Source organism: Pseudanabaena sp. SR411, assembly GCF_002251945.1.
Classification (GTDB): domain Bacteria; phylum Cyanobacteriota; class Cyanobacteriia; order Pseudanabaenales; family Pseudanabaenaceae; genus Pseudanabaena.
This window is the reverse complement of record NZ_NDHW01000083.1, coordinates 1-50,015: the sequence shown is the minus strand read 5'-3', so window position 1 is coordinate 50,015 and position 50,015 is coordinate 1. Positions and strand designations below refer to the sequence as shown.

General features: G+C 41.9%; 50 protein-coding genes. 27 read left to right on the top strand and 23 right to left on the bottom strand.

The genetic code is table 11. The features are described from left to right. Positions 1 to 117: 117 nt before the first annotated feature. The 4 genes from B9G53_RS07660 to B9G53_RS07645 form a co-directional block, all read right to left on the bottom strand. Positions 118 to 1,392, bottom strand: coding sequence for an efflux RND transporter periplasmic adaptor subunit (locus B9G53_RS07660; RefSeq protein ID WP_254923589.1), 1,275 nt, complete (start codon positions 1,390 to 1,392; stop codon positions 118 to 120). 135 nt (positions 1,393 to 1,527) lie between these two features. Beyond that, positions 1,528 to 2,514 (bottom strand): chlorophyll synthase ChlG, encoded by a 987-nt coding sequence (chlG, locus tag B9G53_RS07655; protein WP_094530833.1) that lies wholly within the window; start codon positions 2,512 to 2,514, stop codon positions 1,528 to 1,530. A gap of 50 nt (positions 2,515 to 2,564) precedes the next feature. After that, complete coding sequence (locus tag B9G53_RS07650; RefSeq protein ID WP_094530831.1) at positions 2,565 to 3,194, bottom strand: retron system putative HNH endonuclease; 630 nt, start codon at positions 3,192 to 3,194, stop codon at positions 2,565 to 2,567. Beyond that, complete coding sequence (locus B9G53_RS07645) at positions 3,191 to 4,507, bottom strand: AAA family ATPase (protein ID WP_094530829.1); 1,317 nt, start codon at positions 4,505 to 4,507, stop codon at positions 3,191 to 3,193. The genes B9G53_RS07650 and B9G53_RS07645 overlap by 4 nt, the downstream gene beginning before the upstream one ends. Positions 4,508 to 4,706: 199 nt before the next feature. Here B9G53_RS07645 and B9G53_RS07640 point away from each other — a divergent pair, with 199 nt between their 5' ends. Together B9G53_RS07640 and B9G53_RS07635 are read left to right on the top strand one after the other, a co-directional pair. Next, positions 4,707 to 4,904, top strand: a complete 198-nt coding sequence (locus B9G53_RS07640; RefSeq protein WP_094530827.1) for a hypothetical protein — start codon at positions 4,707 to 4,709, stop codon at positions 4,902 to 4,904. Further along, complete coding sequence (locus B9G53_RS07635; RefSeq protein ID WP_094530825.1) at positions 4,901 to 5,167, top strand: hypothetical protein; 267 nt, start codon at positions 4,901 to 4,903, stop codon at positions 5,165 to 5,167. The genes B9G53_RS07640 and B9G53_RS07635 overlap by 4 nt, the downstream gene beginning before the upstream one ends. 92 nt (positions 5,168 to 5,259) lie before the next feature. Here the strand turns inward: B9G53_RS07635 and B9G53_RS27265 are convergent, their stop codons facing one another. Beyond that, entirely contained in the window at positions 5,260 to 5,760 is a 501-nt protein-coding gene (locus B9G53_RS27265; protein WP_094530823.1) for a hypothetical protein, read from the bottom strand. Positions 5,761 to 5,958: 198 nt separating this feature from the next. Further along, positions 5,959 to 6,216, bottom strand: a complete 258-nt coding sequence (locus B9G53_RS07625) for a hypothetical protein (RefSeq protein WP_094530821.1) — start codon at positions 6,214 to 6,216, stop codon at positions 5,959 to 5,961. Positions 6,217 to 6,616: 400 nt separating this feature from the next. Between B9G53_RS07625 and rsmG the strand changes: the two genes are divergently transcribed. Further along, positions 6,617 to 7,300, top strand: coding sequence for a 16S rRNA (guanine(527)-N(7))-methyltransferase RsmG (gene rsmG / locus B9G53_RS07620; RefSeq protein WP_094530841.1), 684 nt, complete (start codon positions 6,617 to 6,619; stop codon positions 7,298 to 7,300). Here the strand turns inward: rsmG and B9G53_RS07615 are convergent. The 3 genes from B9G53_RS07615 to B9G53_RS07605 form a co-directional block, all read right to left on the bottom strand. After that, positions 7,261 to 7,521: a DUF6761 family protein gene (locus tag B9G53_RS07615; RefSeq protein WP_094530819.1), complete on the bottom strand. Its 261-nt coding sequence runs from the start codon at positions 7,519 to 7,521 to the stop codon at positions 7,261 to 7,263. The two genes, rsmG and B9G53_RS07615, sit on opposite strands and share 40 nt — an antisense overlap. 204 nt (positions 7,522 to 7,725) lie before the next feature. Beyond that, positions 7,726 to 8,181, bottom strand: a complete 456-nt coding sequence (locus B9G53_RS07610; RefSeq protein ID WP_094530817.1) for a hypothetical protein — start codon at positions 8,179 to 8,181, stop codon at positions 7,726 to 7,728. Positions 8,182 to 8,220: 39 nt separating this feature from the next. After that, a complete protein-coding gene (locus tag B9G53_RS07605; RefSeq protein ID WP_094530815.1) occupies positions 8,221 to 8,436 on the bottom strand; it encodes a hypothetical protein in 216 nt (71 codons plus the stop codon). A gap of 480 nt (positions 8,437 to 8,916) precedes the next feature. Here B9G53_RS07605 and B9G53_RS07600 point away from each other — a divergent pair, with 480 nt between their 5' ends. Together B9G53_RS07600 and B9G53_RS07595 are read left to right on the top strand one after the other, a co-directional pair. Beyond that, on the top strand, positions 8,917 to 9,237 hold the full coding sequence (locus B9G53_RS07600) for a helix-turn-helix transcriptional regulator (protein ID WP_094530813.1): 321 nt from the start codon (positions 8,917 to 8,919) through the stop codon (positions 9,235 to 9,237). A gap of 10 nt (positions 9,238 to 9,247) precedes the next feature. Further along, complete coding sequence (locus B9G53_RS07595) at positions 9,248 to 10,948, top strand: SulP family inorganic anion transporter (RefSeq protein WP_094530811.1); 1,701 nt, start codon at positions 9,248 to 9,250, stop codon at positions 10,946 to 10,948. Positions 10,949 to 10,978: 30 nt separating this feature from the next. On the opposite strand, the gene B9G53_RS07590 is transcribed toward B9G53_RS07595, so the two are convergent. After that, a complete protein-coding gene (locus B9G53_RS07590; protein WP_094530809.1) occupies positions 10,979 to 11,491 on the bottom strand; it encodes an AAA family ATPase in 513 nt (170 codons plus the stop codon). 98 nt (positions 11,492 to 11,589) lie between these two features. On the opposite strand from B9G53_RS07590, the gene B9G53_RS07585 reads away from it, so the two are divergent. The 7 genes from B9G53_RS07585 to B9G53_RS07555 all read left to right on the top strand — a co-directional run bounded on the left by B9G53_RS07585 (position 11,590) and on the right by B9G53_RS07555 (position 17,315). Further along, on the top strand, positions 11,590 to 12,063 hold the full coding sequence (locus tag B9G53_RS07585) for a glutathione peroxidase (RefSeq protein WP_094530807.1): 474 nt from the start codon (positions 11,590 to 11,592) through the stop codon (positions 12,061 to 12,063). Positions 12,064 to 12,383: 320 nt separating this feature from the next. Then, entirely contained in the window at positions 12,384 to 13,883 is a 1,500-nt protein-coding gene (gene trpE, locus B9G53_RS07580; protein ID WP_094530805.1) for an anthranilate synthase component I, read from the top strand. 91 nt (positions 13,884 to 13,974) lie between these two features. Further along, positions 13,975 to 14,181, top strand: coding sequence for a type II toxin-antitoxin system HicB family antitoxin (locus B9G53_RS07575; protein ID WP_094530803.1), 207 nt, complete (start codon positions 13,975 to 13,977; stop codon positions 14,179 to 14,181). Next, positions 14,178 to 14,423 carry a type II toxin-antitoxin system HicA family toxin gene (locus B9G53_RS07570; RefSeq protein ID WP_094530801.1) on the top strand — a complete coding sequence of 82 codons (246 nt, stop codon included), beginning with the start codon at positions 14,178 to 14,180 and terminating at the stop codon, positions 14,421 to 14,423. Before B9G53_RS07575 ends, B9G53_RS07570 begins: the two co-directional genes overlap by 4 nt. Before the next feature lie 71 nt (positions 14,424 to 14,494). Next, complete coding sequence (gene bioD / locus B9G53_RS07565) at positions 14,495 to 15,187, top strand: dethiobiotin synthase (protein ID WP_094530799.1); 693 nt, start codon at positions 14,495 to 14,497, stop codon at positions 15,185 to 15,187. 49 nt (positions 15,188 to 15,236) lie between these two features. After that, positions 15,237 to 16,559, top strand: coding sequence for a PrsW family glutamic-type intramembrane protease (locus B9G53_RS07560; protein ID WP_094530797.1), 1,323 nt, complete (start codon positions 15,237 to 15,239; stop codon positions 16,557 to 16,559). Positions 16,560 to 16,706: 147 nt separating this feature from the next. Continuing rightward, positions 16,707 to 17,315 (top strand): Uma2 family endonuclease, encoded by a 609-nt coding sequence (locus B9G53_RS07555; RefSeq protein WP_217901531.1) that lies wholly within the window; start codon positions 16,707 to 16,709, stop codon positions 17,313 to 17,315. On the opposite strand, the gene B9G53_RS07550 is transcribed toward B9G53_RS07555, so the two are convergent. From B9G53_RS07550 to B9G53_RS28425, 5 genes are all read right to left on the bottom strand, one after another. Then, complete coding sequence (locus tag B9G53_RS07550) at positions 17,310 to 18,227, bottom strand: histone deacetylase (RefSeq protein ID WP_094530795.1); 918 nt, start codon at positions 18,225 to 18,227, stop codon at positions 17,310 to 17,312. The two genes, B9G53_RS07555 and B9G53_RS07550, sit on opposite strands and share 6 nt — an antisense overlap. A gap of 48 nt (positions 18,228 to 18,275) precedes the next feature. Next, positions 18,276 to 19,679, bottom strand: coding sequence for a 9,9'-di-cis-zeta-carotene desaturase (gene zds, locus B9G53_RS07545; protein WP_094530793.1), 1,404 nt, complete (start codon positions 19,677 to 19,679; stop codon positions 18,276 to 18,278). 107 nt (positions 19,680 to 19,786) lie between these two features. Next, the gene (locus B9G53_RS07540) at positions 19,787 to 20,212 is read right to left on the bottom strand and encodes a type II toxin-antitoxin system VapC family toxin (RefSeq protein ID WP_094530791.1); all 426 of its coding nucleotides are present in this window, start codon (positions 20,210 to 20,212) and stop codon (positions 19,787 to 19,789) included. Then, the gene (locus B9G53_RS07535; protein WP_094530789.1) at positions 20,212 to 20,475 is read right to left on the bottom strand and encodes a hypothetical protein; all 264 of its coding nucleotides are present in this window, start codon (positions 20,473 to 20,475) and stop codon (positions 20,212 to 20,214) included. The genes B9G53_RS07540 and B9G53_RS07535 overlap by 1 nt, the downstream gene beginning before the upstream one ends. 243 nt (positions 20,476 to 20,718) lie before the next feature. Further along, complete coding sequence (locus B9G53_RS28425; RefSeq protein ID WP_254923588.1) at positions 20,719 to 24,150, bottom strand: pentapeptide repeat-containing protein; 3,432 nt, start codon at positions 24,148 to 24,150, stop codon at positions 20,719 to 20,721. A gap of 607 nt (positions 24,151 to 24,757) precedes the next feature. Here B9G53_RS28425 and B9G53_RS07525 point away from each other — a divergent pair. Beyond that, complete coding sequence (locus B9G53_RS07525) at positions 24,758 to 25,732, top strand: alpha-ketoacid dehydrogenase subunit beta (protein WP_094530787.1); 975 nt, start codon at positions 24,758 to 24,760, stop codon at positions 25,730 to 25,732. A 61-nt stretch (positions 25,733 to 25,793) separates the two neighbouring features. On the opposite strand, the gene B9G53_RS07520 is transcribed toward B9G53_RS07525, so the two are convergent. From B9G53_RS07520 to B9G53_RS07510, 3 genes are all read right to left on the bottom strand, one after another. Further along, positions 25,794 to 27,086: a Y-family DNA polymerase gene (locus tag B9G53_RS07520; protein ID WP_094530785.1), complete on the bottom strand. Its 1,293-nt coding sequence runs from the start codon at positions 27,084 to 27,086 to the stop codon at positions 25,794 to 25,796. Beyond that, the gene (locus tag B9G53_RS07515) at positions 27,025 to 27,639 is read right to left on the bottom strand and encodes a LexA family transcriptional regulator (RefSeq protein WP_094530783.1); all 615 of its coding nucleotides are present in this window, start codon (positions 27,637 to 27,639) and stop codon (positions 27,025 to 27,027) included. Before B9G53_RS07515 ends, B9G53_RS07520 begins: the two co-directional genes overlap by 62 nt. A 189-nt stretch (positions 27,640 to 27,828) precedes the next feature. Beyond that, positions 27,829 to 28,074 (bottom strand): hypothetical protein, encoded by a 246-nt coding sequence (locus B9G53_RS07510; RefSeq protein WP_094530781.1) that lies wholly within the window; start codon positions 28,072 to 28,074, stop codon positions 27,829 to 27,831. 27 nt (positions 28,075 to 28,101) lie between these two features. On the opposite strand from B9G53_RS07510, the gene B9G53_RS07505 reads away from it, so the two are divergent. Further along, positions 28,102 to 28,683: an NUDIX hydrolase gene (locus B9G53_RS07505; protein WP_217901530.1), complete on the top strand. Its 582-nt coding sequence runs from the start codon at positions 28,102 to 28,104 to the stop codon at positions 28,681 to 28,683. Between the two features lie 269 nt (positions 28,684 to 28,952). Here the strand turns inward: B9G53_RS07505 and B9G53_RS07500 are convergent, their stop codons facing one another. Together B9G53_RS07500 and B9G53_RS07495 are read right to left on the bottom strand one after the other, a co-directional pair. Further along, positions 28,953 to 30,560: an iron uptake porin gene (locus B9G53_RS07500; RefSeq protein WP_094530778.1), complete on the bottom strand. Its 1,608-nt coding sequence runs from the start codon at positions 30,558 to 30,560 to the stop codon at positions 28,953 to 28,955. Positions 30,561 to 30,890: 330 nt separating this feature from the next. Then, entirely contained in the window at positions 30,891 to 31,112 is a 222-nt protein-coding gene (locus B9G53_RS07495; RefSeq protein WP_094530776.1) for a hypothetical protein, read from the bottom strand. Positions 31,113 to 31,148: 36 nt separating this feature from the next. Here B9G53_RS07495 and zwf point away from each other — a divergent pair, with 36 nt between their 5' ends. Both zwf and opcA read left to right on the top strand, forming a co-directional pair. After that, a complete protein-coding gene (gene zwf / locus B9G53_RS07490; RefSeq protein ID WP_094530774.1) occupies positions 31,149 to 32,678 on the top strand; it encodes a glucose-6-phosphate dehydrogenase in 1,530 nt (509 codons plus the stop codon). Positions 32,679 to 32,747: 69 nt separating this feature from the next. Continuing rightward, complete coding sequence (gene opcA, locus B9G53_RS07485) at positions 32,748 to 33,869, top strand: glucose-6-phosphate dehydrogenase assembly protein OpcA (RefSeq protein ID WP_094530772.1); 1,122 nt, start codon at positions 32,748 to 32,750, stop codon at positions 33,867 to 33,869. Between the two features lie 103 nt (positions 33,870 to 33,972). Here the strand turns inward: opcA and B9G53_RS07480 are convergent, their stop codons facing one another. Beyond that, positions 33,973 to 36,405, bottom strand: coding sequence for a CHASE2 domain-containing protein (locus B9G53_RS07480; RefSeq protein WP_094530770.1), 2,433 nt, complete (start codon positions 36,403 to 36,405; stop codon positions 33,973 to 33,975). Positions 36,406 to 36,426: 21 nt separating this feature from the next. Continuing rightward, on the bottom strand, positions 36,427 to 38,166 hold the full coding sequence (locus B9G53_RS07475; protein ID WP_254923587.1) for a ShlB/FhaC/HecB family hemolysin secretion/activation protein: 1,740 nt from the start codon (positions 38,164 to 38,166) through the stop codon (positions 36,427 to 36,429). 380 nt (positions 38,167 to 38,546) lie between these two features. Here B9G53_RS07475 and B9G53_RS07470 point away from each other — a divergent pair, with 380 nt between their 5' ends. From B9G53_RS07470 to B9G53_RS07415, 11 genes are all read left to right on the top strand, one after another. Then, the gene (locus B9G53_RS07470; RefSeq protein WP_094530765.1) at positions 38,547 to 42,398 is read left to right on the top strand and encodes a filamentous hemagglutinin N-terminal domain-containing protein; all 3,852 of its coding nucleotides are present in this window, start codon (positions 38,547 to 38,549) and stop codon (positions 42,396 to 42,398) included. A gap of 157 nt (positions 42,399 to 42,555) precedes the next feature. Further along, on the top strand, positions 42,556 to 43,203 hold the full coding sequence (locus tag B9G53_RS07465; RefSeq protein WP_094530763.1) for a Mo-dependent nitrogenase C-terminal domain-containing protein: 648 nt from the start codon (positions 42,556 to 42,558) through the stop codon (positions 43,201 to 43,203). Positions 43,204 to 43,388: 185 nt separating this feature from the next. Next, on the top strand, positions 43,389 to 44,006 hold the full coding sequence (locus B9G53_RS07460) for a DUF3611 family protein (RefSeq protein ID WP_094530761.1): 618 nt from the start codon (positions 43,389 to 43,391) through the stop codon (positions 44,004 to 44,006). Between the two features lie 113 nt (positions 44,007 to 44,119). Then, a complete protein-coding gene (locus B9G53_RS07455) occupies positions 44,120 to 44,881 on the top strand; it encodes a DUF1350 family protein (protein ID WP_094530759.1) in 762 nt (253 codons plus the stop codon). Between the two features lie 701 nt (positions 44,882 to 45,582). Next, positions 45,583 to 47,013, top strand: a complete 1,431-nt coding sequence (locus B9G53_RS07445) for a form I ribulose bisphosphate carboxylase large subunit (protein WP_094530755.1) — start codon at positions 45,583 to 45,585, stop codon at positions 47,011 to 47,013. 72 nt (positions 47,014 to 47,085) lie between these two features. Then, on the top strand, positions 47,086 to 47,589 hold the full coding sequence (locus B9G53_RS07440; RefSeq protein WP_094530753.1) for a chaperonin family protein RbcX: 504 nt from the start codon (positions 47,086 to 47,088) through the stop codon (positions 47,587 to 47,589). Positions 47,590 to 47,616: 27 nt separating this feature from the next. Next, positions 47,617 to 47,952 carry a ribulose bisphosphate carboxylase small subunit gene (locus tag B9G53_RS07435; RefSeq protein ID WP_094530751.1) on the top strand — a complete coding sequence of 112 codons (336 nt, stop codon included), beginning with the start codon at positions 47,617 to 47,619 and terminating at the stop codon, positions 47,950 to 47,952. Between the two features lie 46 nt (positions 47,953 to 47,998). Continuing rightward, a complete protein-coding gene (locus B9G53_RS07430) occupies positions 47,999 to 48,274 on the top strand; it encodes a hypothetical protein (RefSeq protein ID WP_094530749.1) in 276 nt (91 codons plus the stop codon). A 157-nt stretch (positions 48,275 to 48,431) separates the two neighbouring features. Beyond that, the gene (locus tag B9G53_RS07425) at positions 48,432 to 48,644 is read left to right on the top strand and encodes a type II toxin-antitoxin system HicB family antitoxin (RefSeq protein ID WP_094530747.1); all 213 of its coding nucleotides are present in this window, start codon (positions 48,432 to 48,434) and stop codon (positions 48,642 to 48,644) included. Between the two features lie 4 nt (positions 48,645 to 48,648). Beyond that, positions 48,649 to 48,822 carry a hypothetical protein gene (locus B9G53_RS07420; RefSeq protein WP_176453139.1) on the top strand — a complete coding sequence of 58 codons (174 nt, stop codon included), beginning with the start codon at positions 48,649 to 48,651 and terminating at the stop codon, positions 48,820 to 48,822. Between the two features lie 17 nt (positions 48,823 to 48,839). Beyond that, positions 48,840 to 49,367, top strand: coding sequence for a hypothetical protein (locus B9G53_RS07415; protein ID WP_094530743.1), 528 nt, complete (start codon positions 48,840 to 48,842; stop codon positions 49,365 to 49,367). 101 nt (positions 49,368 to 49,468) lie between these two features. Here B9G53_RS07415 and B9G53_RS07410 read toward each other — a convergent pair whose 3' ends face one another. Continuing rightward, positions 49,469 to 49,852 carry a hypothetical protein gene (locus B9G53_RS07410; protein ID WP_141211731.1) on the bottom strand — a complete coding sequence of 128 codons (384 nt, stop codon included), beginning with the start codon at positions 49,850 to 49,852 and terminating at the stop codon, positions 49,469 to 49,471. Positions 49,853 to 50,015: the final 163 nt, after the last annotated feature.

Here is a 50,015-nt window from a genome sequence, read left to right as displayed (position 1 = left end):
ATCAAAACCCAAAAGATGAGTGGCGGCGCGAAGCGCCGCCACTCATCTTTTGGGTTTTATGTCCTAAGCAAAACTTACATTGCTATATAAACAAAAAAGCCCATTGCGAGGCTTTTTTTATTTCTTGGGAGCATCAGGTAAGGGTGCGATCGGCGCTCCATTTTGTAGTTGGAGAATGCCTGACACCACAATCTTGTCGTTAGGCTTTAAGCCTTCTAAAACCTCTTGCTTATTACCAGTGATTTTTCCTAGTTTGATTGGTTTTTGGTTGGCGACCAATTGCGTTTTTCCGTTAGCGGAACTATTTTCTGCCACAAAGATAAAGTCTTGACCACCAAGACGGGAAATAGCTGAAGTTGGAACTAAAACACCAGAACGTGAAGCCCAAATTAATCGCGCTCTCACAAACTGATTAGCTTTTAGTTGATTAGTTCCATTATTAAAATTAGCCTTTACTAAAACTGATTGGGTTTGTGGATTGATACTTGGGGAAATAAAAGCAACATTCCCTTTGACCAGAGGCTTATCCTGAGCATCTAATAGTTCCACTGATTGCCCCATCTTCAAACGTGGTGCATTCTCAATGGGAACCGAAATCTGCACTTCTAACACCTGATTTTGTGTAACCGTTGTTAGTTGTGTGGTGCTATTCACATTATCACCAACCTTGATCGGGATATCGCCAACAATCCCCGCAAAGGGAGCAGTTACGGTATAAAAATCTAGCTGTACTTCTTCTTGTACAGCACCAGCACGAGTTTCTTCGATTCTAGTAGCGGCACTGTTAATGCTTGCTTGCTGAGCATTAATCTGAGCGTCAATCTGACCAAGTTCCGCTCTTGCATTTCTTAGGCTATTTGCAACTTCATCAAGTTTTTGTTTTGCTGTCGCGCCTTCTTGGGTCAATTTAGAAAAGCGATCGTATTCCTTTTGATTAAAATCGACACTGGATAAAATTGATTCTTTACGAGCGCGTAATTGAGCCAAAGTCGCTCTCGCACTTTCAAAATCTGCTTGAGATGTTGCCACGGCTGCTACCGATCGCTGCACCACGGCTTGCTGCCTAGCGGGATCAATCCGTAAAATTGGCGCACCTGCTTCCACGCGATCGCCTGCCTTGACATAAATTTCCTGTACATAGCCATCAACTCGCGGCTGTAACGTTACCGACTGGCGTGATTGCAAGTTTGCTACGTAATCAGAACTATCAGAAACTGTACCTGATTCTACGGGGGCGATCGGTACAGGAACAGCGCCAAATCCGCCACCTTGAGGAGCATTCGCCGAGCAAGAAACTAGCAAAGTACCGATCACAGCGACTAAGCCCTTGCTCAATGATTTATCTAATTGGTTGTTCGACAATTGCTGTCTTCGGACTTTATGGTTAATCATGAATATTGGCAAATTTTCTCTGATGTATCGGTTCTCTTTGCATACAGATGATAAGCAACATTCAGCATCACTAAATCACCCTGTAGGGGCTATTTTCCTGCAAGCATAAAGGGACGCGAAGCGTCCCTTTATGCTTTAGATACCAGCATGTCCCATCGCAATCCCTGCGACTAACATGCCAATTACCAGAAATGGTTGAGCGCTAGCCTGATATTTCACATCATTCTTGAGGGGATCACGCAGGAAGTACATATCTTGGAATGTAATTTGCGGAATCACTAATAGCACGATCAAACTTGCTAATAATTGTTCGCCAACGGTAACTAAATAAACAGCAATGCCAATTTGGAAGACATCGATCGCTGTTGCTGAGATCAACGCCGCCTTCTGCACCCCAAAGATAACGGGTAAAGATTTCAATCCCAATTCGCGATCGCCTTCCACGCTCTTAAAGTCGTTAACCACTGCAATCCCTAAACCAGCGAAGCTGTAAATCAAAGTGACAATTACGACTGTCCAGTTGAGATGTCCGTAGAGTGCATGACCAGCCCACCAAGGCAGTGCGATATAACTGGCTCCGAGAGCATAGTTACCCAACCAACCATTCTGTTTGAGTTTCAAAGGTGGTGCAGAGTAGATATAGGCAACCAATGAACCACCAAGGGCTAACTTGGTCATGATGAAGTCTGCATGACCTGCGGTGATATCGAGGATGGCTGCTACCGCAATACCGCCAAGAAACAAAATCCAAATCTGAGCAATGACTTGATTGAGGGGAATTGCTCCCGATGGAATTGGACGATAAGGTTCGTTAATTGCGTCAATTTCGCGATCGTAGTAATCATTAATCGTCTGGGTATAGCCTGTCAGTAGTGGCCCTGACATGAGCATACAAAGTAGCGATCGCATTACGTTTTCAATTGACCATGTAAACTCGCCAGAGGAAGCCGCACCGCAGAGTACGCCCCACATCAGAGGTATCCATGTAATCGGTTTCATCAATTGCAAGCGGATCTTCCAGATCGAGGCTCCTTTAATGTCCGCACCTTTCATTCCGAGCATTTGGCGGGTACGGGCTTCGCGAGACTCGCTCGCTGGTACGTCAGGGGTTGGGGACGACATATTTACAAAAATTTATAGACTTGCGGTTGATTATAGCTTTTAGGCGATCGCTATAACTTGGATTTCAGGTATGAAGCTATAAACTGACAATACGCATCGTAAAATCCATTCTCGTCTTTTGTATTCAACTTGTCTATTTCTCTTTGTACGGTGATTTTAGCCCAAGTTTTATTTGAAAATTTCTCGTCAAGTTTCCTAATTACTAGAAAAAGGGCATCACTACGATTTTTCTTCAGAAAGTCAAGATTTAGATTTAGAGTCTCATTCAAATCATGATTTATAGAGACATCATCAGAGTAAATTTTACCGTCAGGACGATATTTGATTAAATTTTCACAATTTTTGTCACCCTCTATCGGATTGATAGTAATTTCACTATCTCCCTTTCTGGTATCACAATGTTGATTTTGAGGACGCGCTCCTTGATTCCCCATGCAAGCACCTAGCAAATTTCTGTAGTCGAGTTGTCTAGATGTATATTTGGTTTGAGGTTGCCAATGTTCTATCTTCATCTCATCTGATTTGATGCGGCTCATACAGTAGCAACAAATATATCCTTGTTCTTTTAGTAATGATTTTCGTAGATCGTCTTTGTCAGGATAGTTGTCATAGTTAGCATTAGCCTGCGATCGATGTTCTACAAGAGATCTTGGCTCTGATTGTTTAATGATCTTTTTCATTTCATCTTAGATAGAAAACTAATCAGAGTATTTGCCTTAACAACCTCCGAGTCATTGTGACCTAGTAAATCAGACAATTCATGGAGTAGTACTTTTGCTTCTTCAATTTGCCCATCATCGATTTTATATAAGCATTCCGTTAGTTTATTTTTAATTTCTACTGGTCTTTCAGTAACTCCCATTAATTCTGACAAAATCGAGTTGCTATCACGCCCAAAGGTATAGGCATCGGCAGGATAAACTTGAAAATCCTCAACAACAAATACGTTTTCTTTTTTAACGTTGCTAAGAACTTGTGGTGAATGGGTTGTAACAATAAACTGACAGTTCGGGAAAGTACTTGTCAAACGTGGAATAATGTCGCGTTGCCATTGAGGATGTAAATGTAGTTCTATTTCATCAATTAGAATAATTCCCTCGCCTTCTAATGCATTTTTTGTGGGATCTGGATTAGCGATCGCTAGTCTTCTCGCAATATCTGCAACCATCACTAATAAATTTTTTTCACCATCAGAAAGCTGATTAAGCACTAACTCATGATCTTGTTTTCTAAGGACAATCTGCATACGCGATCGCTTAACCTTGAGATCTGTATAATCAGGTAATATTGATGTAACTGCTTCCCTAACTAAATTTAATTGATAGTCTTGATAATTAAGATTCCCATCTAGTCTTATCTCCTGTTCTAAATCTTCGTTATTTTTAAACCATACGAAAAAAGTTGCAAAATCGATATTATACTGATTAATAGCATCTGTATAACAATGAATTTGTGATAATTTAGCTACATTGGGAGACAAAGGATCGTTGCCAGAAAGCCTGTAGCTTGTAACAGATCTTTTAGTGGAATAACAAACAAAAATTGGAATGCTTTTATTAGGATTGTTATTTATTTGACTACTAATGAATATTTTAAAACTTTCGACATCACTTAAAGTGCTACGTTGAAAGTCTTTTTGAGGTTCTTCACTACTTGAAGGATATGCGAAACAGTATAGTAGTTTAATATCTCTAGAAAATGCTTGGCTAAATTCTGAATAGAAAATTGTTAATTCATTTGTGGTTTCTTGAAAACCGTTAGAAATGTCATTTTCTCCAAAGCCATTCATACCCCAAGGACTGAAGTTCTTTGCGTTTCTAATACTACGCATTAATGGACTAATTAACTCAAACAACAAGTTATCTACACAATCAATAATGCTTGATTTACCTGAGCCATTCACACCAATAAAAACAGCAAGATTTGATGGAAAATCTATGGTGACATCTTTGAATCCCCTGAAGTTTTGCATCCGCAACTTTTCTATATGCATAGCTGCCTTACACCAATAAACTTGATTTTCTATTCATTGTAGCGATATCTGAGAAAAAATAGACTAAAGCACCTGAGAGCAATCTTGAACATGATTAATGCCTTAAAGCGCTATTAGAAAGATGTTAGTTTAGGTAAAGTTAAGATATCACTGAGATTCTAGCTTTGGTATAGTATTTACAGCTTATTGGTAAAAAACTATGAGTATTCAAGAACTTGAAACAGCAATAAAAAAGCTGTCCGTTAAGGAATTAGCCAACTTAACAACATGGCTGATAGATTACCATGAGCAAATATGGGATCAGCAAATAGAAGACGATCTTGAATCTGGAAAGCTGGATCAATTATTAGATGAGATTGATAGCGAGTACGAAGCAGGGCTAGCCAAAAGTTTGTGAATCACCTTACCCTGCCTAGATTTTGGCAAGCGTATAACAAACTTCCAAAAGATATCCAAACACTCGCTGACAAAAATTATGAATTATTAAAAAACAATCCTTTACATCCATCACTTCACTTTAAGAAGGTTGGCAAGCGTAAAAAATTATGGTCTGTGAGGATCACTGATAATTATCGAGCGCTTGGACTCGAAAAGCCAGAAGGTATTGTCTGGTTTTGGATTGGCACACATAGCGATTATGATGCAATTTTAGATCAGTAGGTTTTGAGTGATGTTTAGAAGGCGATCGCCTAAAACTGATTCGCATGATTATGAATAGTCGTAAGCATTGTTGAGAATATGACCGTTCTTCACTACCATGACAAAAATGCAGCCTCAACACCTTGTTCTCGCTTAACTTTGGCATCACGTTCTACCCAAGAGATTATTTGGGCTACAGTCAAATCTTCAATGTGAGTACTGTAATCTTTAGCGATCGCCCCCAAGGCAAGCATTGCCGAAATTACCATGCGCGTGAGAAATTTTTCATGGCTAGATAGCTTTGCAGGTGTCACTTCATCTTGTCGCGTATCTTCAAAATCTAGATCAGGATGAGGCGAAGTCCATTTCAAAAAGGCAGCATCTTCACCTTTCTCTTGACGAGTTTGTGAATCCATTTCAATCCAATGCACAATTTGGCTAGCCACCAGATCTTCTGCATGAATATGTAGATCTTCAGCAATTTTAGTAATAATCCGCATCGAAGAAACTGTGATGCGAGTCATAAATTTTTCCATTGTCGAAAGCATTGCACCATCGATCGCATGGGCTTCGGCAAGCGTTAAAAACTGAATTGGGTCTTGGGGAATTGTCATAACCTATAATTTTAGGGGCAAAGCTTGGATTTGCCCCTAAAATTATAGCAACGCAAGAGATAGCTAAGACAAATCAAAACCCAAAAGATGAGTGGCGGCGCTTTGCGCCGCCACTCATCTTTTGGGTTTTATGTCCTAAGCAAAACTTGCATTGCTATAGAAACCGATAATTTGTACAGCCCCTTTCTCAGTAGTCACCTAAGCAATGGCAACTAAGGTAATCCCAATCATTGCCAAGACGAGCAAGGTAATCCCAATCAGTGGCAAGCGTCCTTTTAGGAGTTCAGCATATTCTGTAGTGCCACCTTGCTCTTCGCCTTTTCCCTCAACTTGCTTCTTGTCTTTCTTATCGATCTTGTCATCAAAATACATCTTGGGTTCGATCGCCCAATTATTTAAGATCCCACGATCATCTTTGGTAAAGGCTGTGCGTACCTTAGAGGTCTGTTCCGTCATTAAATTTTTACCTTGTTATAATGTTTTTTAATTTTTTGTTTAGGTTAAATGCTGCAATTAGCTAACTTTCCTAAAGCTTGAAATTGATATCCCTAGCTCTCTAGAGCATATTCAAAGTGTTTATCTGAAAAATAAAATTTTTGAAATTGCTTAGTATTGCTACATGAATCTTAATGTTTTTTGATCTTATCCCTTAATGTCAAATTTCGGCAAATATTAATCATAAGTACTTAAAAAGAGTTGTGTCGCACCGCGACACAACTCTTTTTGTGATTAATGTCTTAACCCATCAATTCTTGACTGGGAAAAGTGTAGCCAATTTTTGTTTTTTATGAATAGCTAGAGCGATCGCTAGTAAAGTAGAGATCGCGCAAAGCGCAGTATTTACTTCATGTTTTTTATGCCCCACTTTTCCCATCTATGTGAGCATTGGCAATCTACGCTCAACTGGTCACCAAACCCTGACCAAATATCCCAATTTGAAAAGCTGTACGAATTAGTCTTAGAGGGCAATAGCAAACAAAATCTGACTCGAATTACGGCTGCCGATGATTTTTGGGAAAAGCACTTATGGGATTCGTTGCGTGGGGTATTAGCTTTTTGGGATCGGGAAGATATTAAGGTAATTGATATTGGTACAGGGGCTGGTTTTCCGGGATTGCCGATCGCGATCGCTAAACCGACATGGCAAGTCACCTTAGTAGATAGCAAACAAAAAAAGGTTGCCTTTGTCGAAGAGACGATCCAAACTTTAGGACTATCTAATGCGATCGCCCAATGGGGTCGTGGCGAAGACATTAATAAATTAGGTCAGTACAAAAAGAAGTACGACTTGGCAGTAGTAAGAGCCGTGGGCAAGCCAGATATTTGTGCAGATTACGCATTGCCTTTTCTCAAAAAAAGCGGCACAGCCGTCCTATATCGTGGTCAGTGGCTCCCCGAAGAAAGTGAACAGCTAGATATATTTTGTGAGCAGCAAGAGCTACAAGTCGTCAAGCAAGATCGCTTTCAGACTCCGCTTACCGCAGGGATTCGACACAGCGTTTACCTTTCCCCGCGTTCAACTTCCAACTCCAACTCATAGGGAGATGCAAAGTTAGAAGAATCATATAAAAATCTGATTACTTCTTCTTCGAGACGGTGGATGTGATGGACTTCTACAGCATTAGTAGCCCGTAGAGCCGATAAGTAACCGTCTAAAAAGAGTCTCATCTCGTCGGTCGAACGGTAACCACGTTCTGACATTTCGACAAGAGAGTCGGTAATCTTTTGATAATGACGAATGGCGATCGCGTCTTGAAGCATAGGTCAAGCTGGGAATAACTACCGTCTTAGGTGGATTTTGCTTAGGTAATAAAATGGTTCCCCCTTAGATCTAACGAGCGATCGCTAGTTAAGAAAATTCAACTTTTATGTACTTTCAGCACCATGATTCTACCACTTTGCAGACAAGAGAGGGTGCAATGCAGTTTGTCTAATCAACAAAAAGGGCGCATTGCGCCCTTTTTGTTATTGCTCATAAATTGGCAAAACATCTTGCCAATTTGGATAAATTCCTGCTTGCCATTGATCGTAGGCGATCGCTAGCAAACTTTCGCCTTGAGATAATGGTGGATCGTATTGCTGCGCTTTAGTGACAATTGACTCACAGTCAATCCCGTATATAGGAATCTGTAACTGCTCACCAATCGTCCTCGCCACCACCACACCGATCCTTGTGCCAGTAAAGCTCCCAATACCCGTGGCGATCGCTAAAAAAGCCAAGTCAGTCCATGCAAGATCACCCATAAACACATTTAAACAGTCATGTAACTGTACAGATAGCTCTCTGCCTAGTTCCCATGACTGCTGCTTGTGGATGATATAAATTTGAGAATTGCGATCAGAGTTTGGGTTAATTTCCGCGATCGCAAGCTCTAACTTTGTAGTTGTTGTATGTAAGGCAAGGGCAAAACTTGTGGTCATGATCTGTAGAATACTGGAAGGCGATCGCCAGAATTCAGATTAGAATTTATTGCCACCAGAGCCAGTATCAGCAGCGCCAGTATCGGCTGCACCTGTATCAGCAGCTCCATTGGATTCAGAATCTTCTGGATCGTTATAGCTGCCCATTGGTCTTCTACGTCCAAAGCGACCCATAGGGGTGCGCTTACGAAACTTACGCGCATACGCTTGGTTGCGAAGAGCTTTTTCTTTTTTCTGATTGCGGCGCTTAGCCATTTTAACCTACTGTACCCCTTAGAGATTGAGTCTATTTAAGCTAACACAAAACGAGAAATAGACAAAGCCCAATTATTTTTTCCCAGCAATTCTCATTATAAAAATCGGTTTTTTGAAAGCCCGCCAACGGCAGGCTTTCAAAAAACCGATTTTGGTGTTTCCAACGCCTTCGGCGCTGGAAACACCAAAATCGGTTTCATAATGAGAATTGCTGATTTTTTCCTAGCAATTCTCATTGTAAAAATCGTTTTTTGCAAGCAAACCTTAGGTTTGCTTGCAAAAAAATGATTTTGGAGCTGGAAACACCAAAATTTGGTTGCACAATTAAAGCTATTGCGATTTAAAATCTATATGCAATACTTTAAAGGTAGATAGGTTAGTATATACATACCTTTAAGTATATAAATCCGATATATTTACGTTTGACCTTGTATCTTTGTCTCGTAAAGTTGAGGGATATAAGTGAATAGGGGTGTTCATATGACATTTCAACCAAGTTATTTTAAAGCTGATTTATTTAAGGTTTTATCCAATCCCGTAAGGATTCAGATATTAGATTCTTTACGGATTGGTGAACAAAGCGTTAATTCGATCGCGCAGGGGATTGAAGCAGAACCTTCGGCGGTTTCGCAACAGTTGGCAGTAATGCGTCGTTATAACTTAGTGCGATCGCGGAAACAAGGAAACTTTGCTTACTATTCCGTTGGCGATCCCACGATTTTTAAGGTATTGGATGCGGCGCTAGAGCTTTTTAACAATCACGTCATTGAAATGCGGGAATCTCTACAAAAATTGGAGTAATTAGAATCTCATGGCACAAGCAGGAAGCTTAGCTAGCAACAATCAAAGTCCAAAAAATCATCCATTCAAGGGATTATTTAGTAATTTTCGTGGTGACTTGACGGGAGGACTTACCGCCGCAGTCGTTGCGTTACCCTTAGCGCTTGCCTTTGCAGTCGCAAGTGGTGTCGAACCGAAGGCAGGGCTTTATACAGCGATCGTGGCGGGAGTCGTCGCTGCTGTATTTGGTGGCTCACCTGTGCAGATTACGGGCCCCACGGGAGCGATGGCTGTTGTTTTAGTGGGAATTGTCGCTAAATATGGCATCGAGAAAGTTTGGATTGCTGGCGTAATGGCGGGAATCATCCAAATTGCACTTGGTGTAGCCAAGTTAGGGCGTTTAGTGAAATTCATTCCCTATCCTGTTACCGCAGGATTCACCAATGGTATTGCCGTAATTATTTTTTGCGGACAGTTAAATAATTTCTTCGGTTTACACCTGCCAAATCAAGAGCATTTCCTTCAAGCACTTTGGCAAACTGCCACCAATTTAGAAGGCTATAACTGGCTAGCGATCGCCTTAGCGCTACTGACGATTACTACAAAATTACTATGGAATCAAATCAACCATTCAATCCCAGGATCTCTAGTTGGTTTAGTGGTTGCCACGATCGCCGCAGTCATCGCCAAATCGCAATGGCATCTGGAAGTCCCCACCATCGGGTTAATTCCCCAATCTTTACCAATCCCCCAAGGCATTCCCCATTGGAACGATTTCAAATTAATTAGAGAGCTGATTAATCCTGCGATCGCCCTTGCCGCATTAGGCAGCATCGAATCTTTACTAGCAGCCGTGGTTGCCGATGGTATGAGTGTTAGCGATCGCCACAATAGCGATCGGGAGCTAATTGGACAGGGTTTAGCCAATATGATCGTGCCATTTTTTGGTGGGATTCCTGCGACTGGGGCGATCGCTCGTACAGCGGTAAATGTGCGGGCGGGTGGTAAAACTCGCCTATCGGGAGTAATTCACGGAGTCGCTCTTGCGCTTATCGTCCTAGCCTTTGCGCCCCTTGCTTCACAAGTACCGCTCGCCGCCCTTGCTGGCATCCTGATGATCACTAGTATTCGGATGATGGAATGGGAAGCGATCGGACTACTGATCCATACTACCTATGCTGATTTTGGGGTAATGATGCTGACATGGCTAGTTACGGTCTGTTTTGACCTAGTTTTAGCAGTAGAAGTTGGTCTAATTGCCGCAGGTATTCTCTTTATCAAGCGGATGAGTGAACTTAGCCTAGTCAAAATGCCTGAAGATAATGTCTTTCTTACTGGCGTACCCCTAGACTTTGGCAAACAAATCGCTATCTATCGGATTGATGGGCCGATGTTCTTTGGTGCGGCTGAAAGGTTTGTTACCTTCCTGCGTGATGCGCCTGAAGTCAAGTTTTTAGTTTTGAGAATGCGCTATGTACCGAGTATGGACTCGACTGGCTTGGTTGCCCTAGAAGAGATTTATCACGATCTGCAACGCCATAATTGTCAATTGATTTTGAGTGGTTTGCGTTCTGAAGTCGAGCAACTTTTAGATCGCAGTGGCTTACTTAAGGAAATTGGACATGACAATTGTTTTGAGTCAACTAATGATGCTCTGCGTAAGATTATGCCCAATGACACCAAGGCTCAAGAAACTGCTTCGTTAAGTAAAACACTGGTTACCAACCCATAAAAGCAAGGCGTGGCTTAGCAACGCCTTGCTTCAGTCAATCCATTCGTTGTCTAATTTCTGATCTCGAAACAAGATGCGATCAAAGCCTTCGCTGAGAGTCGGTGGGTTATAGGAAAGGGTGCGATACATCTCTATGACAACATCTTCAGGGACTGCGCGATCGCGTACCTCATTACGGGATAGGCAAATCCAGAGTGGCACATCTAGCCAAATGCCCGTAATTGGCTTAAAGCCATGAGCCTTGGCAAGGTCAATAACATCTTTGCGATACTCGCGTTTATAATTTGTGGCATCATATATTACAGATTGTTGCGATTTCGCTGCATTGGCAAATGACTGTTGTACCTGCTCCCATATCTCAGCCCAATCCCCCTGCGTAGCTGCTGATCCATAGAGTGAAGCTCGAATGCGATCGGGGCTGATTAACTGAGTTGCCCCATAGGTTAGGCTGCTACTATTCTGACTAGAAGCATACAGCATCTTCTCAGCAAGGCTAGATTTGCCACTAGCGGGTACACCAATTAGGATAATTACACTTGCCATGCGATCGCTGCAAATTGCTAAATAGTTATGAAATCAGTCTTTACTAACTATAGCAACCTTAAAAACAACTCCCAGATAAACCCTAATCAACCTGAAATATGTCCACACTTTACGATTTCCAGATCACCAACATTGACGGTCAACCAGTCGATCTCGCTCAGTACAAAGGCAAAGTCGCCTTAGTTGTCAACGTAGCTTCTAAATGTGGCTACACCAAGCAATACAAAGGGCTAGAATCTCTTTATCGTGAATACAAAGACAAGGGATTTGAAATTCTTGGCTTTCCTAGTAACGACTTTGGCGCACAGGAGCCAGGGACTGAAGCAGAAATTAAGAGCTTCTGCTCTCTCACTTACGATGTCACCTTTGACATGTTTAGCAAGGTAAAAGTAAGCGGTAATGACATGTCGGATGCTTACAAATATCTCACCGAAACTACAGGTAGCCAAGTGAAATGGAACTTCAATAAGTTTCTAGTTGATAAAGAAGGTAAAGTCGTGAAGTACTACCCTTCTAGTGTCGCCCCCGAAGATGCAGAGTTGCGTAAAGATATTGAGGCACTCTTGGGCTAGATTTTACAGCGCTTTGCGCTCAACTCCACCAAAACACGCTTTAAAAAGGGTTGCTTTGCAACCCTTTTTAAAGCGTGTTTGAGAATTCTCCTACCTAGCAAAATTTCTGCTTTTATCCCCCTCTAACTTCTCCTTGCAAAGGCTACCTTGTACACACAAGTCTATTGAGCTAAGTTTTGATTGATCAAGCCTCCTTGTATCTGGATCGTTCATGACTGGAGAGACCCAAACTTCTAACTTGCATGAATTTTATAGTATTTCTGAAAATCGCGATAAGATCTTAGTCTAGTTGCAGCAAATTTCTTAGAAATCCCGATCGCATGATTTTCCCTGAGTATTCTGACTTTATTGAGCTTGCTAGCAAAGGTAACTTTGTACCTGTATATATGGAACTGGTTGCCGATCTCGATACGCCTGTTTCAGCTTGGTATCGTGTCTGTCAAGGTCAACCCTATAGCTTTTTGTTAGAGTCAGTGGAAGGTGGCGAAAGGCTTGGGCGTTATAGTTTATTGGGTTGCGATCCTCTATGGGTACTAGAAGCAAGGGGCGATCGCACCACGCAGACATTTCGTGATGGCACAGTAAAGGAATTTATAGGTAATCCCTTTCAGCATTTGAATAATTGCCTTGCGCCGATTCATCCTGTGCATTTGCCACAGTTACCGCCGAGTTTAGGTGGGCTATTTGGTTATTGGGGTTATGAATTAATTAATTGGATCGAGCCAAAAGTGCCTGTATTTCCTTGCCAAGAAGGTGATACGCCTGATGGTGTATGGATGCAGGTGGATAGCTTGCTGGTGTTCGATCAGGTCAAACGCAAAATTTGGGCGATCACCTATGCAGATTTGAGTGATGGCAATGAACCTGAAGCTGCCTATAAATCAGCTTGCGATCGCTTAACGGTGCTGGTGGATAAACTGCGATCGCCTCTGGATCGGCACAAAACGGCAATTACTTGGACAAATCCCCGCCTGCAACCTCCTGTGAGTTACACCAGTAATGTTACTCGCGAAAAATTCTGTCAAGCTGTGGAAAAAGGTAAGGAGCATATTAAGGCTGGTGATATTTTCCAAGTTGTGCTTTCGCAGAGGTTGACGACAGAGTTTAAGGGTGAGCCATTTAGTTTGTATCGCTCTTTGCGGGTGGTCAATCCTTCTCCTTACATGGCATTTTTTAACTTTAAGGATTGGCAGCTAATTGGCTCTAGCCCTGAAATCATGGTCAAAGCGGAAGTTATCGATGGAGTCTCGCGCACAGTCCTCCGCCCGATCGCAGGCACACGTCCTAGAGGTGCAACACCTACGGAGGATGCCGAACTAGCCAAGGATTTACTCGCCGATCCAAAGGAAGTTGCCGAACATGTAATGCTGGTTGATTTGGGGCGCAATGATCTCGGTCGTGTTTGCAAAAGTGGCACGGTGAAAGTCGATGAATTGATGTCGATTGAGCTTTATTCCCATGTGATGCATATCGTCAGCAATGTCGTTGGCGAAATTCGTCCTGAAAAGACAGCTTGGGACTTACTTCAGGCTTGCTTCCCTGCGGGAACAGTGAGCGGTGCGCCAAAGATTCGAGCAATGGATATCATTCATAACTTGGAAGGCGATCGCCGAGGCACTTATGCTGGAGCCTATGGCTACTATGACTTTGAAGGTCAGCTAAACACCGCCATCACGATTCGGACGATGGTAACGAAGGATGGAACCGCTAGCGTTCAAGCTGGTGCTGGTGTGGTAGCTGATTCCGACCCTGAGAAGGAATATCAAGAAACCTTGAATAAAGCAAAGGGAATGTTGGAGTCATTGCGCTGCTTGGGCTAGGTAGTAGGGCATTCCCATCCTGCTTTGTCTAGATAGCTTCCGCAAGAGGTTTAGACTACGATAGGTAATCAAGCAAGGTAGAGGTAATTTAATGAATGAGATCATGTTTATCATCGAAGATGCAGATGAAGGTGGCTATACTGCCCGTTCTTTAGGTGCATCTATTTTTACGGAAGCTGATTCTTTAGATGAGCTATATGAAATGATTCGTGATGCTGTTCGATGTCATTTTGATGAAGCTGTTTTACCGAGAATAATTCGCTTGCACTTTATTCGTGAAGAAGTTATTGCCGTATGAGAATGCCGCGCGATATTTCAGGATCAGAGTTGACAAAATTGTTGAATAAGTTTGGCTATGTGAGCATTCGTCAAACTGGTAGCCATATACGTTTAACTACTCAGCAAAATGGTGAACATAGTATTACTATTCCCTATCATAATCCTTTAAGAGTTGGAACGCTTTCGGCAATTTTAGCCGATGTAGCTAACCATCTGGGTTTCACAAAAGATGAACTGATGCGGAAATTATTTGAAGAGTAACAGAAGATCGACTTACCGAATTTTCCAGAATTACAAATAGAACTTAGCAAAATTTTACCAAGTATTCCATAATGATAAAACCTATATTGATTGTTGGGAGTGATACGGGTGTGGGGAAGACCGTTTTAACGGCGGCTTTGGCGGCTTATTGGTTGACCTATCGCGATCGCACTACACCGAGTAAATCCCTAGGTATTTATAAGCCTTTGCAGTCAGGAGAAGGCGATCGTGAGTTTTATGATCAGACTTTCTCGCTTTCGCAAACCCTTGATGAAATTACGCCTTTGTATTTTGAAACGCCGATCGCTCCTGCGATCGCTGCTCATAAAGAAGGGAAACCAATTGATTTAGGACTGATTTGGCAGCAGTTTCTCAAGCTGCAACAACAGAAGGTATGTTTGCTCGTTGAATCAATGGGGGGCTTAGGTTCACCGATTACCGATGAGTATATCGTGGCGGATTTGGCGCGAGATTGGGCTTTGGATGTAATTTTAGTTGTACCTGTGCGATTAGGCGCAATTTCTCAAGCGATCGCCAATGTGGCTTTGGCGAATATCCAAAAGGTAAAGTTAAGAGGAATTGTGCTGAGTTGTTCGCAAGTTTATTCTCTGGAAGAGATTGAAGAACTTGCACCGCCGCAGATGATTTCGCGACTTGCTTCGGTTCCTATTTTGGGGATTCTGCCATATGTCAAGGATTTGAGTGATATTTCACAATTGGCGCGGGCGGCTTCAGAGTTAGACATAGAAAGAATTCTGATTTAGTAAGGGCGATCGCATAGTGAGGCACATTACTAGTGATATAAATGATTCTATGTATGATCGCCTTACTGCTATAGCATTCCTCAAGCAAATTTCTGCCGATCGCCATAATCTTGATCGCAGTGAAATTGTGGCGACTTTAGGCGATCGCTCGATTACCTTGGGGCGCGATCCTAGTTGTGAAGTGGCGATCGATATCAACATCTATGGCTCGGTATCGCGTCGCCATGCCGAGATACGTCCCATTTTTGCGGGGCAGAATAATCGTCAAGATGCTAGGCAGCAGTTGGAAGGCTGGGAAATTTGCGATCTTGATAGTGCCAATGGCACATTTATTAATGACCGTCGGCTGTATAGCTGCTATCCACTCAAGCATGGCGATCGCATTCAGCTAACTAAAGGTGGCCCCCAGTTTGTATTTGAGCTAGATCCTAGTACTGAGACAACTTTAAGCACAGATCTTAGGAAGCGTCCGCGATCGCAGATTACCAGCATTACACTGACGAAGCTCTTACCAATTTTCTCTACGGGAAATGATCTGTGGAAAAAAGCCTATCTCTTACCAGGGATTGCAACCGTGGGATTTGTGGTAATGATGTTTGCTTTTTTGGGGCAACCGCAATTATTTAACCTCACAATTTCCGTATATATCAGCCTTGCCGCCTATTATTTTGTCTATCAACTTTGTGGCAAGAATAAGCCTTGGTGGATCATTTTAGGCGCAGCGATATTTACAGCATTGATTCTTAGAAGCCCGATTTTAAATATTTTTCTGTGGTTCTTTTATAAGGTTTTACCAGGGACTGCACCAACGGGGCAAGTTAGCTTTATCAGTGTTTTGATTGCGATGTTTTTTGGGGCGGGTTTAATGGAGGAGTTGCTCAAGGCTTTGCCAGTGTTTGCGCTCTGGTTTATGGGGTTACGACTGGGGAAGAAATGGCGATCGCGTGTAGGTATTAGTGAGCCATTAGATGGAATTCTAATTGGTGCTGCTTCGGCAGTTGGATTTACGTTAACGGAAACTTTAGGTTTGTATGTACCAAGTATTATTCAGAGTGTGACAAATCAAGCCGTTAGTCCTGAAATAGCGGAACTGACAGGGTTGCAATTATTGATTCCCCGTGTGCTTGGCTCTGTGGCGGGACATATGGCGTATAGCGGTTATTTCGGCTATTTCATTGGATTAAGCATTCTCAAACCTTCCCTGCGTTGGCAAATTCTCACAATTGGATATCTCAGTTCGGCGTTGCTTCATGCCCTTTGGAATACGAGTGCCTTAGTAAGTTTTTGGCTATTAGCAATAGTCGGCGGTATTTCCTATGCGTTTCTAGTAGCAGCAATTCTCAAAGCCCATAGTTTTTCTTCAAAGGTATAGAAATCTGGCAGTAAAGATTTAGCGATTTAATATTTTTGTGGCGAGGCGAAGCCTCGCCACAAAAATATTGGTTCTTTATTAGCGAAATTATGGGTGTGCTATAGTTTCTCTATATCTGCGATTAGTTACCACTATCTCTATAAACCCGTGATTGCTCAATTATCATCACAATCCTCAGAACTAAATCAGATATCTAAAGAGACGGAATCTCAGTACTTTGTTTTTCCGAATCGATATTCATGGAAAGAATTCAAGACACTTTCTGCTTTAATCGGTGATTCGCGTAATATCCATCTCAATTATCTTGACGGCACTATCGAGATTATGACTACATCTGCTGCCCATGAAATCATCGTGCATTTACTCTCGATGTTATTGGGAATTTACTTTGCAGAAAAGGATATCGATTTTATCCCTACGGGTAGTGCTACTCTAGAATCAGAAGCTAAAGGTGCAAGTGTTGAGCCAGATTTATCTTTTTGTTTTGGCAATAAATTAGGCGATCGCGATTTAGCGATTGAGGTGATTTTTACGAGTGGAAATGTAGCGAAATTAGAGCGTTATCGGCGCTTTAATACAAAAGAGGTTTGGTTCTGGGAAGACGGCAAGTTTTCGCTGTATCGGTTACGTGAAAGTGGCTATGAGGCGATCGCCCAAAGTGAATGTTTGCCTAATCTCGATTTAGAATTACTTGCTCGCTGCTTACTAATGGCGGAACCAAAATCTGCGCTCAAAGCATTTCGGCAAAAACTATAGATGATATTGGCGATAGATTTCACTAGCGGCGCGATGTAATAGGGAATGTCGATAAACTAGGGATTGCATATCTTCGCAATAACCACCACCAATCACACAGGCGACAGGAAAACCTTGAGGAATACAGGTACTCAAAACCTGCATATCGCGCCGATATAGCCCTGCATCAGTAAGAGCAAGTTTGCCTAAGCGATCGCCTATATGCGGATCAACACCTGCATCATAAAGAACTAAGTCGGGCTGAAATTCGGTTAATAAATCTGGTAAATGATTAGCAAGAGCGCGTAAGTATTCGTCGTCTTCCATTCCCTCCCGTAAGGGAACATCGCGATCGCTAATTTGTTTAACCGACGGGAAGTTAATCTGACAATGCATCGAGAAGGTAAACACATCTGGCTCATCCTGAAAAATGAGAGCCGTGCCATCGCCTTGATGCACATCCAAATCCACGATTAATATCTTCTTAACTAAACCTTCTTGGCGTAAAACTTGGGAGGCGATCGCCAGATCGTTAAATATACAAAAGCCTGAACCATAGCTAGGAAAAGCATGATGGGTTCCCCCTGCGGTATTGCAAGCTAATCCATGAGCTAAGGCTAGCCGAGCAGTTAATAATGTGCCACCAACAGCGATTCTCGTGCGATAGGCAAGTTCGGGACTCCAAGGTAATCCGATGCGGCGCTGGGCTTTAGGGTCGAGATTTCCTTGCCAATAGGCATTCACATATTCACGATCGTGAACTAAAGCGATCGCATCCAAATCTGGTAACTCTGGCTGGAAAAACTGCTCAGGTCGCGCCACTCCATCCGCCAGTAACATCTCGTACAGCAAGCGAAACTTTTCCATCGGGAAGCGATTGGTATTAGCGATCGGCGCGACGTAATTGGGATGATAGATAAGAGGTAAATCCATGATTCCTAACAAAAGAAGAAAGAACCGTGCAATGCACGGTTCTTTCTTCTATACTTTCGCTAACTGCTTGCTCTTAATCACTTCCGCCGCGCACATCTTGCCCGAAAGTGTCGCACCTTCCATGCTGTCGATGTAGTCCTGCATCGTGTAGCTTCCCGCGAGGAAGAAATTCTTTACAGGTGTAGCTTGAGTTGGACGGAAGGGATCTTTACCAGGGGCTTCACGATAGAGAGACTGTGCCAGTTTGACCACACTTGACCAAGTGACATTCAGCTTATTGGAAGAAGGGAAAATCTGATGTACTTGAGCAATCATCTTCTCAACGATCGCTTCATTGCTGAGCTTAATATAATCATCCGCAGGGGTAATTACTAACTGCAATAGGGAACCTTCGCCTTCTTTGTAATAATCAGTCGGACTAGTAATTGCCAAATCTGCAAAGGTGGAGAAATCTACTTTAATGGCATACAGCAAATTATCAATATCTGTCACCCAACCATCAAAGCGCAGTTGCACGGTAATTACAGGCACAGCGTCGAGCTTATAGATATTGTCAAACTGTGACCATGCTCTCCATTTCTCAGGGATGATTCTCTTTACTCCTGGAACATCAGTGGCACAAATATACACATCAGCATTGACGATTTCTTCGCCGTCTTCTTTACCAATGATCAAACCTGTAACGCGAGTATCTTCACCTTCGCCTTCAAAGAGAACTTCGCGGACACCACGCCGCAAATGGATTTTGCCACCTTTAGATTCAATTAGCTTCACAATAGGCTTATGCAGAAACTCATCGGGCGCACCTTCGAGCATTCTCAAAATTGAAGCTTCAGTTCTCGATGCAAAGAATTGGAAAATGGTGAGCATACAGCGTGCGGAAATATTTTCGCAGTCGATAAAGCCCAAACCATAGGCGATCGCATCCCACATCAAATCAAGACTCGCCTGTGATCCACCCATGCCCAAAAACCAATCTTTAAAACTAATGTTGTCGAGGGCGCGGATTTCTTTCATTGCGCCAACATGATCGACTAAGCCGCGAATTAGTGGACTGCGCCCGATCGCGATCGCATTTTGGATTTTGTCCTTAAGGGGTAATTGTCCTGTGGTTACAAATGCTTTCAGACCATGAAAGGGTGCGCCGCCAAAGTTCCGAAAATCAAGGGCTGCTTGCTTGCCACCGGGATTCACAAAAATATGGGTATGTTCTTTGAGCCGAAGATGCTCAAAAGCACCTGTTTTTTTCATCAAGGCAAATAGGTTGTAATAGCAGCCAAAAAATACGTGCAAGCCCATCTCGATATCGTTGCCATCTTTGTCTAGCCAACTGCTGACTTTGCCGCCCACAAAGGGTCGGGATTCAAAAAGTTCTACCTCATAGCCTTGTTCGCTAAGCTCTACAGCAGTACTCATACCTGCTAAGCCTGCACCAATAATCACTGCTTTCATGTTTATGCTCGACCCTGACTGTCGTTACCTTGTTGTTAAGTTTTGCTTAACATATTGTAATCTTGTTTGGATCATTGGGGGATAGCGATCGCCTATCGCCAATGCAACTATGATAAAAATATGCGTTCAAATGGTTGTTTGCGATAACGGCGGTATATGTCGAAGTCACTGTCTAATGTGGCGATCGCGGAAATATTTAGTCTTTCAGAGATAACGACTAGCGATAAGTCTGCAAAGTCTGCTGGTAGGTCTGCATATTGTTCATTAAGTTCTCTAATGCTGCTAAAATCTTCAGATACGAGTGGAATACATCGATAAAGTTTTTGGGCGAGGTCTTTGAGAAATTCGTTTTGGGTGCGATAGTCTCTACTCAGTAAATACATTACTTCTGTTATGCAAGCTGTAGTGGTAATTAGTTCACTTGAGCATTCTTCAAAGAATTTACAAACTGCTCCGTGGTAGTTATCTCTGGCACTGTAGTAAGCGAATAAAATACTGCTATCGGTAAGAATAATGGGCGGATATTCTTGCATTAGTTAGATTTTTGATGACGATTTTGAATATGTTCTAGGATGGCTTGTTTGCGATTTTCGCGTAATGATGCATTAGGGGCGGCATCTTGTAATAGGTTGGTAGGATGTCCACCTCTTCTTTGGGCTAGAGTTTGACGTGGCTTGAGGGTTTGCCAATGTTGGTAAATTAGCTTTTTGAGCAGTTCTTCAGATGTGCTATTTTCTTGAGCAATAATTTCTGCTAAGTAGCTTTCTGTTTCTTGATCTAAGTTGATTGATAGCATTTTTTTAATTATGAATTACGAGAGACAGGTTAGATCTTTATTGCAAAACAAGGAGGATTTGCTGCTCATCGAGATGACTGATTGCTTCTAGGAGTTGGCTCTGATTGTTGGGAGACATGGTGGTTGAGCTATATATTTTTCTAGTGTAGCAAAGCTATCAATTACGAGGCATGAATTGCGAACTTGGAATTAAAGGATTTCAACTCTGAATCTTCGATATGCAAAGTATTGTTCCTACAGTGTTTATGATGTTGTCCCCTCACTAGCTCTCAATGCTTCTAGTTCTTCGGGTGTAAATGGGTTAATTCCAGATTTTAAAGCTTCAAGCCAACGTTGTCGCTTTTCTAGTATTTCTTCCTCAAGTTGACCACTGTTGATCGCTGCTTCAAAGTCTTCAATTGCATCAGCGAAGTTACCTGTTAGCGCTCTCGCTAGACCACGAGTATCTTGAGACATCGTAGATTTTTCTAACTCAACAGCTTTCTCGCAGGCAAATAGAACATCAATGGCACGATTATGTAGGCTGCCAAACCAGCCTAATTGATTCCAGTAGAATGCAGAAATCTCCAAGTTAGGATCGATTGTTTGTGCTTCGATATAAGCGGTAATTGCTCCATCCACATCACCAAAGACAACCAAATCAGAACCATTGCATAGCAACACTGCTGCTCTAAATTGCGAGTTGCTAACTAAAGCATCAGGTACATTAATTGTTTTATGTAAGCCTATAGCATTTGACCAAATTGTACTTTCATTTGATGAAATATCACTGAGGTCTGCGTCACTGAGGTTTGCGCGACTGAAGTTTGCGCCAATGAAGTCTGCGCCAATGAGGTTTGCGCCAATGAGGTTTGCGCCAATGAGGTTTGCGCCAATGAGGTTTGCGCCACTGAGGTCTGCGCCACTGAGRTATGCGCCACTGAGATATACGCCACTGAGGTTTGCGCCAATGAGGTCTGCGCCACTGAGGTCTGTGCCATGGATGTCTGCGCCATGGAGGTTTGCGCCATGGAGGTCTGCGCTACTGAGGTTTGCGCCACTGAGGTTTGCGCCACTGAGGTTTGCGCCACTGAGGTTTGCGCCACTGAGGTTTGCGCCACTGAGGTTTGCGCCACTGAGGTTTGCGCCACTGAGGTTTGCGCCATTGAGGTATGCGCCACTGAGGTATGCGCCATGGAGGTATGCGCCATGGAGGTATGCGTTGGTTAAAAATTTGCCGACTATGCTGTTAAAACCGCGATCTCTAATACTTTGCCCATAACCAATAATACGGAGCAATCGACTTGAGTCATCAGTCGCGCCATATTTTGAACTGTATTTGCAAGGATGGAATAAAACTTTGTCTTTTAGTTCTGAGATTGCTTGAGCATAACGATGGAAAGTAAACATCAAAATCAAAACATTCAAGCCCGTATAAATATCAACCTTACGTTGCCCGATCGCAACACCTTGCTTCTGCATTAGGCGTGCTTTTCTGAGTGGCATAGGCTCACTATCTGACTCAACCGCCTCAATAAACTCCCCATCACTCCAAGCCCAATAAAACCCATATAAACGCTCAAACAACCTCACAAAATCATCATCTTTACCAGCAAATTCTCTCTCAATCAAAGCCGTCAAATATTCCACAATCTCAGAAGTGAGCGCTCCAAAACCAAATAAGTCGTAAATCTGCCGCTCTAAATCTTTCTTATCCACTTTCCAAACTTGAAGATGAGGATTACTTGGATCTGGCTTTTGCTGTGACCATTCCATTAAACTATCAACAAATCTCTTTGCACAAAGAAACTCACCAAAACTCTTGTGCAGAAATTCCATGGAATTATCTTTAGTATCTGATGATTTCAAATAGAAAGTTGCTAATGCTACAGGTAAATTACCTTCCTTATTTTCTGTGTCAGCTTTCAGTTTAGTAAGCAGATCGGGCGATAACCTGTCTTTTATAGTGTCTAAGGTCGTAAATATTCCTCCAGACTGTACAACGCACAACCCAGCCTCTTTCAATATATTGCGAAGTTCTTCCTTCTCTAAGCTTGTCAATTCTCGATTGAGATTTTTTCTGCCTTTAGAGCGTTGCTTATCTAGAACCCAATCCAACGTCTGCTCATAAATCAAAATTTTGGTACTATTTCCTGCATTTTGAAAGTCTTCAATCTTAAGTTTTCCGCCCGTGTGCATTGCTGCCAAAAAGTACATTAATATCGGCTCTTTCGCCAATGTTTTAACTTGTTTAGGACAATTTAGATCACTTAGAAAATCCTTAAATTCTTGAGCTTTATCTGCACCTTTAAGTTTTGCCCACTTCTGCAACCATTTCTCCTGTAATTCTGCACTCATATCGAGGATTTTCACCCGTTCCAAATTGTCGGGCATATCCTTCTCAATCCCAAACAATGCAAGTGGTCTACCTGTAATAATTACTCTATGTCCACGCTCACTATTACCCTGACATTTAGTTTGAAACTCAGATACCCGATCCAGAAAATCTTTGAGCTTGAGATCTCTAATACGCTCTAGAAGAAGCTCATCAAATCCATCCAATACAAACAAAAAGCGAGTATTAGGATTGTTGAGCCATTCCTCCCCAATTGTAAATGTTCTCTTTACTGCATAACTTAGAAATGTATCAAAGTGATCTACGGAATCCGTAATATCCCGCAATCTAATTAAAATCGGAGTCCAAATCGGATATAGCTCCCGCCTAACGCGATCGGCAAACATCCGACAAAATACACTCTTTCCCCGCCCCGGTTCCCCTTGGATAAATAGCACCTGTCCCGATTTGTCCTCATCACTGAGTAAATCTAACGCCCATTTTTCGATGAACTGAGGTTTCCCACTGCTGCCATCTTTTGCGATTGCCTCAATCTGTAACTCTACATAGATATCTTCAAATCCAAAATTCTCCTCAAAAACTTTCTCTTTAGGCTTCTCAGCAATCACCTCTTCTAAATAGCGATCAATGCTCAGATAGTTTTTACTATCGCTTTGCCAATCCCCACCATAAACTGATCTTAGACTTTCAACCTTGTCTTTTAACTTAGTCAAAACAAGCTTTGCCTCTCGATGCGTTAAACGCGATACTCTCTCAACAACAATCTTAGCAGCAGCCTCTCCCATGCCAGACTCAATCAATCGCTCAACTAGAATCGGGTTAATTGCCTTTGCCAACTTCGACTCATGGAAACAATCCAGTACATCGCTAGCCTCATTGTTATTGAGTAAAAGACTCTTACCCAATTCAGCAATTTTCTTTTGAAGGCGATCTGAAGCCTTTGCATCTTTTAATTTCTCCAGCAATTGCTGGTTTTCAGCCCTGTTCAAAAAGTTCTTAAAGCTCTCTAAATATGCCTCTTGTCCCACAAGTTCAACACACTCAGCAAAAGATAGCTCAATCTTTGTTCTTTCCAAAGAAAATTGCAGCAATTTACTGGCAATCCCTACTACGGGCAAAGCTGAGCCAACCACTTGCACAATGGGCAAATTTAAAACATCCAATACCGAAGAAATCTGACCAATGAGGGGGGCTAACTCAGAAAGTTTACGGTTCTCGTTTATTGATTGAGCTAACTCTATAAAAGTTTTGCACGTATCAACTGTTCCTTGCGTAAATTCAGCGATCGGAATATCGGTGGTGAGAATCTCACATAATCTTTGCCAAGCACCCTTTGACATATTGCACCAACCCTAGAAAAGCTCTTGCTATTTTAGCCCAAGTTTCATCATCATTTCAGGATTTGGAGGATTGAATAGAGTTGATTTTGCGGTGCTATGCTCAGATCCAAGTTTAATCTTCAAACTGCTGCCAAACCTATGACCTAATTAATTATTGAAGACATAGATCCTATAGTGCTTGAAAAGCTAAAGCAGCAAGCAATCCTGCGTGGGCGATCGCAACAATCAATCCTGAATTGCCATTGATTATTGATGTTATTTTAAATTTTAGCTCTTAGCCAGTGTTCCCTCAAAGATCGCTATTTCTTCTTCTATCAAACCATCAAACCGATAGACAATCGCACCAATCAGCTTGTCACAGTTTGTTAGTTTCTCTTGGAGTTGAATTTTCCTTCACGTACCCGTTCTAAAAAATTACGCCTCTATGGATATTTAACAAACCTATTCCCAACAAAAAACCATCCTCTCTATTTTATATTTACAAACCTGATATTTTAGCTTGAGATAGCATTGCCCTGATAACCATTGTTTTTGTGAGATATTTACGCTTTGTAAAGTTATAATTGAGCGTTAGCCCCGATAACTATGTAGAAATTAATAGATAAATATGGCAGAGGTTACTTTTTTTAACGCCCTCAGAGCAGCGATCGATGAGGAAATGGAGCGCGATCCAGCCGTTTATGTTTTAGGCGAAGACGTGGGGCATTATGGCGGCTCCTACAAAGTAACCAAAGACCTTTACAAGAAATATGGTGACTTGCGCCTACTTGACACCCCGATCGCCGAAAACAGCTTCACAGGGATGGCGATCGGCTCAGCGATGACAGGTTTGCGCCCGATCATCGAAGGCATGAACATGGGCTTCTTGCTACTTGCCTTTAACCAAATCTCGAATAATGCAGGGATGTTGCGCTATACCTCTGGCGGTAACTTTAAAATCCCGATCGTCATTCGTGGACCTGGTGGCGTGGGACGCAACCTTGGAGCCGAGCATTCACAGCGTCTCGAAACCTACTTTCAAGCTGTTCCCGGCATTAAAATGGTGGCTTGTTCCACGCCTTACAATGCTAAGGGCTTGCTGAAGTCAGCAATTCGTAACGATAACCCGATCCTTTTCTTTGAGCATGTGTTGCTGTACAACCTCAAAGAAGATATTCCTGACGAAGAATATTTGTTACCCCTTGACAAAGCCGAAATCGTGCGTGAAGGTAGCGATGTTACCATTCTCACCTACTCAAGAATGCGCTATCACGTTCTCAAGGCTGTTGAGACTCTAGTTGACAAAGGTTACGATCCTGAGGTGATTGACTTAATCTCACTAAAGCCTTTGGACATGGAAACCATTGTTACCTCTTTGTGTAAAACTCATCGGATTGTGATTGTTGAAGAAGGAATGCGCTGTGCCAGTATTGGTTCAGAGATTATTGCTTCGATCAATGACAGCTATTTTGATGAGCTTGACGCGCCGATTGTACGTTTAGCTGCCCTTGATGTACCAACTCCCTATAACGGTGGCTTGGAAAATCTGACAATTCCTCAACCTGAAGATGTGATTGCCGCAGTTGAAAAATTACTAGCTTAATTCATTGCGCTTTGCGCTCTGACTAAATAAAAGAAAGGAGGCGCGTAGCGCCTCCTTTCTTTTAGGATACTTCAAGTAAATCTTGCCAACAAGTTGTGTATCTTGGCGATCGCTGTTCAGATTTAGATTTCCAAACTTGAATTACTCCAGTAGTCGCAAATCGCAAAGTATCTCTGCCATATATTTCATTGATCGTATCCATCACGCTCATCAGATTACGCGATCGCTGCTTTTGCTCATCATTACTAACATCAAAAAGATTTCCTTGAATTTGTTGCTCAGACATAAGCCCTGTCATGATCACACCAGCTTTTTTGAAATGTTGTCCTTGACGATAAATACTTTCAGTTAACTGTGACGCAACACGGGATAGTTCCAGCGTGTAGTTAGTTGATAAATCTAATTCTGCGGTAGCGCTATTAGAGTAGAAATTATCGCGAAAAGGGCTGGTTCTCGCAAAAACGGTGATCACATTGGCAGCTTGTTTTTGTCGTCGCAGTTTTTCAGCGGCTCGATGCGTAAAAGAGGCGATCGCTTCCTTTAGTTCAGACAGCTTATTGATCGACTGCGGAAACGAGCGAGAGACGCAGGTTCCTTTTTTGGGATTGTCTACCAATTCCATTGATAGACAAGATTCTCCCCTTAATTCTCTTTGTAGTTTTACGCCGACAATACCCATCTTGCTCCGAATCAAGCCTTCATGGGCTTCCTTCAAATCTAAAGCTGTAGTTATTCTTCTTTCTTTCAACCAATTCGCGTATTTGGAGCCAATACCCCAAAGATCTCCAACATCCACTTGAGATAAGATCTCATCTATAGATGGATAGACACTGAGATCAAAAACTCCTGAACTAGATTGCTTTGCTATGAGATTAGCTAGCTTTGCCAAGGTTTTGGTCGGGGCAATTCCTACGGACACTGGAATTCCTACCCATTGCAGTACTTTTTGACGGATTTCACTGCCATAGGTTGTTAAGTCACGATATCGAAATCCCGACAAATCGATAAATGCTTCATCAATTGAGTAGATTTCCACATCAGGGGCAAAATAAGCCAGTGTGGACATGACTCTGCCTGACAGATCTCCGTAGAGACTGTAATTTGAGGAATAAACTTGAATGTTGTAGCGCTTAATCAGTTCATAAATTCGGAATACAGGCACACCCATTTTAATGCCAAGATCCTTGACTTCCTGCGATCGCGCCACTACACAGCCATCATTATTGGAGAGAACTACTACGGGTTTACCAATGAGTACGGGATTAAATAAACGTTCGCAGGAAACGTAAAAGTTATTGCAATCGACTAGGGCGAATCTTTTTTCGACTTTTTGGTCTAACACAGTGGATGGCATTGGTGACAACTCCCCAAATATGTAGGTCGGAATGTTCGTTAATGAAAATGGTTTGATAGCTATCGTTTTCAGGAACTAGGGCAATTTCTCCTCTTAAGTAATGCAGACGTTTGACGGTGATTTCTCCTAGCACGACAGCGATGACAATATCATTGTGGGCGGCTTCAATCGAGCGATCGACAATCAACAAATCACCATCATGGATATTTGCTCCTGTCATGGAGTTCCCTGAAGCTCTCACAAAGAAAGTCGCCGCAGGATGAGTCACTAAATAACTATTGAGATCGAGTTTATGTTCCACATAGTCTTCCGCAGGAGAAGGGAATCCCGCAGGAACAGAACAATTCTGTAATGGCAATTCTAGTTTAGTACTCATATCAGGAAGATGAATATCTCTAACACTTTCAGCAAGTCCACTAACCTGTTCTTTTGTCCATGATTCAATATTTACGACGTTCTTATTGGTTAGCAACTGAATATTGAGAGTAGATGGATCATGTCTACTGCTTTTTAGTTGCCTAAATTTACCTTGATGCGGCTCGTCACTTTCCATAGGCTTATTTTTTTGATTTAAGTACGATATTCAAAACTTTAACACGATCGCTTATGTATAGCAAGATCAAATTAGGACACAAACCCAGAAGAGGAGTTGCGGCGCTTTGCGCCGCAACTCCTCTTCTGGGTTTAATACAAATGGCGACAGCTATACAAAAAATGCAGTCTCTGCTTTTTTTGATCTTGGCTAAGCAGCTTGAAAAATCATTTGATTAGGTACAGAGACCCAGACCCGAAACTTTTCTGCGTCAGGGGTAATCAATACGGCTAAACCCAAATCTAAGTCTTGTCTACAAGCAGCGATCGCCTCATTTAAGCTGTTGTAAGCCCTATCAGCAACAAAAGTTTTGCCTAAAAAAATAATCCCGCGTTCTCTGCCAGCAAGGGTTGTAACTTCAATTGAACGAGTTTCATTTAGTGAGTTGAGAATCATGGCTTTTGGACGGTTAGCTTGAGATCTGTGAAGGAATTTCTCTATAGCTATGAGTATCGCTTTCTATACGTTTTGGGACTGCGATCGCTAATTATTGTTTCGGTGATGTTATGTGTGGTAATTTGCGATCGATATCACAAAATCCAGAAATTTAGGCTTATGGATAGGATGCAATGTATTAGACCAGTTTCCATTTGCTTATTTCGCAATGGAGACAAAATTCTAGTTTCTACAAGCTTTGATTCAACAAAGCAGGACTATTTTTGCCGTCCATTGGGTGGAGGGATAGAGTTTGGGGAAAGCAGTCAAGAAGCGATGCTGCGCGAAGTTAGAGAAGAGCTTGGACTGGAGATAGAAAATTTAAAATTGCTTGAAGTCATTGAGAATATATTTATCTACGAAGGCAATCAAGGACATGAAGTTGTATTTGTCTATGATGCTGAATTTGTAGATAAATCTTGTTATGACAAGGAAGTACTAACTTATTATGAAAGTTCAATAACTACGGAATTCACTGCAAAATGGCTGTCTTTAGCAGATATGCAGCAGCAAAATATAAGACTAGTTCCAGAAGGTTTAACGAGGTTATTATTTGCCTCGCTCAAATGAACAACAAGAGATTTTTTGAAAGTGTGGCAAAGCAACACTTTCAAAAAATCTCTTGGTTTGGGTTTGGATGCAAAACGTTATAAAGCAGTAGAGAGATTGCAAAGTAATCTCTCTACTGCTTTTTCGAGAAAATGACTATTCAAATCCCTGCTGTAGTGGAATATCGCAATTAGTCGAAATGCTTTTGAAATTAGGTAACTGATTTTTCTTGTTCCCCTCTCCTTTACAAGGAGGGGGGCTAGGGGTGAGGTTTTAAACCCATCAGTAAATTAGAACGAGAATACAGTTCTCAATGTACCGACAGTGATGGTGCTATTGCCACTGTTGTTGTTGGGATTGAAAATGAACTGCAAATCAGGAGTGATGCTGATATTGTCAGAGATAGGGAAGCGATAGAACAACTCCACATTGGTTTGAGTAGCATTACCTACTTGGTTCTCAATGAAAGGTTGCCCAACCGCGATCGCAGCCATTGCACCTTCCTTAAACAAATCAGGAAAAGCAAAACCCGCAGACCAAGTTTGGGGATTTAGAGAATCATTGGCTGTAGTTGTGTAGGCGGGAAGTGCTGCGGAAATGGCAGTACCGCGATTACTGATATTGCCGAATCCATAGCGTCCAAAAATGGCGATCGCCTTATTAAAAGCCCACTCAAGATTTACGCCACCTGTGTTGTAGTCCAGATTATTTACCGAGGCACGAGTATATTGCAAACGGATCGCAAAGGGACTTGCATCGTCAGCATTTTTCGGCGCAAATTCTAGCTCAACCGTACCTTGGTAAGGATCACCAAATAAGCCACGATTGATCGTGCCGTCAGAGGTCGGGCTGCTAGCATTCTGGGCGACATATCCTGCTCTCAAGGTAAAAGCACTACCACCAAAGTTCCATGCGATCGCTGCGCCAGCCCCATCATTCACAGGCAAGATCAAGGGGTTATTGATAAACATGCCACTAGAAAAATCGGCGGACTCATCATTTGCAAAACTATTTGCATCCAGATGATCGTTCAGCGACATGTTTGTGCCAATCGAAGCTTGGATATCTTTGCCAATCGGGAAGTCGTAACGCAGACGATTGAGTGTGGCATTTGTGCCAACACCACTGTAGTCAAATCTAGAACTGTTCCCAAATCCTGTGAACCCTAATAAGCTGTTAGGAGCCTCTAGAGAATTGTTCAGCCCAGTGCCGCCATTGCCAAGCTCGATCCGCGTGAGTAATAAATCTTCGCCAGTAAAACTCGTATTAAAGTTCAGGCGCACGCGGCTGATCACAGTTGTATTCACTTTGCCAGCATTGGTCGTCAGCGCTCCAGTTGAGTCAAGCAGAAAATCAGTTCCTGAGTTTCCCGCAGAGACAGCCGCGATCGCTTGCCCCGTGAGCTTAGTTGTCGTCGAGAATTGCTGCGCTTCCAGCTTGGCAGTTTTTGCATCAAGGGCATCGACACGACCACGCAATGTTGCAAGTTCGGCGGCAAATTCTTCTTGCAATTTTTGTAATGTGGCGAGATCCTCTTTGCTAACTTTATCGGCTAGCCCTGCGGAAATAATTTCGTTAATTTTGTCGAGACAGGCATTTAAACCTGCGGCAAATTCATAGCGACTGGTGGCTTGCCTGCCGCGAAAGGTGCTATCGGGGTAACCTGCGATACATCCATAGCGCTCAACTAGAGACTGTAAAGCCGTAAAAGCCCAATCGGTGGGACGCACATCACTGAGTTGTGAAACTGACGTGACATTTTGTGTAAGGACATCTTTTGTTGGTGGTAACGACTGAGCCGATACGCTGGATATGGTGCTAGGCAGCATCCCGATCGCCGAAAAGGCGATCGCGCCAACTAGAGACTTTTGTACTTGTTCAAACCAAACTTGCGACATAGCGTAACTCCTCACTTGCATATATCAACCTTAATAGTAATTAATATCATTAAACTGGAGATATTTTAAAGGTTTTATGAACTTAATCCGCTTTATAAATTTAGAGTTTTCGATAAAATAGATGACTGTAATATCAATAATTTTTATCAAATCGTTCTAAATTATTTTTTGCGATATTAATTACATCTTTAATCGATTATTTTAAGAACGATAATCATTATCATACATAATATGAGCGTTAAAACAGTAGCTCTGTAATAATTCGTTTATTGCTTTTTTACAGTGCTTTGCACCCACCCCCCCAAACCAAGGTATTGCTTGAAAGTATTACTAAGCAATACTTTCAAGCAATACCTTGGGGTTCGTTTGATCGATAATTGCTGCAATATTTGAGGTTTTACCGCATCTCAAAATAAATTTCCAAACCTGTAAAGTTGCGCCCCTGAGGAGCGCAACTTTACGGGTTTGGATGTGTAATTGATTATGTCCATAAAAATTAAGACTAGTGATCCTAAAGGAAAACAGACGATATTGCTTGAAAACTGAATGCATTAGCTAGAATCTAGCTAGCGTTCAACAACCGAGCCTGTGGTACAAATACTCGAAAATCCCTTACGGGTTGGTTTACAGCAAGAAAGAACACCTGAGCCATCGATTCTGGTAATCTTTGGTGCTTCGGGTGACTTGACGATCCGCAAGCTAGTTCCTGCAATCTATCACCTCAAACAACAGCGTCGCCTACCGCCCGAACTCACGATCGTGGGTGTCGCTCGCCGACCTTGGAGCCATGACTATTTCCGTGAGCAAATGCGTGAGGGCGTAGAAAAGTTCTCCGTAGGTATTGGAGCCGAAGCAATTTGGGACGATTTTGCTGAAGGCTTATATTATCAATCACTTGACATGAGCAACCTCGATGATTACCGCAAACTTGATGAATTTTTGGGACAAATAGACAAAGAAAGAGGTACTCGTGGTAATCGGGTCTTTTATTTAGCTGTATCCCCAAATTACTTTACCGATGCGATCGAAAAGTTGGGGCAGGCTGGCATGATTAAAAATGCCCAAAAAACGCGAGTGGTAATTGAGAAACCCTTCGGACGTGATTTGGCATCATGTCAAGACCTAAATCGGGTTGTGCAGAAATCCTGTGATGAAAAACAGATCTATCGTATTGACCATTATTTAGGCAAAGAAACCGTTCAAAATCTTTTAGTGCTGCGATTTGCTAATGCTATTTTTGAGCCATTATGGAATCGCCAATTTATCGACCACATCCAAATTACGGTTGCCGAAACCGTTGGCGTTGAAGATCGCGCAGGTTATTATGAAAACTCTGGGGCGCTCAGGGATATGTTGCAAAACCATTTAATGCAACTATTTTGCCTAACTGCAATGGAACCACCCAACTCAATGGATGCAGATTCTCTCCGCAATGAGAAGGTGAAGGTGATTCAGGCTACTCGACTTGCAGACACTCGTAAGTTAGAGCGATCAGCCGTGCGGGCTCAATACAGCGAAGGCTGGATGAAGGGGAAACAGGTACAAGGCTATCGCAGTGAGCCAAATGTTAATCCTGAGTCTTTAGTGCCAAGCTATGTGGCGATGAAGTTTGAAGTCAATAATTGGCGTTGGCAAGGCGTTCCTTTCTATTTGCGAACTGGCAAACGGATGCCTAAAAAAGTTAGCGAAATTGCAATTCAGTTTCGTGATGTCCCTTATTTACTATTTCAGTCGGCAGCTAAACAGGTTTCACCAAATGTGCTGACGTTAAGGATTCAACCCAATGAGGGCATTGCCCTAAAGTTCGAGGCAAAGATGCCGGGGGCTGACCTGCGATCGCGATCGGTGGACATGGACTTTGGCTATGGAAAAACCTTTGGTATCGAAGGCTCCGATGCTTACGATCGCTTGTTGTTAGACTGTATGTTGGGCGATCAGACCCTATTTACACGCGGCGACGAAGTGGAAGCAGCTTGGAAAGTGGTGACCCCAGCACTTTCGGCTTGGGAAATGCCCAATGATCCCAGCGTTGTCCCCCAATACGAAGCGGGTACATGGGGACCATCTGAAGCCGAACAACTGATCGAACGTGATGGGCGACAGTGGCGACGACTATAAACACCTTAAATAATTTGGCAACGCCAAATTATTTAAGACCAATATAAACGGTGTTGATTCAACAAAATTATGAATACGCAAGCAACTTCCGTTGTATCTTTGCAAGCTCCCAAAGATGTCTCGGTATCTCAAGTCGAAGCGGAGCTAAGCAAAATCTGGCAGTCCTATGGCGAAAATTCGGCAGCTCGCGCCACTACCTTTAACCTGTTAGTGTACGAGCCAGAAACCATGGGTGCAGCATCACGAATGGCTTCCGTTGATGCGATCGTTTCTCAGAGTCCATGTCGAGTCGTCGATTTGGTAACTCTAGATGAAGAAGATCAAGGCATATCCGCACAAGTAGCAGCCTACTGCCCAATCCAAAAAAGTCGTAGCTCCTTAATTTGTGGTGAATATATCACCCTGACTGGCGCAAAACGAGCCTTCGATCGCGTACATAGTATTCTTCCAGGATTACTGATCCCCGATCTACCCGTATTTCTATGGTGGAAAGATAGTCCCGCGCCCAATACACGCATGTTTGAGAAGCTGGTAAATTTAAGCAATCGCTTAATTATGGACTCAGCTACCTTTGCCAATTCTGAGGCAGACTTACTCAAAGTGCACGGGATGATCCAAGTGGGTACGCAAATTGCTGACCTGAATTGGCAACGTCTGGCTCCTTGGCAAGAACTGACTGCTCAAGCCTTTGACCAACCCGATCGCCGTGCTGCGGTATGGGAAATTGATGGGATCACCATTGACTACGAACGTGGTAATAGTACTCAAGCTCTAATGTTTCTCGGTTGGATTGCCAGTCGTCTTGAATGGGAGCCAATCGAGCGCAATGCTGAGGGTGGTGACTATGATATTCAGCATATTATTTTTGAAGGTCGCAACCATATTCAAATTAAAGCTGAATTAGCGGCGATCCCCATTGGTGATGTCGGTGAGGTAGTTGGCGATCTGATTGGGTTGCGATTGACAGCCTCTAACCAAAATACTGATGCTTGTAATGTATTTTGTTCAGAATCTACAGGCTGTATGCGGATGGAAGCTGGTGGTGGCGCACAAAACTACCGTGTACATCAAGTATCGCCTTTATCTGATCAAAGTGCTGACACTCTGCTGGGTCAACAGCTACAACGCTGGGGAAGGGAAGCTCTCTACGAAGAAAGTCTTGCCCTCGTAGCTAAAATACTAGCACTCTAAAAAAATAGTTAGCTAGTACAAACCAAAAACCAAAAGATGAATTGCGGCGCGAAGCGCCGCAATTCATCTTTTTGGTTTTATGTCCTAAGCAAAACTTACATTGCTATATTTGGTCATTACTTAAATTGATTGGTAAAGCGATCGTAAACTTTGTACCTACATCGACTTCACTTTCACAAAGAATCGTTCCCTTAAGATTTTGGGTCACAAGATTATAGATAATATGCAATCCTAATCCACTCCCACCCTTGTCCCTAGCTGTCGTAAAAAAAGGCTCAAAAATCTTGGCTAAACTTTCGGAAGCAATGCCTTTGCCATCATCAGAGTAGGTAATGATAACTTTTTCATCTTGTTGAGTAAGTTCAAATTGTAACTGTCCACTTTTATCTAAATCAGTATAAGCATGAGTCAAAGAATTCATTACTAAATTGGTGACAATTTGTGAAAAAGCACCTGGATAACTGTGGATCACGATCGCATTATCTCCATAGACATTAATCCGATGCTGCGTATGTTGGATTTGCGGCGCTAAACTAATCAAAATTGTTTCAATATAATCTTTTACTTGAAAGTGACGCTGTTCTAAACTTGATTGATCGACAGCAACTTGCTTAAAGTTTTGAATAAGTTCAGCCGCACGATGTAAATTAACTAATAAAATCTCACTGCTACTTTTGGCTTTTTCTAAATAAGCTTGTAAGCTAGATTTTTTGAGTTCACCGAGATCAAAAAATTCTTTAAACTTATTTGTGGCATTATCCAGAATGGAAGCTGCCATTAAACTATTGCCAATGGGTGTATTCACCTCATGGGCGACACCAGCGACCATGCTCCCAAGGGCGGCATATTTTTCGGACTCAATCAGTTGCTTTTGGGTTCTTTTTAGTTCATCTAATGTACTAGCTAATTCAGCATTCTTTTTATAAATTGCTAACTCAGCTTGCTTGCGATCGCTAATATTGCGAATCACAAATAACAGTTCATTGCGACCACTCACAACAATACGCACCTCCTCATCTTGACAAATATCGTTAATACAGATTTGTTGTTCATAAATCTGGATCTTCCCTGTGTTTAAAGCTTGCCGAAGATAAAAAAGGTGGCGATCACTGATTTCGGTCGGTAAAATTTGGGATATATGCTTGCCAATATTCTCCAAGTCAGGAACGGCTAACTTGATCGTACTGTCATAATTAATTAGTCCTAGATAAATGCCATCGCCGCTAACATTGAACATCAAATCAGGAATAACCGAAAGAATAGCGCGTCTGCGGGCTTCGTTTGCACTGAGGGCTGTATAACCCGTGACTATAATCGCCGAGCTAATCAGTGCTAACAAAGACGGTACGACAGGAATCCACCATCCCCATAAAAAAACAATATAGCTTGTGATAAATAGACTTCCCCCTAGAAAAGCGATCGCTAGAGTGACCCAAGGCAGGCGCAAACTAATTTTTGATTGAGTGATTGGTCTTACATAACGACTATTCCAGCACAATAGACCACCAGCGATCGCAAACATGGCAATCCACAAAATCTCTATGGGTTTTGCCCCAACTTTTAAGGTTGGTCGTCCGTCAATGGCATTGGCAATTAATTGACTAGAAATACTCGCATGAAGCTCTACGCCACTTGTAGCCGCGAAGGAGCCTTTTACAATTGTGCCGTTGTATGGAGTAATAAAATAATCGCTACTACTTTCGGCGGTAATCCCAATCAAAACAAGGCGATCACGAAATATATTCTCAGGAATACTTCCATTGAGGACATTAGTTAGGGAAACAGTACGAAAACCTTTCTGAAAATTACGAAAGTTCGATAATATCTGATAGCCACCCAATGCTTCGCGAGTATAGCCGCCATCATGTTCCTGAAGGGGCGAAAATATGGCTTTACCTAATTTGTATGTCTGTACTTTTGGATCAATAACTTCAAGATTAATGTTTTCCTTTTGAAGGTAGCGAATGGCTAGCGCCGCACTTAAGCTGGGAATGGTCTTGCCTTGCTTATTCTTAAGAGAGAGAAGGATACGGCGAACTTTACCATCACCATCAAGAGAAAAATCATTGGCGGCTACTTGATTGAGCCTTTCGAGAACTGGAGAAGCAGCCACATCACTACCATCCTGATTTGCGACCACTTTGCGAATGCCAATCAGATTTGGCGTAGACTCAAATACCTTAACTAGTTCTTGATATTCAGAGCCATATTTTTGAGGGACTGGTAAATCGCGGTAGATATCTAGCCCGATGACTCTGGGTTGCTGTTGCTTAATTAAATTGAGGAGTTTGGCAAGGGTATCGTCATTAATAGGAGAACCAAAGTTCTTGATATCTGGTTCCTCGATCGCCACAATCACGATACGCTCATCGATTGGTTCTGACGGTCGCCACTGAAAAAATAAGTCATATACAGCTAGTTCTATTGGCTGAAGGATTCCCATAAAGCGAATCCATAGTAAAATTCCTGTTGTTGCGGGGACAACCACAAAGACCCCACGCCATTTCCAAATTCGCTTTTTTAGATTGATCCACATAGGTAAATTCTAATGTAAATTCTAAAAGGGATTAGCAACAATTGAAAAGTAAATCCCATTTTCTTGTACAGTCTTCTTCTGAGCAGAAATGCGGCTCAGGGGAATCCCCACATCAAGACGGATCGTCAAGCGATCGCTCATTTGAAATCGCAATCCCATCCCTAACGAGGCAAGCGTACTCGGATCGGGTTGGTTAGAGGCTTGATGATTCCAAGCTTTACCAAAATCAAAGAATGGCACAATCTGTAAAAGTCCGCTAATTTCAGGAATCTGCATTACAGGAATCCGCACTTCGGCGGATACCAGCAATCCATTATCGCTTAGGAGAGCATCTTGCCGAAATCCGCGCAGGGTATCTTGTCCACCAAAACTAATCTGTTCCTGTGACAGCATCGGGCGATCGCTAAGTTGTAGATCAGCACTAAGAAACAAAAGAGTTTCGGGTGCTAGCAATCGCACATATTGAGTTTGCCCACGCCACGCCAAAAATTGACTATCGGGCGATACAGCATTAATTGTTGATCCGAAAGCATTAATTCCTAAACTTAGTTGGGAACGTAATGCTAGCACCTCTTCAGTACTTCGTTGCACGTAATCCTGAAAGAATCGGAGGGCGGCAACCTTAGTTTGTCCATCGGCATCCGCGCCAAGGGAAGGAAAAGGAATAGCGCCGCCCAACAATGACGCTGTACTTTGACGATGGCTTAAGGTTAGACCGAGGGCAAATTCTTGGGTGGTGTTTTGGAGCAGAGGTTGACGAATTGATAGTTCATAATTACGAGAACTAGAAATAATGTCAAGGAGATTAAAAGGCGTTTCAATCACATTACTCGAAGAATTACCAAAGTTGAGGCTAATCGTACCATTAGCAGGATTAAAGGGAACTGTATAACTAGCATCAAAAGCGTTACTACCATTGGTATTTGCGTAGGAAAGGCTCAGGCGATCGCCTAATCCTGTGAGATTGGCTTCGACAAGCTGAATTTGACGACGCTCAGAGCCTACACTGGGAGTCCGACTGTTATCAAAGGTGATCGGTAAGCTAAAGGTTTTTGCCTCAGTCACCTTGACTTCTAAATTGTTTAATCCTGCTTGCAAACTCGGCGATAGATTTGCCGATATGCTCTCAATGAGGGGATTGATTTGCAATAGTTGTAGCGCTTCTAGTAAGCGATTACGATTGAGTGGCTTAGCGGTGGCGATCGCGATCCGAGATTGGATATAACCTGCGTTAAGTCTAGTCAATCCAGTGACCCTAATTTCGTCCAGTCCACCTTCAACAATCTGAATTTTGACTATTCCAGTTTGCAAATCCTGTTCTGGTAGATATGCTCCAGAGGTGATATATCCACGGTTTAAATAAAGTTCAGTAATTTTGGTTCTGACTTGAAATAGCTCAATAATAGAGATTGGTTTGTTAGTGTAAGACTCAGTAACTTTTTCAAGTTCTTGATCACTAAACACGCTACTGCCAGCTACTTCAAACTTTTTGACAACGATTAATTCAGAAATTTCATTACGGGGATCTGGAGGAACTGCTGGTGTTGTATCAAATAGCAAATCGGGTGAAGGGAGTTTAAAAGGTTCCGTCGGATTGTTTGGAGTAGTTTTGGGGTTGAGATCGGCAGGAATTGTAGGAACGACTGAATTAGCTTGAGCGAAGATTGCTTGAGTATAGGAACTAAGAGCGATCGCTAGAGTTACAATATTTTTCTTCTTTCCTCTCAAGATTATCGAAATGTTCTCATCCAATAACTTCACAATAATTACTCTCAACTCTCACTAAAACCTTTTCAACTGCCTCTTATTTTATAGCAATCCTAAATGGGTTGTGAGAGTGCGCCCCAAAGGGGCGCACTCTCACAACCCTCCAAATCTTACAAATCATTTAGGATCACTATATAGCGGTTTTCATTTTGCCGTAGGCAAAATGAAAACCCAAAACAATGAGGATCGTCACAATTAAAATTGATGTAAAGTTTTTAAAAATTTCACTATTAAAAACTTTACGATTTCTTTACCCACTAAGTCGGTATTATAAGACTAGCGAATATCTTCAGGATAAATATCTTTGCTATTACTTAAACCCGTTTTATATCCACCTTTGATTTCTTAAATGAACCCTAAGCGGAATTTAAGCTATGAAACTCACTCATCGCTATATATCTATCTCTAGTGTATTCGCCGTAAGCTATTTCACTATAATACTCTCCGCTACAGCTCAAATTGTTCCAGATCAAACTCTGCCCGTAAACTCTATAGTAACTACAGACGGATTAACCCATACGATTAATAGGGGTACGACTAACGGTGTTAATCTTTATCACAGTTTTCAAGATTTCTCAGTTCCCACAAATAATACTGTTCATTTTAATAATGCGGCTAATATCCAGAATGTTTTGACGCGAGTGACGGGGAACTCTGTCTCTAATATTGATGGGATCGTTAGAGCTAATGGTAATGCTAATTTATTTCTACTCAATCCAAATGGAATTACATTTGGTTCAAATGCGAAGTTAGATATTGGTGGAACTTTTGTGGGGAGTACAGCAAATAGTTTCAAGTTTTCCGATGGGAGTGAGTTTAGTGCCACTAATCCTCAAGCACCGCCTTTGTTGACAACAAGCATTACTCTCGGATTACAGTATGGCACGAGCAACACAGGGGCGAAAATTAGCAATTGGGGGAATCTCTCTGCGGGGCAGGATTTAGTTCTAAATGCTGACAAACTAGACTTGCAAGGGCAATTGCAAGCAGGTAGAGATCTAGTATTGCAAGCTCAAGATATTAATATTCGCGATACTGCGAGCAGTCCATTTGTAGCAGCATCTGGTAGAGATCTGTTAGTACAGGGCAACCAATCTATCGATATTTTTGCCTTAAACCATCCTAATAGTGGGTTTTGGTCAGGTGGAAATATGGTGTTGCGATCGCAAAATCCAGCGATCGGCGATGCTCATTTCTATGCTGGTAGAAACTTAAATATTGAGAAGTTAGATGGAACTATTGGTGATTTAATCAGCCCCAACGATCCCGTTATTTTAGCCAGTGGCAATGTAACTTTAGGAAACTATACAGGCGCATCGCTGCATATTTTAGCAGGGGGCAGCGTAACACTCAATAATGTCACGATCAATAGTACAGGCGCTATAAATACAACAATTAACCCCAATAATACAGCGTTATTTAATGCCTCAAAAAGCTATGCAGATCTAGCAATATTCTCTTTGCCTGACTATCAGGCTATTAAAAATAGTGATGGCTCAGTTCAGGATGTTGTACCAGTGCAAATTCCAATTACGATTAATGGGAGTACTCAGGCAACTTTGGATGTAAGAGCAGGAGTAGACTGGACACAATTAGGAGGATTGCCGACTAGTCCTATCGTTTCAGGTGCTATCCCCGCTCCGCCACCTACCTATACAGATCCTCCTACTAGAGCCGATATTACAGTGAATGGTAATATTCGTGTAAGTCAGCCAAGTGGATTAGTGTTATTGACCAACCAGTTCACTCCCAATACATTGCAAGGCAAAATCTTCACTCAAGAAATTAATACTGGGACAAATATTGTCGGAGCTAATGCTGGTGATATTCGCATCTATGGAAGCGGTGACATCATCCTGAATTCTAGCTTGATCGCTTACTCAGAACCAACGATTGGTAATGCAGGAAATGGCGGATCAGTGGCGATTTCTTCTTACTCTGGCAATATTACGATGGATGCAGATTTGTATACTGACTCGTTCACACTATCTGGAAATACGAGCAATGGCGGTAAGATTTCATTCTCTACTTATTCAGGAAATATTATCCTAGATAACATATACATTGAATCATCCTCTTTCGCTTACTCTGGCAACTCAGCGAATGCAGGAGCAGTTTCTCTAACTTCGCATTCTGGTAATATTACGATCACTCGTCCGATCTGGAAATCACCCTCAGTTTCATTGGCTTTGGGTTCTTCTGGTAATGGAGGATCGGTTGCTTTTGCTACTTATTCTGGGGATATCACAATTAAACATGTCAGAAGTTTCTTTGGAGATACGGGTACTTATTTGGACTCTGGTACTTACTCAGGCTCTAGGTCTTCTGGTAATGGAGGGGCATTTTCCTTAGCTTCCAATTCTGGCAATATTTCACTAATTGATGCGCCGTTAAACTCATCCACAGCTTCTTATTCATCCTTGCCATCAGATTATGCTGGAAATGGTGGCGCGATCGCTTTATCTACTTCCTCTGGCGATATTATGCTGGATGATTTGACATTGTACTCATACTCATTCGCCCGATCCGCCAATTCTCGCAATGGAGGTACAATTTCTCTATATTCTGGATCTGGAAATATTAAGCTAAACAGTTCCACTTTGTCAGCTTACTCATTTGCTTCTTCGGCAAGTTCTCAGCATGGAGGAATGGTATCTATATCTGCCCCCAATGGCAATATTACCAGTGCCTTAACCAGCTATATATTGTCATTCTCAATTTCCAAGTTAGGAGCCAATAGTGGTAATGGTGGTGAAATCAACCTAACCGCTAAAAATCAAATTAGCAATCTCGGTCTTTTTACATCCTCAGCATTCGGTCAAGCAGGTCCCGTAAATATTAATGGACTGGGTGATTTAGCGATCGCCAATCTTCAGGTGATTACGAGTAAGACCGTCAATTTTCCCAAACGTGCCTACGATATTAATGACCCGAACACTTTCATCACTACGATTTTTGGGACTGGACAAAGTGGGCGATCGGGAGACGTTGTGATTGCAGGATTGAGAAATCTCATTTTTGACAATACGCTGATTTTGAGTACGACCCAAGGGCTTGACCCTGCTGGCAATATTTTCATCACTAGTCCCAACAACATCACGTTCCAAACCAACAGCGATATTTCTAGCAATACCAGTAGTAAGGGTAATGCTGGGAATATCGCTGTTAACGCAGGGCAAGGGCTTCTTTTTAAAGATAACAGTCAAATTAATGCTCAAACTAGTAACCAAGGTAAAGCTGGTAATATCGATCTGAAGGCAGGGAATTCTATTCTTTTTACTGCGGGTACTGGCTTATTTGCGAATACAACACTAGGCTCTACAGGAGATGGCGGCAATATTACGATCGATCCACAATATGTCACCCTTCAAGATGGAGCAACCATTGCTGTCGGCAGTCTTGGCTCTGGACTTGGCGGAAATATTAGCATATTTGCCAATTATCTCTCTCTTATTAATGGTTCTTCCATTACCGCCTCAACCAATAGTACGAATGGAGGCAACATTAATTTAAATGTTCCATCAATATTACTTCTACGCTACGCCAGCAATATCACGACGACCGCAGGGACAGCAAGTGCAGGGGGCAATGGCGGCAATATCAATATCAATGCAGGTTTCATCGTTGGGGTCAAGGGCGAAAACAGCGATATCTCGGCTAATGCTTTTACAGGCAATGGCGGCAATATTAACATCATCACCAATGGTATTTACGGCTTGGAGTTCCGTCAGCAACTGACATCCTTTAGCGACATTACGGCTAGTTCTCAGTTCGGTTTACAGGGAAATGTGCTGGTTACTACCCCTGAAATTGATCCTAGTCGTGGATTAACTACCTTACCTCTCAATCTGGCTGATCCATCCAAACAAATTAGTCAAAGTTGCGCTGTCGGAGGGAAGTTATCTAATCAAGAAAATCGCTTTACGATTTCTGGAAGAGGTGGCTTACCCAAGAGTCCTAGTGATGAGCTTGCTAGCATTCAACCTCTAGTGGAGTTAGCCGAACTTGTGCCAAGTAGCTCTAATCAAATTTCTACAGTAGAAAGAGCAGCACGAAACGTCACCCCTTCTACTGTAGAACAGAAGCAGGAAGTAATAAAGGAATCTTCAAAACCGATTGTGGAAGCGAATACGATCGCTAGAGATAGTCATGGCAAACTGCGACTGATGGTAGCTCCTAATCCTCTCAGTCCCTCCATACCCCCACTTTCTTGTGCAGCCCATTGAAGAGTTAAGTGGTACAATAGCAGCACTTGGAAACCAAATTTCTGAACAACAAATCAGATCAACCAAATAGAATTGTTAAACATTCCTTAATGCGTTAGTAGCAACAAATCAAGGCAAATCAATTTATGATTTTAGTCAACCTGTAGACTGATGTGTTATGCAAACAAATCGTAAACCTTATACACAATCGCAGATTTCAGCTTGGTTGCGCGGACTCATGAGCGTAGCCCTCGCAGACAATGATTACAGTGAACAAGAGCGTACCCTCTTCGATCAAATTAGCCATAGTGACGAGTGGGGAGAAGAAATAACATTTTCTAATTTTGAACCGATTAGCGCTCAAGACTTAGCTGACGCATTGGGTAGCGATCGCGCGGTAGGCGAAAACTTTTTGCGAATGGCTGTAATGATGGCTCTTGCCGATGGTCAATATACAGATACTGAAGATCAGGTTATTCAAGGATTTTGCAAAGCGCTTAAGCAAGAAGTAAAGCCCATCAATGATTTACGTAAAAACTTAGAAGCCACCTCTCACCATGAAGAACATCATCCCAATGTATTAGAGCCTGTCAAGGAATGGCTTGATCATATGGATATTCATGATTCTCGCCTTGCTAATTTGATCTGTAAGGTTATTCCTGCACAATGTCCTTTTGAGCGTGATGTTGTCTTGTTTGGACGTAAAATCATGCATATACCCGCCATGTGCGAGATTAATCCTCTATACGACCAACTAGTTGGATTACGTTTTCGATCGCTAAGTTATCTCGCTGACAAAGGCGAAGATATTTCAAAATATTGTTAGTAACAAGGGCGCAAAGCGCCCTTATGGCTTTGGCGTAAAATAAGGAACCAATTTTTAATGGCGCGGCTTTGCTGCAACATTAAAAATTAGTTCCTTATTGAATAGCAGAATCTTTATTACTTTTTTGTGAAGAAAGCGGAAAACGCTATAGTATTTACTGGTTTTATAAGCAGCCCCCTAAAAAAATGCCCAGAGAACTAAAAAACGCCCCAAAAGAAGACGATAACAGCGATGTCTCACCCAATGTGTTGCGCGTTGTTTTAGCATTTCGGCGTTGGGGCTGGACAGCCTTTTGGGCGCAAGTTGTCTTGTGCGTAGTTTCATCCGTTGTCTTACTGCAACTTTTCTTATTTCCTAGGGCTGGACAAGTAGTCAGTCCCACAGGGTTAGATACTAGTCCCGCGACACTCCCCGGACTGAGCTTTGCTTGGGTAGGTGTGGCGGTACTAGGTGCAAGTATTTTCTGGAATTATCGTTATACGCAAATGGCAAAAAAGTTGCGATCGCCCGATCGCCCAACGAAAAGCCAAACTATATTTCAAATCAAAATTGGATTGATTATTAATCTGATTGGGATGTTCGTCACTTTACTGGGAGCCTTTGCGATTATTGGTGCTTTAACTCTAAGAGCAGGACAAGGACAAGCAATATTACCTGGTGCAGGTAGCTTTAACTCTGTAATTCAGCCCCTCGACTTTCAAATTATTCAAGCTAGTTTCAATATTATCTTTGCCCACTTTGTCGGTTTAGTCGCCTCACTCTTGCTACTAAACCGTGCCGCCGATAAACCAAATCGGGAATAAACAAGGGGCTTAAGCCCCTTGTTCTAATTAAAAAGGAGGGAGGATGCAATGCATCCCCCCTCCTTTTTTAGCAGTAGAATGAATATAAAGAAATGTAAAGAGTGGCAAAAACGATGGAGTGGAAGCAAATTGAAGATAACTGGGTATTGACACCACCCAAACCCAAGGGCGTAATTCACTTTTTGGGTGGAGCATTTTTTGCAGCCGCGCCCCATGTTGCCTATGGTCGAGTCCTAGAGCAACTTGCTAAAAATGATTACGCGATCGTTGCCACGCCATTTTTAAATAACACCTTCGATCATCGTCAAATTGCTCGCGAAGTCCACACCTCATTTCGCAAGGTACGCAGTAAATTATTTCTAGATTATTTCCCCGTGTTTGGTATGGGACATAGCATGGGCTGCAAAATCCATCTATTAATTAATAGCCTATACAAACCTACCCGTGCTGGCAATATCTACATCGCCTACAACAACTACAGCGCCGATCGCTCAATTCCTTTTTTTAAAGAACTAGCTGGTAAGATTCCCGAAATGTCGTCGATGGATTTTACCCCCTCGCCCAAGGAAACTGAACAGCTAATTACTGCCAACTATCAGACCGCAAATAATTTATTAGTCAAATTTGTGGACGATGGTATTGATGAAATTTCCACCCTTGCTCAGCTACTCAAGCAAAAATTTCCTAAAACTGTCAGCTTGCAAACCCTTGAAGGCACTCACCTCACCTCTATGGGGCTAGATGTGAAATGGCAAGCAGGTTCTAGTTTTTCAGCGATCGATGCGATCGCGCAATGGGTCAAACAAGAAATGCACAAAAATAATCAGAGCTTAGAACTAGTCTTACTAGCATGGCTGACACAGCAAATTATCTAAAAAAGTAGGGGTGCAAAGCGCCCTTACTTTTTTTAGGAAATAATAGCAATGAGTAGAAATACTCTAGTTAAATCAATGGATAAATTAACAACAAAGTCAGATCAAAACCAATTGATTTTGTATTTGTATACAAGTCATTAGGATTTCTAATATTGTTTTAATCATATTAAAATTCCTGACTATTCATATTAGTTTTTGTACTGGTATGTATCAGGCGATCGCAAAAAAAGATTGCGAGATTGCTATTTTTCTTAACATAAACCCATAACCAGACTGATCCGCTAATCCCTATTTATCAAGACTTTAGGGCTATTGATTTAGAAATATCTCGCAAAAACAAGTACTAGGGGATATATCTAGCTTATTAGAGTTATATAAATTTTTTATATGAATTTGTTGCTAAAAACAGCAAGTTTCAAATTTTTTTTTGCAAAAAAAGTAAATGTGGATACGCACTTTATGTTTAAATTAGAGACATCGCTCAAGGAATTCACACGAAGGATTCCTGATAGGATTAACTTATATAAAGCAAAAAATTATTTCAACGAAGAAGCAGATATCAAAAGGGCTAATTAGATTTTTAATAGATTTTTAATCTTTCTTTAATTTTCGATTTGACTATTGACTCTGACTCTTAAGTTTTTTTTGCAGAGCTTCGTGCAGTTTACTGATTCTCATTTAAATCTAGTAAGGAGATATTAATGTCTTACTCAAAAACACAGTCTAAAGCTAAGGCTGGGTACGACGCAGGTGTTCAGGACTATAAACTAAAGTACTATACCCCCGATTACACCCCCAGAGATACTGACCTTCTCGCCGCTTTCCGCTTCGTGCCTCAACCAGGCGTACCTCCAGAAGAAGCTGCTGCTGCGGTAGCTGCTGAATCTTCTACAGGTACATGGACAACTGTATGGACAGACTTGTTGACCGACCTCGATCGCTACAAAGGTCGTTGCTACGATGTTGAACCAGTACCCAACGAAGATAATCAATACATCGCTTACATCGCCTATCCTCTTGACCTGTTCGAGGAAGGTTCTGTAACCAACTTGCTCACCTCATTGGTTGGTAACGTATTTGGTTTCAAAGCTCTTCGCGCACTTCGTCTAGAAGACATCCGTGTACCTATTGCATACCTGAAGACCTTCCAAGGACCTCCTCACGGTATTCAAGTTGAGCGCGACAAGTTGAACAAGTACGGTCGTCCTCTATTGGGTTGTACCATTAAGCCTAAATTGGGTCTTTCTGCTAAGAACTACGGTCGTGCAGTATACGAATGTCTACGCGGCGGTTTGGACTTCACCAAAGACGACGAAAACATTAACTCTCAGCCTTTCATGCGCTGGCGCGATCGCTTCCTGTTTGTTCAAGAAGCAATCGAAAAAGCACAATCTGAATCTGGCGAAATCAAGGGTCACTACTTGAACGTCACCGCTCCAACTTGTGAGCAAATGATGGAACGTGCAGCTTTCGCAAAAGAAATCGGCACACCGATCATCATGCATGACTTCTTGACTGGTGGCTTCACAGCTAACACCACTCTTGCTAAGTACTGCCGTGACAATGGCTTGCTCTTGCACATTCACCGCGCAATGCACGCTGTTATTGACCGTCAAAAAACTCACGGGATTCACTTCCGCGTTTTGGCTAAGTGCTTGCGTATGTCTGGTGGTGATCACCTTCACTCTGGAACCGTTGTTGGTAAGCTTGAAGGCGAAAAGGGTATCACCATGGGCTTTGTTGACCTAATGCGTGAAGACCACATCGAACTCGATCGCTCTCGCGGTATCTACTTCACTCAAGATTGGGCTTCTATGCCTGGTGTACTTCCCGTTGCTTCGGGTGGTATCCACGTATGGCACATGCCTGCGCTCGTTGAAATCTTCGGCGATGACTCTTGCTTACAGTTCGGTGGTGGTACTTTGGGACATCCTTGGGGTGCTGCTCCTGGTGCAACCGCTAACCGCGTTGCGCTCGAAGCTTGCGTACAAGCTCGTAACGAAGGTCGCGACATGATGCGTGAAGGTGGCGACATTCTTCGTGAAGCTGGTCGTTGGTCTCCTGAATTGAATGCTGCTCTTGAACTCTGGAAGGAAATCAAGTTCGAGTTTGAAGCAATGGATACCGTCTAATTGATTAGCTCCATTACTATAGTGTTTCGCATTGTGAAACACTGTAGTAATAAATCTTGGTTAAGTTAGCCTATGGATATCAAGCGCAGTACTAAGTCCACAGCCAAAATGTTGATCAATTTTTTGACCTTCGAGGCTGTTAAGACAATTGCCGAGCAATTGGAAGAAACTGATAGGTTAAAAGCTCTCTGGTTTAATCAATTCTCGACGCGCGAAAGACTCCAAAATGGCGAGCTTTATATCAAAGACCTCTTTGAGGTTCACCAAGAAATGGCTTTTCGGGTAATGACAGTACGGGAACATCTTGCTAATGAAATTTTAGAGTTTCTGCCAGAAATGACTCGTACTGGAATCCAACAATCAAATATGCAGCTTCGTCGTCAGCATTTTGAGAAGATCATGAGTGTGCAGGCTTCTGAAGGATATGCAGAATGCGAGAATTTAGAACCTAGTCTAGAAACTATTTTAGAAGCTAGTTCTGAGACTAATCTCGAAGTTCCTTTAGAAGTAGTTGCAAACTTAAATCCAGATTCAGTTGTTGAAGGCGATCGCGCTTCCACCCAACAAAATCAATAGCAATATAATTTCAATCGCGAGGAAATAATGCAAACTTTACCTAAAGAGCGTCACTACGAAACTCTTTCTTACCTTCCCCCTTTGAGCGATGCTCAAATTACTCGTCAAATCGAGTACACCTTGAAGCAAGGTTTCTATCCTGCGATCGAATTTAACGAAGATTCCGATCCTGCAATCCACTACTGGACTCTTTGGAAGTTGCCCTTGTTCAACGCCAGAACTCCTCAAGAAGTTTTGAGCGAAGTTCAAGCTTGCCGCTCTAGCTATCCTGGTAGCTTCATCCGTGTTGTTGCTTTCGACAACATCAAACAGTGCCAAGTCCAAAGCTTCATCGTACACAAGCCTAACGCCGCTCGTTACTAAGCTTTAACAAACAAAAAAGCCCCGCATTGCGGGGCTTTTTTGTTTTATGGTTAGAAATCAAAAGTTTTGGATGGTGAAAGATGACATGAATCGACAGATAAGTGTAAGTGGTTGGCAACTCATCGGATCGGTCATAATATTTGGAGTAGTGATTTACGAATTGATGACTGGGCAAATTGTTGCAAAACCTCAGAGCAATCCGATTATGAGAATAGAGCAACCAATCTCATTTTGGATAATTGTTGGTATAAAAGTGACAGTTGCATCAACCTTTGCAGTCATGGGTATTGTTGGGCTTAAAGAAGAATCTAAATACAAATGATTTCTAAAAACAAAAAAGTCATTTATCGTTTGTATGTAATCTGAGTACTAGCGATAATTAGTCATCCGTTACAAATATCTATTCTGTTTTTTATAAAAATATCGTAACAATATTTACATTCAAGTATGATAAGACTAGTATGAAGCAAGACTAAAGTATGAGATATCTTGTAGTTATAGAAAAATCGCAAACAGGTTATTCTACATATTCGCCAGATGTTTTAGGTTGTGTTTCTACTGGTGCAACTCTGGAAGAAGTCAACCAAAATATGCAAGAAGCTAGTGAGTTTCATATCAATGGACTTATCGAAGAAGGGCTAGAAATTCCTAAGCCTTCTACCTACTCTGCCTATGTTGAAGTTGCTGCATAATGCTATGACAAATATCTCAAAGACGAATTGGGATAAACTTGACGCACTGTCAGAATCAGAAATTGATGTATCTGATATTCCACCTTTGACTGAAGACTTTTTCAATAAGTCGCGCTGGTGGAAGCCTGTTTCATCAGCACCTATGGGCAAGTTGACTGTATTTGATACAAATGTGTGACTTAGAGAACTTTCATTATGGAGCCGTCAGTAATATTTGGGTCACTTAAATTAGCAAGATCTATAGCTGAGTATACTGGCTTAATTGAAACTATTGGGACAAAAATTGATCGTCTTGCAAATGCAGAGTTTGAAGCAGGGTTCCGTGCGCTAGAGCAAGCTGCTATTAGTAGTTCTGAAAAAGATAGTTTGCTTAGAGAAGCCAGATATCGATTTAACAAAGCTATTTCTCTTGAAAAGGAGGAACGCTTATTTTTATGCCATGTTGGAATAGCTATATGTCACAAAGAGCTAGGTGATCTTCCTAACTTTAAAGTATCCTTGTCCGAAGCTTGTAAGGTTAAGATTGTTGGCATTGACCCTATTGAACTAGGTATTGGAATAGGTAGAATCTATTTTGGATTGTTAAGTGCTGCATTTACTCAAGAAGATATTTCAAAAAAAATGCTAGATGAAATGAATGAGATATCTAAAAGAAATAAAATTATAAGATTGACTTCTGAGCAGAAAAAGATAAAAGAATATCTTTTAAATATTGAGACTTAAATCTATTTTTTGATATTTGATTGAAGGCGACATTGTTCGTTGTCGCCAAGATAGAGAATTTATCCAGTCAAAAAAATTCAAAGCCTTTGATAGATTTTTTCTCAAAACCTTTGTTTTTGTATTGATATTTGATCTTTCAGTAAAGCACGAGTTTCTTTTGCCTGTTGATCAAACCATCTAAGTAATTCCAAATGTTCTTCGGAAATACAAGCTCTTTCTTTCGGCTGAATATTCTCTTGACTGCTATTAAACGAACATATTCTATTATACAAATATGACAACTTAATACCTTTGTCACAAAGTTCTTTGACTTTATTTACAACTTGGGAATTAAATAAAAATTCACTTTCAATGGATTCTGAATAAAATCTAGCAACTCGATCTGGTTTTATCTGTCCACCTCCTTGCATTATTTCATTAAAATAAGATTCAAATACGCCATAAATCTTGATTCTTCTTTCGTATAATTCTTTTTTTAATGTCAATTCACTAACGCGATATTGCTGATATAGCAATCCTAAATGAGTTGTGGAAAAAAGCCATACTTAAAAATCTTCTCAAAGCAAAAGACTTGAAGATGAGTGACTAACTCAAATAACCTCTTCACATTGTCAAAGTTCTTTAGTAAGTGATAGTACTGACGGATAA

What these genes read in the sequence shown, in the direction of transcription:
- B9G53_RS07660 (WP_254923589.1), bottom strand. Translation starts at nt 1,392, where the DNA reads ATGATTAACCATAAAGTCCGAAGACAGCAATTGTCGAACAACCAATTA.
- chlG (WP_094530833.1), bottom strand. Translation starts at nt 2,514, where the DNA reads ATGTCGTCCCCAACCCCTGACGTACCAGCGAGCGAGTCTCGCGAAGCC.
- B9G53_RS07650 (WP_094530831.1), bottom strand. Translation starts at nt 3,194, where the DNA reads ATGAAAAAGATCATTAAACAATCAGAGCCAAGATCTCTTGTAGAACAT.
- B9G53_RS07645 (WP_094530829.1), bottom strand. Translation starts at nt 4,507, where the DNA reads ATGCATATAGAAAAGTTGCGGATGCAAAACTTCAGGGGATTCAAAGAT.
- B9G53_RS07640 (WP_094530827.1), top strand. Translation starts at nt 4,707, where the DNA reads ATGAGTATTCAAGAACTTGAAACAGCAATAAAAAAGCTGTCCGTTAAG.
- B9G53_RS27265 (WP_094530823.1), bottom strand. Translation starts at nt 5,760, where the DNA reads ATGACAATTCCCCAAGACCCAATTCAGTTTTTAACGCTTGCCGAAGCC.
- B9G53_RS07625 (WP_094530821.1), bottom strand. Translation starts at nt 6,216, where the DNA reads ATGACGGAACAGACCTCTAAGGTACGCACAGCCTTTACCAAAGATGAT.
- rsmG (WP_094530841.1), top strand. Translation starts at nt 6,617, where the DNA reads ATGCCCCACTTTTCCCATCTATGTGAGCATTGGCAATCTACGCTCAAC.
- B9G53_RS07615 (WP_094530819.1), bottom strand. Translation starts at nt 7,521, where the DNA reads ATGCTTCAAGACGCGATCGCCATTCGTCATTATCAAAAGATTACCGAC.
- B9G53_RS07610 (WP_094530817.1), bottom strand. Translation starts at nt 8,181, where the DNA reads ATGACCACAAGTTTTGCCCTTGCCTTACATACAACAACTACAAAGTTA.
- B9G53_RS07605 (WP_094530815.1), bottom strand. Translation starts at nt 8,436, where the DNA reads ATGGCTAAGCGCCGCAATCAGAAAAAAGAAAAAGCTCTTCGCAACCAA.
- B9G53_RS07600 (WP_094530813.1), top strand. Translation starts at nt 8,917, where the DNA reads ATGACATTTCAACCAAGTTATTTTAAAGCTGATTTATTTAAGGTTTTA.
- B9G53_RS07595 (WP_094530811.1), top strand. Translation starts at nt 9,248, where the DNA reads ATGGCACAAGCAGGAAGCTTAGCTAGCAACAATCAAAGTCCAAAAAAT.
- B9G53_RS07590 (WP_094530809.1), bottom strand. Translation starts at nt 11,491, where the DNA reads ATGGCAAGTGTAATTATCCTAATTGGTGTACCCGCTAGTGGCAAATCT.
- B9G53_RS07585 (WP_094530807.1), top strand. Translation starts at nt 11,590, where the DNA reads ATGTCCACACTTTACGATTTCCAGATCACCAACATTGACGGTCAACCA.
- trpE (WP_094530805.1), top strand. Translation starts at nt 12,384, where the DNA reads ATGATTTTCCCTGAGTATTCTGACTTTATTGAGCTTGCTAGCAAAGGT.
- B9G53_RS07575 (WP_094530803.1), top strand. Translation starts at nt 13,975, where the DNA reads ATGAATGAGATCATGTTTATCATCGAAGATGCAGATGAAGGTGGCTAT.
- B9G53_RS07570 (WP_094530801.1), top strand. Translation starts at nt 14,178, where the DNA reads ATGAGAATGCCGCGCGATATTTCAGGATCAGAGTTGACAAAATTGTTG.
- bioD (WP_094530799.1), top strand. Translation starts at nt 14,495, where the DNA reads ATGATAAAACCTATATTGATTGTTGGGAGTGATACGGGTGTGGGGAAG.
- B9G53_RS07560 (WP_094530797.1), top strand. Translation starts at nt 15,237, where the DNA reads ATGTATGATCGCCTTACTGCTATAGCATTCCTCAAGCAAATTTCTGCC.
- B9G53_RS07550 (WP_094530795.1), bottom strand. Translation starts at nt 18,227, where the DNA reads ATGGATTTACCTCTTATCTATCATCCCAATTACGTCGCGCCGATCGCT.
- zds (WP_094530793.1), bottom strand. Translation starts at nt 19,679, where the DNA reads ATGAAAGCAGTGATTATTGGTGCAGGCTTAGCAGGTATGAGTACTGCT.
- B9G53_RS07540 (WP_094530791.1), bottom strand. Translation starts at nt 20,212, where the DNA reads ATGCAAGAATATCCGCCCATTATTCTTACCGATAGCAGTATTTTATTC.
- B9G53_RS07535 (WP_094530789.1), bottom strand. Translation starts at nt 20,475, where the DNA reads ATGCTATCAATCAACTTAGATCAAGAAACAGAAAGCTACTTAGCAGAA.
- B9G53_RS07525 (WP_094530787.1), top strand. Translation starts at nt 24,758, where the DNA reads ATGGCAGAGGTTACTTTTTTTAACGCCCTCAGAGCAGCGATCGATGAG.
- B9G53_RS07520 (WP_094530785.1), bottom strand. Translation starts at nt 27,086, where the DNA reads ATGCCATCCACTGTGTTAGACCAAAAAGTCGAAAAAAGATTCGCCCTA.
- B9G53_RS07515 (WP_094530783.1), bottom strand. Translation starts at nt 27,639, where the DNA reads ATGGAAAGTGACGAGCCGCATCAAGGTAAATTTAGGCAACTAAAAAGC.
- B9G53_RS07510 (WP_094530781.1), bottom strand. Translation starts at nt 28,074, where the DNA reads ATGATTCTCAACTCACTAAATGAAACTCGTTCAATTGAAGTTACAACC.
- B9G53_RS07500 (WP_094530778.1), bottom strand. Translation starts at nt 30,560, where the DNA reads ATGTCGCAAGTTTGGTTTGAACAAGTACAAAAGTCTCTAGTTGGCGCG.
- B9G53_RS07495 (WP_094530776.1), bottom strand. Translation starts at nt 31,112, where the DNA reads ATGCATTCAGTTTTCAAGCAATATCGTCTGTTTTCCTTTAGGATCACT.
- opcA (WP_094530772.1), top strand. Translation starts at nt 32,748, where the DNA reads ATGAATACGCAAGCAACTTCCGTTGTATCTTTGCAAGCTCCCAAAGAT.
- B9G53_RS07480 (WP_094530770.1), bottom strand. Translation starts at nt 36,405, where the DNA reads ATGTGGATCAATCTAAAAAAGCGAATTTGGAAATGGCGTGGGGTCTTT.
- B9G53_RS07470 (WP_094530765.1), top strand. Translation starts at nt 38,547, where the DNA reads ATGAAACTCACTCATCGCTATATATCTATCTCTAGTGTATTCGCCGTA.
- B9G53_RS07465 (WP_094530763.1), top strand. Translation starts at nt 42,556, where the DNA reads ATGCAAACAAATCGTAAACCTTATACACAATCGCAGATTTCAGCTTGG.
- B9G53_RS07460 (WP_094530761.1), top strand. Translation starts at nt 43,389, where the DNA reads ATGCCCAGAGAACTAAAAAACGCCCCAAAAGAAGACGATAACAGCGAT.
- B9G53_RS07455 (WP_094530759.1), top strand. Translation starts at nt 44,120, where the DNA reads ATGGAGTGGAAGCAAATTGAAGATAACTGGGTATTGACACCACCCAAA.
- B9G53_RS07445 (WP_094530755.1), top strand. Translation starts at nt 45,583, where the DNA reads ATGTCTTACTCAAAAACACAGTCTAAAGCTAAGGCTGGGTACGACGCA.
- B9G53_RS07440 (WP_094530753.1), top strand. Translation starts at nt 47,086, where the DNA reads ATGGATATCAAGCGCAGTACTAAGTCCACAGCCAAAATGTTGATCAAT.
- B9G53_RS07435 (WP_094530751.1), top strand. Translation starts at nt 47,617, where the DNA reads ATGCAAACTTTACCTAAAGAGCGTCACTACGAAACTCTTTCTTACCTT.
- B9G53_RS07430 (WP_094530749.1), top strand. Translation starts at nt 47,999, where the DNA reads ATGGTTAGAAATCAAAAGTTTTGGATGGTGAAAGATGACATGAATCGA.
- B9G53_RS07425 (WP_094530747.1), top strand. Translation starts at nt 48,432, where the DNA reads ATGAGATATCTTGTAGTTATAGAAAAATCGCAAACAGGTTATTCTACA.
- B9G53_RS07420 (WP_176453139.1), top strand. Translation starts at nt 48,649, where the DNA reads ATGACAAATATCTCAAAGACGAATTGGGATAAACTTGACGCACTGTCA.
- B9G53_RS07415 (WP_094530743.1), top strand. Translation starts at nt 48,840, where the DNA reads ATGGAGCCGTCAGTAATATTTGGGTCACTTAAATTAGCAAGATCTATA.